Origin of the sequence: Lentzea sp. HUAS12, from assembly GCF_024125735.1 — a bacterium.
Classification (GTDB): Bacteria; Actinomycetota; Actinomycetes; order Mycobacteriales; family Pseudonocardiaceae; genus Lentzea; species Lentzea albida.
This window is the reverse complement of sequence record NZ_CP099738.1, coordinates 3,714,754-3,769,940: the sequence shown is the minus strand read 5'-3', so window position 1 is coordinate 3,769,940 and position 55,187 is coordinate 3,714,754. Positions and strand designations below refer to the sequence as shown.

The 55,187-nt window shown below is 68.2% G+C and carries 60 protein-coding genes (2 of these 60 only partly in view); 27 read left to right on the top strand and 33 right to left on the bottom strand.

Annotated elements, in window-relative coordinates; genetic code table 11:
* Positions 1–4,202, bottom strand: partial view of a dsDNA nuclease domain-containing protein gene (locus ND450_RS16465; RefSeq protein ID WP_253326997.1) — the 5' portion only. The gene continues 40 nt to the left of window position 1, outside the view; only the first 4,202 of its 4,242 coding nucleotides appear in the window; it begins with the start codon at positions 4,200–4,202; its stop codon lies off the left edge, out of view.
* 118 nt (positions 4,203–4,320) lie between these two features.
* Here ND450_RS16465 and ND450_RS16460 point away from each other — a divergent pair.
* A protein-coding gene (locus ND450_RS16460) for an IS3 family transposase (protein ID WP_253325604.1) occupies positions 4,321–5,486 on the top strand; the annotation gives its coding sequence in 2 pieces (ribosomal slippage) (positions 4,321–4,605 and positions 4,608–5,486; 1,164 coding nt in all).
* A 181-nt stretch (positions 5,487–5,667) separates the two neighbouring features.
* A complete protein-coding gene (locus tag ND450_RS16455) occupies positions 5,668–6,807 on the top strand; it encodes a hypothetical protein (RefSeq protein ID WP_253326996.1) in 1,140 nt (379 codons plus the stop codon).
* 30 nt (positions 6,808–6,837) lie between these two features.
* Here ND450_RS16455 and ND450_RS16450 read toward each other — a convergent pair whose 3' ends face one another.
* From ND450_RS16450 to ND450_RS16430, 5 genes are all read right to left on the bottom strand, one after another.
* Positions 6,838–7,632 (bottom strand): GNAT family N-acetyltransferase, encoded by a 795-nt coding sequence (locus ND450_RS16450; RefSeq protein ID WP_253326995.1) that lies wholly within the window; start codon positions 7,630–7,632, stop codon positions 6,838–6,840.
* 58 nt (positions 7,633–7,690) lie between these two features.
* Positions 7,691–8,602, bottom strand: a complete 912-nt coding sequence (locus tag ND450_RS16445; RefSeq protein ID WP_253326994.1) for an HNH endonuclease — start codon at positions 8,600–8,602, stop codon at positions 7,691–7,693.
* Positions 8,603–8,781: 179 nt separating this feature from the next.
* Positions 8,782–9,117 carry an ANTAR domain-containing protein gene (locus ND450_RS16440; RefSeq protein WP_253326993.1) on the bottom strand — a complete coding sequence of 112 codons (336 nt, stop codon included), beginning with the start codon at positions 9,115–9,117 and terminating at the stop codon, positions 8,782–8,784.
* Between the two features lie 106 nt (positions 9,118–9,223).
* Positions 9,224–9,481 carry a hypothetical protein gene (locus tag ND450_RS16435; protein ID WP_253326992.1) on the bottom strand — a complete coding sequence of 86 codons (258 nt, stop codon included), beginning with the start codon at positions 9,479–9,481 and terminating at the stop codon, positions 9,224–9,226.
* Between the two features lie 35 nt (positions 9,482–9,516).
* Complete coding sequence (locus ND450_RS16430) at positions 9,517–9,801, bottom strand: hypothetical protein (RefSeq protein ID WP_253326991.1); 285 nt, start codon at positions 9,799–9,801, stop codon at positions 9,517–9,519.
* A gap of 179 nt (positions 9,802–9,980) precedes the next feature.
* Here ND450_RS16430 and ND450_RS16425 point away from each other — a divergent pair, with 179 nt between their 5' ends.
* Both ND450_RS16425 and ND450_RS16420 read left to right on the top strand, forming a co-directional pair.
* Positions 9,981–10,472: an SRPBCC family protein gene (locus ND450_RS16425; RefSeq protein ID WP_371927717.1), complete on the top strand. Its 492-nt coding sequence runs from the start codon at positions 9,981–9,983 to the stop codon at positions 10,470–10,472.
* A 112-nt stretch (positions 10,473–10,584) separates the two neighbouring features.
* Entirely contained in the window at positions 10,585–10,977 is a 393-nt protein-coding gene (locus tag ND450_RS16420; RefSeq protein WP_253326990.1) for an STAS domain-containing protein, read from the top strand.
* Positions 10,978–11,190: 213 nt separating this feature from the next.
* Here the strand turns inward: ND450_RS16420 and ND450_RS16415 are convergent, their stop codons facing one another.
* Positions 11,191–11,352 carry a hypothetical protein gene (locus ND450_RS16415; protein WP_253326989.1) on the bottom strand — a complete coding sequence of 54 codons (162 nt, stop codon included), beginning with the start codon at positions 11,350–11,352 and terminating at the stop codon, positions 11,191–11,193.
* Positions 11,353–11,500: 148 nt separating this feature from the next.
* Between ND450_RS16415 and ND450_RS16410 the strand changes: the two genes are divergently transcribed.
* A complete protein-coding gene (locus tag ND450_RS16410) occupies positions 11,501–11,731 on the top strand; it encodes a hypothetical protein (protein ID WP_371927716.1) in 231 nt (76 codons plus the stop codon).
* Between the two features lie 14 nt (positions 11,732–11,745).
* Here ND450_RS16410 and ND450_RS16405 read toward each other — a convergent pair whose 3' ends face one another.
* The gene (locus tag ND450_RS16405) at positions 11,746–11,973 is read right to left on the bottom strand and encodes a hypothetical protein (protein WP_253326988.1); all 228 of its coding nucleotides are present in this window, start codon (positions 11,971–11,973) and stop codon (positions 11,746–11,748) included.
* A gap of 465 nt (positions 11,974–12,438) precedes the next feature.
* Positions 12,439–13,503 (bottom strand): LysR family transcriptional regulator, encoded by a 1,065-nt coding sequence (locus ND450_RS16400; protein WP_371927715.1) that lies wholly within the window; start codon positions 13,501–13,503, stop codon positions 12,439–12,441.
* A gap of 221 nt (positions 13,504–13,724) precedes the next feature.
* Here ND450_RS16400 and ND450_RS16395 point away from each other — a divergent pair, with 221 nt between their 5' ends.
* From ND450_RS16395 to ND450_RS16380, 4 genes are all read left to right on the top strand, one after another.
* On the top strand, positions 13,725–14,849 hold the full coding sequence (locus ND450_RS16395) for a radical SAM/SPASM domain-containing protein (RefSeq protein ID WP_253326986.1): 1,125 nt from the start codon (positions 13,725–13,727) through the stop codon (positions 14,847–14,849).
* A complete protein-coding gene (tmk, locus tag ND450_RS16390; RefSeq protein WP_253326985.1) occupies positions 14,846–15,499 on the top strand; it encodes a dTMP kinase in 654 nt (217 codons plus the stop codon). Before ND450_RS16395 ends, tmk begins: the two co-directional genes overlap by 4 nt.
* Positions 15,490–16,332, top strand: coding sequence for an endonuclease/exonuclease/phosphatase family protein (locus ND450_RS16385; protein WP_253326984.1), 843 nt, complete (start codon positions 15,490–15,492; stop codon positions 16,330–16,332). Before tmk ends, ND450_RS16385 begins: the two co-directional genes overlap by 10 nt.
* Before the next feature lie 61 nt (positions 16,333–16,393).
* The gene (locus ND450_RS16380; RefSeq protein ID WP_256557518.1) at positions 16,394–16,885 is read left to right on the top strand and encodes an NUDIX hydrolase; all 492 of its coding nucleotides are present in this window, start codon (positions 16,394–16,396) and stop codon (positions 16,883–16,885) included.
* 28 nt (positions 16,886–16,913) lie between these two features.
* Here the strand turns inward: ND450_RS16380 and ND450_RS16375 are convergent, their stop codons facing one another.
* Together ND450_RS16375 and ND450_RS16370 are read right to left on the bottom strand one after the other, a co-directional pair.
* Positions 16,914–17,414, bottom strand: a complete 501-nt coding sequence (locus tag ND450_RS16375) for an NUDIX hydrolase (protein WP_253326982.1) — start codon at positions 17,412–17,414, stop codon at positions 16,914–16,916.
* On the bottom strand, positions 17,402–18,550 hold the full coding sequence (locus ND450_RS16370) for a helix-turn-helix domain-containing protein (RefSeq protein WP_253326981.1): 1,149 nt from the start codon (positions 18,548–18,550) through the stop codon (positions 17,402–17,404). The genes ND450_RS16375 and ND450_RS16370 overlap by 13 nt, the downstream gene beginning before the upstream one ends.
* 283 nt (positions 18,551–18,833) lie before the next feature.
* On the opposite strand from ND450_RS16370, the gene ND450_RS46055 reads away from it, so the two are divergent.
* From ND450_RS46055 to ND450_RS16340, 7 genes are all read left to right on the top strand, one after another.
* Positions 18,834–19,145: a zinc finger protein gene (locus ND450_RS46055; protein WP_371927714.1), complete on the top strand. Its 312-nt coding sequence runs from the start codon at positions 18,834–18,836 to the stop codon at positions 19,143–19,145.
* Complete coding sequence (locus tag ND450_RS16365) at positions 19,142–19,417, top strand: hypothetical protein (RefSeq protein ID WP_253326980.1); 276 nt, start codon at positions 19,142–19,144, stop codon at positions 19,415–19,417. The genes ND450_RS46055 and ND450_RS16365 overlap by 4 nt, the downstream gene beginning before the upstream one ends.
* A gap of 3 nt (positions 19,418–19,420) precedes the next feature.
* Positions 19,421–20,137: a helix-turn-helix domain-containing protein gene (locus ND450_RS16360; protein WP_253326979.1), complete on the top strand. Its 717-nt coding sequence runs from the start codon at positions 19,421–19,423 to the stop codon at positions 20,135–20,137.
* Between the two features lie 32 nt (positions 20,138–20,169).
* Entirely contained in the window at positions 20,170–21,057 is an 888-nt protein-coding gene (locus tag ND450_RS16355; RefSeq protein ID WP_253326978.1) for a helix-turn-helix transcriptional regulator, read from the top strand.
* A gap of 331 nt (positions 21,058–21,388) precedes the next feature.
* Positions 21,389–21,775 (top strand): hypothetical protein, encoded by a 387-nt coding sequence (locus ND450_RS16350; RefSeq protein WP_253326977.1) that lies wholly within the window; start codon positions 21,389–21,391, stop codon positions 21,773–21,775.
* Between the two features lie 140 nt (positions 21,776–21,915).
* Entirely contained in the window at positions 21,916–22,419 is a 504-nt protein-coding gene (locus ND450_RS16345; RefSeq protein ID WP_253326976.1) for a hypothetical protein, read from the top strand.
* On the top strand, positions 22,416–23,177 hold the full coding sequence (locus ND450_RS16340) for an aspartate/glutamate racemase family protein (protein ID WP_253326975.1): 762 nt from the start codon (positions 22,416–22,418) through the stop codon (positions 23,175–23,177). Before ND450_RS16345 ends, ND450_RS16340 begins: the two co-directional genes overlap by 4 nt.
* Here ND450_RS16340 and ND450_RS16335 read toward each other — a convergent pair.
* The 8 genes from ND450_RS16335 to ND450_RS16300 all read right to left on the bottom strand — a co-directional run bounded on the left by ND450_RS16335 (position 23,174) and on the right by ND450_RS16300 (position 29,710).
* Entirely contained in the window at positions 23,174–23,620 is a 447-nt protein-coding gene (locus tag ND450_RS16335; protein ID WP_253326974.1) for a hypothetical protein, read from the bottom strand. The two genes, ND450_RS16340 and ND450_RS16335, sit on opposite strands and share 4 nt — an antisense overlap.
* A complete protein-coding gene (locus ND450_RS16330) occupies positions 23,617–24,117 on the bottom strand; it encodes a hypothetical protein (RefSeq protein ID WP_089911729.1) in 501 nt (166 codons plus the stop codon). Before ND450_RS16330 ends, ND450_RS16335 begins: the two co-directional genes overlap by 4 nt.
* A complete protein-coding gene (locus ND450_RS16325) occupies positions 24,110–24,610 on the bottom strand; it encodes a hypothetical protein (protein ID WP_253326973.1) in 501 nt (166 codons plus the stop codon). Before ND450_RS16325 ends, ND450_RS16330 begins: the two co-directional genes overlap by 8 nt.
* Positions 24,607–24,930 carry a hypothetical protein gene (locus tag ND450_RS16320; RefSeq protein WP_143091478.1) on the bottom strand — a complete coding sequence of 108 codons (324 nt, stop codon included), beginning with the start codon at positions 24,928–24,930 and terminating at the stop codon, positions 24,607–24,609. The genes ND450_RS16325 and ND450_RS16320 overlap by 4 nt, the downstream gene beginning before the upstream one ends.
* A gap of 12 nt (positions 24,931–24,942) precedes the next feature.
* Complete coding sequence (locus ND450_RS16315) at positions 24,943–25,770, bottom strand: hypothetical protein (RefSeq protein WP_253326972.1); 828 nt, start codon at positions 25,768–25,770, stop codon at positions 24,943–24,945.
* A 147-nt stretch (positions 25,771–25,917) separates the two neighbouring features.
* Positions 25,918–26,811, bottom strand: coding sequence for an NmrA/HSCARG family protein (locus ND450_RS16310; protein WP_253326971.1), 894 nt, complete (start codon positions 26,809–26,811; stop codon positions 25,918–25,920).
* A gap of 100 nt (positions 26,812–26,911) precedes the next feature.
* Entirely contained in the window at positions 26,912–27,325 is a 414-nt protein-coding gene (locus ND450_RS16305) for a MarR family winged helix-turn-helix transcriptional regulator (protein WP_253326970.1), read from the bottom strand.
* A gap of 111 nt (positions 27,326–27,436) precedes the next feature.
* Positions 27,437–29,710, bottom strand: coding sequence for a M4 family metallopeptidase (locus ND450_RS16300; RefSeq protein ID WP_253326969.1), 2,274 nt, complete (start codon positions 29,708–29,710; stop codon positions 27,437–27,439).
* Positions 29,711–30,044: 334 nt separating this feature from the next.
* Between ND450_RS16300 and ND450_RS16295 the strand changes: the two genes are divergently transcribed.
* Positions 30,045–32,441: a glycoside hydrolase family 32 protein gene (locus tag ND450_RS16295; RefSeq protein ID WP_253326968.1), complete on the top strand. Its 2,397-nt coding sequence runs from the start codon at positions 30,045–30,047 to the stop codon at positions 32,439–32,441.
* Here ND450_RS16295 and ND450_RS16290 read toward each other — a convergent pair.
* From ND450_RS16290 to ND450_RS16280, 3 genes are read right to left on the bottom strand one after another with little or no spacing between them, the layout of a single operon-like run.
* Positions 32,434–34,758: a tetratricopeptide repeat protein gene (locus ND450_RS16290; protein WP_253326967.1), complete on the bottom strand. Its 2,325-nt coding sequence runs from the start codon at positions 34,756–34,758 to the stop codon at positions 32,434–32,436. The genes ND450_RS16295 and ND450_RS16290 overlap by 8 nt on opposite strands.
* A gap of 60 nt (positions 34,759–34,818) precedes the next feature.
* On the bottom strand, positions 34,819–35,343 hold the full coding sequence (locus ND450_RS16285; RefSeq protein ID WP_253326966.1) for a DUF4232 domain-containing protein: 525 nt from the start codon (positions 35,341–35,343) through the stop codon (positions 34,819–34,821).
* 21 nt (positions 35,344–35,364) lie between these two features.
* Positions 35,365–36,252 (bottom strand): serine protease, encoded by an 888-nt coding sequence (locus ND450_RS16280; protein WP_253326965.1) that lies wholly within the window; start codon positions 36,250–36,252, stop codon positions 35,365–35,367.
* Between the two features lie 92 nt (positions 36,253–36,344).
* Between ND450_RS16280 and ND450_RS16275 the strand changes: the two genes are divergently transcribed.
* Entirely contained in the window at positions 36,345–37,556 is a 1,212-nt protein-coding gene (locus ND450_RS16275) for a mannosyltransferase (RefSeq protein WP_253326964.1), read from the top strand.
* On the opposite strand, the gene ND450_RS16270 is transcribed toward ND450_RS16275, so the two are convergent.
* Positions 37,442–38,575, bottom strand: a complete 1,134-nt coding sequence (locus ND450_RS16270) for a GTP-binding protein (protein ID WP_253326963.1) — start codon at positions 38,573–38,575, stop codon at positions 37,442–37,444. The genes ND450_RS16275 and ND450_RS16270 overlap by 115 nt on opposite strands.
* Positions 38,575–39,588, bottom strand: a complete 1,014-nt coding sequence (locus tag ND450_RS16265) for a GTP-binding protein (RefSeq protein WP_253326962.1) — start codon at positions 39,586–39,588, stop codon at positions 38,575–38,577. Before ND450_RS16265 ends, ND450_RS16270 begins: the two co-directional genes overlap by 1 nt.
* Positions 39,589–39,661: 73 nt before the next feature.
* Between ND450_RS16265 and ND450_RS16260 the strand changes: the two genes are divergently transcribed.
* The 3 genes from ND450_RS16260 to ND450_RS16250 all read left to right on the top strand — a co-directional run bounded on the left by ND450_RS16260 (position 39,662) and on the right by ND450_RS16250 (position 41,370).
* A complete protein-coding gene (locus ND450_RS16260; protein WP_253326961.1) occupies positions 39,662–40,279 on the top strand; it encodes a DsbA family oxidoreductase in 618 nt (205 codons plus the stop codon).
* 82 nt (positions 40,280–40,361) lie between these two features.
* On the top strand, positions 40,362–40,712 hold the full coding sequence (locus ND450_RS16255) for an STAS domain-containing protein (protein WP_177229619.1): 351 nt from the start codon (positions 40,362–40,364) through the stop codon (positions 40,710–40,712).
* Positions 40,705–41,370, top strand: a complete 666-nt coding sequence (locus ND450_RS16250; protein WP_253326960.1) for a DUF1345 domain-containing protein — start codon at positions 40,705–40,707, stop codon at positions 41,368–41,370. Before ND450_RS16255 ends, ND450_RS16250 begins: the two co-directional genes overlap by 8 nt.
* On the opposite strand, the gene ND450_RS16245 is transcribed toward ND450_RS16250, so the two are convergent.
* Entirely contained in the window at positions 41,364–41,804 is a 441-nt protein-coding gene (locus tag ND450_RS16245; protein WP_253326959.1) for a helix-turn-helix domain-containing protein, read from the bottom strand. The two genes, ND450_RS16250 and ND450_RS16245, sit on opposite strands and share 7 nt — an antisense overlap.
* Positions 41,805–41,877: 73 nt before the next feature.
* Here ND450_RS16245 and ND450_RS16240 point away from each other — a divergent pair, with 73 nt between their 5' ends.
* Complete coding sequence (locus tag ND450_RS16240) at positions 41,878–43,071, top strand: MFS transporter (protein WP_253326958.1); 1,194 nt, start codon at positions 41,878–41,880, stop codon at positions 43,069–43,071.
* Positions 43,056–43,310: a Smr/MutS family protein gene (locus ND450_RS16235; RefSeq protein WP_253326957.1), complete on the top strand. Its 255-nt coding sequence runs from the start codon at positions 43,056–43,058 to the stop codon at positions 43,308–43,310. Before ND450_RS16240 ends, ND450_RS16235 begins: the two co-directional genes overlap by 16 nt.
* 3 nt (positions 43,311–43,313) lie before the next feature.
* Here the strand turns inward: ND450_RS16235 and ND450_RS16230 are convergent, their stop codons facing one another.
* From ND450_RS16230 to ND450_RS16215, 4 genes are all read right to left on the bottom strand, one after another.
* On the bottom strand, positions 43,314–44,084 hold the full coding sequence (locus ND450_RS16230; protein WP_253326956.1) for an MHYT domain-containing protein: 771 nt from the start codon (positions 44,082–44,084) through the stop codon (positions 43,314–43,316).
* Positions 44,085–44,379: 295 nt separating this feature from the next.
* On the bottom strand, positions 44,380–45,411 hold the full coding sequence (locus tag ND450_RS16225) for a B12-binding domain-containing protein (RefSeq protein ID WP_253326955.1): 1,032 nt from the start codon (positions 45,409–45,411) through the stop codon (positions 44,380–44,382).
* Positions 45,408–46,868, bottom strand: coding sequence for a PP2C family protein-serine/threonine phosphatase (locus tag ND450_RS16220; protein WP_253326954.1), 1,461 nt, complete (start codon positions 46,866–46,868; stop codon positions 45,408–45,410). The genes ND450_RS16225 and ND450_RS16220 overlap by 4 nt, the downstream gene beginning before the upstream one ends.
* Positions 46,869–46,949: 81 nt before the next feature.
* Positions 46,950–47,783: a PhzF family phenazine biosynthesis protein gene (locus ND450_RS16215; protein ID WP_253326953.1), complete on the bottom strand. Its 834-nt coding sequence runs from the start codon at positions 47,781–47,783 to the stop codon at positions 46,950–46,952.
* A 124-nt stretch (positions 47,784–47,907) separates the two neighbouring features.
* Here ND450_RS16215 and ND450_RS16210 point away from each other — a divergent pair, with 124 nt between their 5' ends.
* Positions 47,908–49,137 (top strand): PHB depolymerase family esterase, encoded by a 1,230-nt coding sequence (locus ND450_RS16210; RefSeq protein ID WP_253326952.1) that lies wholly within the window; start codon positions 47,908–47,910, stop codon positions 49,135–49,137.
* A 151-nt stretch (positions 49,138–49,288) separates the two neighbouring features.
* Positions 49,289–50,290, top strand: a complete 1,002-nt coding sequence (locus ND450_RS16205) for an RNA polymerase sigma factor (protein ID WP_253326951.1) — start codon at positions 49,289–49,291, stop codon at positions 50,288–50,290.
* A gap of 33 nt (positions 50,291–50,323) precedes the next feature.
* Here ND450_RS16205 and ND450_RS16200 read toward each other — a convergent pair whose 3' ends face one another.
* Complete coding sequence (locus ND450_RS16200) at positions 50,324–51,163, bottom strand: helix-turn-helix transcriptional regulator (protein ID WP_253326950.1); 840 nt, start codon at positions 51,161–51,163, stop codon at positions 50,324–50,326.
* 85 nt (positions 51,164–51,248) lie between these two features.
* On the opposite strand from ND450_RS16200, the gene ND450_RS16195 reads away from it, so the two are divergent.
* Both ND450_RS16195 and ND450_RS16190 read left to right on the top strand, forming a co-directional pair.
* Positions 51,249–52,019, top strand: coding sequence for an SDR family NAD(P)-dependent oxidoreductase (locus ND450_RS16195; RefSeq protein ID WP_253326949.1), 771 nt, complete (start codon positions 51,249–51,251; stop codon positions 52,017–52,019).
* Between the two features lie 76 nt (positions 52,020–52,095).
* On the top strand, positions 52,096–53,085 hold the full coding sequence (locus ND450_RS16190) for a hypothetical protein (RefSeq protein WP_253326948.1): 990 nt from the start codon (positions 52,096–52,098) through the stop codon (positions 53,083–53,085).
* A 4-nt stretch (positions 53,086–53,089) separates the two neighbouring features.
* Here ND450_RS16190 and ND450_RS16185 read toward each other — a convergent pair whose 3' ends face one another.
* The 3 genes from ND450_RS16185 to ND450_RS16175 form a co-directional block, all read right to left on the bottom strand.
* Complete coding sequence (locus ND450_RS16185; protein ID WP_253326947.1) at positions 53,090–53,686, bottom strand: TetR/AcrR family transcriptional regulator; 597 nt, start codon at positions 53,684–53,686, stop codon at positions 53,090–53,092.
* Between the two features lie 21 nt (positions 53,687–53,707).
* A complete protein-coding gene (locus ND450_RS16180; RefSeq protein ID WP_253326946.1) occupies positions 53,708–54,130 on the bottom strand; it encodes a nuclear transport factor 2 family protein in 423 nt (140 codons plus the stop codon).
* Positions 54,131–54,199: 69 nt separating this feature from the next.
* Positions 54,200–55,187, bottom strand: partial view of a protein kinase gene (locus ND450_RS16175; protein ID WP_253326945.1) — the 3' end only. It continues 2,021 nt past the right edge of the window; the window shows 988 of its 3,009 coding nt (coding positions 2,022–3,009); its start codon lies off the right edge, out of view; it ends in the stop codon at positions 54,200–54,202.

Sequence of the window (55,187 nt, the reverse complement as noted above, 5' to 3'; positions counted from 1 at the left end):
CCACTGGCCTGCAAGAGTCGCGAGTCTGAGGACCATTCGCAGCTGTACAAGGCGCCGTCCACCCGCATCTCCGCGAGCGCCATGCCGGCCGATAGGTCGAAGACCCGCAAGGTGCCACTGCCGACACTTCCTTCGCAGACCGCCAGGTAGCGGCCATCCGGCGACTGTTGAATATCGACGGTGTCCGCACTTCCTGGGAGGCTACGAAGCGGCTTGCCGGTCGGCATTTCCCAGATTCGCACCTCGCCCACGTCGTCTCCAGTCGCGACCCAGTTGCCGCTGCGGTCGATGCAGATGGATCGGACTCGGCCTTCATGTCCAGGCAGCACAGCGACCACTTCACCGGTTTCCGGGCACCAGATCTGTGCTCGACACGGGGCAGGGTCGATCGGTGCTTCTCCGACGACTAAGAAGGAACCATCGGGGCTCACAGCGACCGCACCGATACCTTCACCTTCCAGCCAATTGCGAAGCGTTCCGGTTTCGGATTCCCAGATCCTTGTGACGGACGCCTGGTCGCGGCTGCTGCCGCCATCAGTTGTGGCGAACCAGGTCTCGTCCGGACTGACTACGACATGACGAATGCCGAGATGACCTGCCGGTATACTGAACCGCGCTTCCCCTGTCTGCACGTCGACCGCATGCAGAGGGTGCCGGTCCAGAAGACGTTCGAAGTTCACCACCGGTGTGGCCAATAGAACTGTGTCCTGCAGCAGCGACCCGCGTACCTCCCAAGGCTGGGGAGTGCGAGTCACCAAACGGCCAGAGTTAGTCTCATCGTCCCACAATTCGATCTTGTCCAGATCGAAGATAAAGCGACTACCATGTGCAGAGACGAAATTTGACATGGTGCTTTGTTGCTCCGGAAGGGCCAAATCCTGCGAAGCGGCCGGAATCGACCAAACTCTGACGAGCTTGTCTCCTTCAGGCCTCCATGGGCCTGACAGACCTTCGCCGCTGGCCAACCAGCTGCCATCAGCCGCGAACACGAGCGCCCCTACGCGCTCGATGTGGCCGTGGAATATCCGATGCAAGCATCCTGTGCTCGCATCTATAATCGTTACTCTAGGCAGTTCGGGACGCATTTCGTCGAGACCATCACCAAAGGCGAGCCACCTGCTGTCGGGGGAAACCGCCATAGGTTTCTGGCCACGGGGACCCACCCACTCGGTTCTCTGCTGGCCGTTGGCGAGGTCCCAGATCCGCACCACTCCAGCTTCATCGCTTGTCGCGAGCCACGACTCGTCCGGTGCCATGAGGCTGGACACCCAACGGTGCTGACATGGCAACTGATGAAGTAGGTCGCCTTGGGCAGACCACACCCAGACATCTCCACAAGCGTCGGCTGCGTAGACTCGAGCTCCACTTGGTGAGAAGGCGACTGCGGTGATGCCACCGACCGGACCGTGAAATTCCCGCTCCATCTCTCCAGAGTCACAGTCCACCAGGAGCACAGAATTCCCTTCGCTCCGTGCTTCCGGCTCACCGCCGATGAGGAGCTGACGACCGTCAGGTGACAGTGCGAGATGCCGAACCTGGCCGCACTCGTTGAAGGTCGACACGAGCTCGCCAGTCGTCGCGTCGAACACATCCACTACTAGATAGTCCTCGTCGTCGACAGCGACGACTGCGAGTCGGGAACCGTCGCTGGAGACAGCCGCAGAAAGTCTTCCCACCGGTTTCAACGCAGCGATGCCCGTGAACTCGTGACGCAATCCGCCGGTCTTCACGTCCCAAGTACGGACACGCCCGACGGATCCGTACGGCGATTCCACCGTGGCGACCCAAGAACCATCAGCAGGCGCTAGGAGTTCCATGATGTGCATCTGCTGCTTTTCGTCCTTTTCCGTGGTGCGCAGCAGTGTTCCGGTCTGCACGTCCCAGACGATGAGGTGACTGCCGCCTTCAAGTGAGATCAGCAGGCGTCCACCGTCCGCAGATGTCAACCCGCCGACGCCCTCGACATGGCCGAAGAGCGTGCGTTGCAGATGTGGGTCTGGCACGTCCGGCAACGGCTCGTGGTTCGACAGGTATGGTGCGGAAAGCGTCGACTCGAACGAAACGGCCAGTGGCTTCAGCTCGGGATCGGTCTGCAACCTGCTCGCCATGATGGCGCCGAGAGCTCCAGGAGGATTCGTCGGATGCAGCAGGTGTGCGCTCTGCCGCAGAAGCCGGCCGAGGCGTTCCAGCAGCGGGTCGTCGGCGTGCGTAAGGTCCGCCTCTGCTGCCGCCACGCCGTCTTTCTCGATGCGAGAGAGAAGCCATCTCGGCTCGCAGAGCAGGGCGTGCAGCTCATCGGTTCGCCCCGCGGACCTCAGGTGCGTCGCGAGGTTCCTGCGTATGTAGTCGCTGGCGATTGACCACCAAGGTCCAGTCATCGAGTCCAGCAAGACGCCGTGTAGCGCCGTCATCCGCTCTGGTCCGTTCTCTTGGATGAGGAACGACCGAAGCACATCGTGTAGGCGCAGCGAGCCTGGGATCGGCTGGTAGTCGGTGACCAGAGAAAGGTCGGACAGTCTGGCGCAGAGTCGCTCGGTGGCGCGGCGGTCCAGACCAGCGGTTCGTTGCCAGAGCAGGGCCACGGTGTCCATGGGGATGTATTCGTCCTCACCGAACAGCGCCAGTTCGGCGTAGCGATCCGGTCCGCCGTCCGGGAGCAGGTTCAGACCGGCTCGCGCGGTGGCACGTACCGCGTCGGCGCGGTCAGCCTGGTTGTCGAGGTCGAGAGCGGCCGGTCCGTCTTCTTCCAACTGATCGATCAGGCGGCGTGCGGCGTCCCTGAGCGGCGCGCCATATCGAGCCATGTGGTGCAGGGAGCGGCCAGCGATGCCGAGAAGAACTGGCCAGCGACCGGTGAGCTCCAGCAACCTGGACATCTCCTCTTCAGGAACGCCCTGTACTGCTTGGGAGATCACCGCCTGTGCGTCCTGTGGCCGCATCCGGTCGACCACGAGTGCGCGCGACGCTTGCGGGACCACGAAAGGATTTCGCGTCGTGACGAGCCTCTTGCAGTTGGCTCCGCCGGTGAGGAACGGAGCTAGCTGGCGCCGGTGCCAGACGTCGTCCAGCACGAGCAGGACTCGGCCGCCGTGCTCTTCCAATGCCCTTCCGAGGCTGAACCCGGCCTGCTGTGGATCCGAGAAGTCGGGGCGCGTACCGCTGAGTTGCTCAACGAGATCGTTGAGTTGCGCTGCCAGCGCCGCTCCGGATGCCTCTTCGCCGACCGTCTTCCACAGCAGCGTGTCGTAATGGGCGGAAACCTCGGGGCGGTTGCACGCCTGGTGAGCCAGCACCGTTTTGCCGAACCCGCCTGCGCCGTGCAGACCGCTGACGACCGCCAGCGGATTGGCGCTGTCCAGCAGCAACTCGATGAGATCGGGCAACAGGTCGGCGCGGTCAACTGTGGGAGCGTGGAACGGCAACTGCCAGATGCGGGGACGCCGGGAACGAGGGTGGATCTCGTCGAGCACCCGCGACAGCCGCGCTTTGGTGATCTTCCGCCGTGCAAGGGAGGCCTTGCGCAGCGCATCATCGTCCAACGCCCCCGCAGCGGACAGCAGCCAGCCGTTGTCGCGCGGGTCCGCGATGTCTCGTGCCGCCTCAAACACCTCCGCGAACACCGCGCCGTATGCGGCCTGAGGCGAAAGGTCGGTGCGCCCGAGCGCGTCCAGCGCAGGCATCATGTAGCGCTCGATGTTCGACGCCTGGATGTACCGCCGGTCTGGCAGGTCGTCCTCAATCCGTAGCACCCGCAGGAAGTCCGTCCACCTGCTCAGCTCAGTCGCGGTCAGACCGCTGATCGTGCTCGCCAACTCGCGAATCGCCGCCTCGTCCTGCCTGCGGCAAGCGAGTTTCAGTTTCTTTGCACCGTCGTCCAGCCCGGCATTCGTCACCAGCCGACATTCCGCAGGTCTGTCGCAGTCCTCCCAGCGCTGCCGCAACGTTAAGAGCGCATCACTATCGAACAGGCGAGCGAGGGTCCACCGCCAGCCGGCATCGTCGCGATGTTTCACGCTGACCAGCACCGAGCGACCGTCGTGCCTGATGACGTAGTCGGTGTGCCACTCGCACAGCACCCATTCGGGACCGTTGACCCGCAACAGCTCACAGCAATGGCGAGCTGCCACGTGGTACTGGAACGCGTAGCGGTCCGCGGTCGGACTGCCGGCGTCCTCCTCGGGCCAGTCCTCGATCCGCCCCATGCAGTCAAACCTCCGCCGGTGGGGAAAGTGTGCTCCGGAAACAGGTTATTGGGTCTGCTGCACCGATAGGTGACATCTGAGTTGGCTTGCCGTGATGGCGAGCTGGGAGGATGTCGCTGTGCCCAAGCCCTATCCCCAGGAGTTCCGCGACGATGTCGTGCGGGTCGCCCGTGACCGCGAGCCCGGCGTGACCGTCGAGCAGATCGCCAAGGACTTCGGGGTCCACCCAATGACGTTGTTCAAGTGGCTGCGCCAGGCCGAGATCGAGGACGGCGCCAAGCCCGGTGCGAGCCGGGCCGAGTCGGCCGAGCTGCGCGAGGCGCGTAAGCGGATCAAGCTGCTGGAGCAGGAGAACGAGGTCCTGCGCCGGGCGACCGCGTACTTGTCGCAGGCGAACCTGCCGGGAAAAGGCTCTACCCGCTCGTGAACGAGCTGGCCGCGGACGGGATTCCCGTCGCGGTGACGTGCCGGGTGTTGAACATCGCTCGACAGCCGTACTACCGGTGGCGTGCCCGCCCGGTCGCCGTCACTGAACTCGAGCGGGCGCGGCGGGCGAACGCGTTGTTCGACGCGCACCGCGATGATCCGGAGTTCGGCTACCGGTTCCTGGCCGACGAGGCGCGCGACGCCGGCCTGTCGATGTCGGATCGGACCGCGTGGCGGATCTGCTCGTCGATGGGCTGGTGGAGCGCGTTCGGCAAGAAACGCGGCCGCAACGGCAAGAAGGCCGGCCCGCCGGTCCATGACGATCTGGTCCGGCGTGACTTCACCGCGACCGCGCCGAACCTGTTGTGGCTGGCCGACATCACCGAACACCGCACCACAGAAGGAAAGTTGTATCTGTGCGCGGTCAAGGACGTCTGCTCCAACCGGATCGTCGGCTACTCGATCGATTCCCGGATGAAGTCCCGCCTCGCCGTCACCGCGCTCACCAACGCCCTCGCCCGCCGCGGTGACGTCGCCGGCTGCGTGGTGCACACCGACCGCGGATCGCAATTCCGATCAAGGAAGTTCGTCCGTGCACTTGCTCGCCACGGCCTGTCCGGGTCGATGGGCAGGGTGGGCGCGGCGGGTGACAACGCGGCGATGGAAAGCTTCTTCGCGTTGCTGCAGAACAATGTTCTCGACCGGCGCTCCTGGTCCACCCGTGACGAGCTGCGGATCGCGATCGTCACCTGGATCGAACGCACCTACCACCGCCGCCGACGCCAAGCCGCCCTCGGCAGGTTGACCCCCATCGAATACGAAGTAATCATGTCCACGCCAGCCAGTCAGGCTGCGTGACTACAACTGTCACCTATCGGTGCAGCAGACCCGACTGGTCGACTCACTCTTGCGCCAAGCCACGAGCCACACGTGTGCGGGGCATCCGAACTACTTGCATCGACTTTCATCAATACAGTCGGCTTCATCGGCGCCTTGTGTGGGTCGCAAACCGCTTGGAGTGATGCGGGACAATCGGATGGTGAACACCCGCTTCGCCGACCCCGACTATCAGCTCCTCTGGCCTCGTGACTTGTTCGCGCGTGCGGCCACGTCCTTGATCAATCGCCGCGAGCTCGAGGATTGGGACGAGCGCTGTGAACTGCTTCTGGAGGACGCGTTCGTAGGCGGGTTCGGCGGTCCGGTGACTGAGTTTCGTGAGATCTCGGCGGGCATCGACAAGTGGGGTAACCGGCCTGCTGGAACAGCGCCGCACCTCACGTTGCGGCAGAACTTCCTTCTGGGGCTGGTGCGTAGTGCTGACCAGCTCAGGGAGGACAACTCGCAACGCAGGCAGTACTGGTCGCGCCGGAAAACCGGGGTGAAGGTCGAGTCGGCGAACCTGTCCGCGACGGCGTACGCCTTCGTGGAGCTTGTTGGTGAGCTGGACGACAAGGGGTACTTCGACCGGCGTTTCGGGAAGGACTGCGTTGATGATCCGCGCGGGGGCGGTCCGTCCAGCATGATCGAGCGTGCGATCGGGGTGTCCGGCGCGTGGCCGCTCAAGCCGATGGCGCTCGCGATCGATCTCGACCTCTTCTGCGACATCGTCGAGGTTCTGCACGACCTTGTGGCGCGACCGACCAGTCGAACGCGCCACGGTTTCAGCGATTGCGGTTGGCACCACGGAGACTTCGCGATCGAGTTCGGCCGTGCCATCTACCGATGGCGGGTCAACCAGCTGTTGAAGCGAAGCGACCTTGGTCTGCGGCTCGCCGACGGTGGCGAGGACATCGGGTACATGGTCGTCGTGACGGAGGACTCGCGGGACGAGTTGGTCAAGGCGGTCCTCGCTGAGCCGGGCGATACCGGCGACCAGGTCGGCCACGCCGTTGCGTTGTTCCGGAAGCGTGGTGCTGACCGGAACGACAAGAGGTCGGCGGTTACGTCGCTCGCGCGCATCCTGGAGAGCAAGCGGAAGCTGCTCAAGGCTGAGCTGCTCAGCAAGGACGAGGACGCGCTGTTCATGATCGCCAACAAGTTCGACATCCGGCACCAGAACGAGGCGCAGCAGCCGGACTACGACGAGATCTTCCTCGACTGGGTGTTCTGGTGGTACCTGGCGACGATCGAGTTGGCTGCCAAGGTCGCCGCACGGGACCAGGTCGCCGCGGGCGCCTAGTGGCTGCCTGATCGAGGTGCTGCGAGTAGGTCAGTCGGTGGCGCGGCGACGTTCCAGCATCACGGTGTCTCGCCACACGCCGTGGTGCTGGGCGACGCGTTCGCGGACGCCGAGCGTGCGGAAGCCGGCGGAGTGGTGGAGCGCGAGGCTCGCGCGGTTCTCCGGGAAGATCGAGGTCTGCAAGGTCCACAGGCTGCCTTCGTCGGCGGCGGTGACCTGCTTGTAGAGCAGGGACTTGCCGACGCCTCGGCCGCGGTAGTCCGCGCCCACGTAGACCGAGGTCTCCGCGACGCCGGAGAAGCAGTCGCGGGTCGAGACGCGGGTAGCGGCCGCCCAGCCGGCGACCTCGCCGTCGATCTCGGCTACCCACCGGTGCTCGGGTAGCCACTTCGCTTCCAGCGCCTTGCGGGACGGGGTCTCGGTCTCGAAGGTGGCGTCGTTGGTCTCGATGCCCTCCTGGTAGATCCGGCGCACAGCGGTCCAGTCGCCTGGCTCGAGGGCGCGGATCGCCACGTCGGCCGGGAGTTTCTCGGGGCAGCAAGGTTGAGGTGCGAGGACGCCCATGACGGCGTCGGCGGCTTGCGGCAGGCCCGTGAGCTTGCGCAAGTGGTGCGAGCAGGTGGACTGGGTGATGCCCAGCAGTTCCGCCATCTCGCCGACGGAGACGGGGCGGCCGGCGGTCGCGATGGCGTGCAATAGGCGGACACGAGTCGGTTCGGCGAGGCAGGCGAACCAGTTGGCGTAGGTGGTCGCGTCCTCTGTCTGGAGCGGGCCTTTCTGGTGACACCGCGCGGAACGGGGCCGGACCGAGCGGGAGCTGATCATCGGTTCGAAGGCGGCGGTGAGTGCTATCGCACCGCGTGTTCGCGCATAGTCCTGGTAGTCAAGATGAAGAGGTTCGCGGTTCCAGCAGGTTTCCCAAAAGAACATGAGATGCCGTCATGGCGTGGACGGCTTCATGGACCTCGGGATACAGGTCGAGCAGCTGGGTGATCCGGCCTTCGTCCCACAACTCGACAGCCTTGAGGTCGTACTTCCTCGCGTAGTGGTCGAGCAGGGATGCGACCGATCGTCCACGGTCGCGGGTGACCGCGAGCGAGTTGTTCGTGGCGAAAACGACGTAGTCAGGTCGCTTGTGCCTGGCGTCCGCGTCGAACCAGAATTCGAACCTTCGGGTGATCCGATGCGTCAGATCAGCGGTCCTTCCGGCTCCGTTCAGCGAGTCGTACCTGAAGAACGCTTCCACGATGATGAACCCGTCCCACGGTGCCTCCACCGACGGGTACTCCGCGGCTCTGCCGTCGAACGCGGCGTCGTAAGGGCGTGACCGAGGCCGCCTTCGCTTGGGATCTTCATCCGGACCGAACATGCGCGCGGCGAGCGCCTGGCACACCTTCTCGAACCCCTCGTGACCGAGCTGGTTCAGCTCGTAGTGCTTGACGATGCGCAGCACGTCCTGCTCCGATACGTCACGCCGAATGCCGTCCTCGACCTGACGAGCCTTCCAGCTGAGCAGCTCGTCCACTGGGTATGCAGACGCGTGATCGTCAACGGGCTTGTGGTGGGGCCCGCAGAGCAACAGCAGGTTCTCCGGCGAATTGATCAACTTGCTCGGGTAGGTCGAGTCGTACCGCGGTCCTCTGGCCTTCTCGGACCGAATGTGCGCGATTTCCGCAACCACCGTCAGCAGACCTCGGTCCTCGAACACCAGCGCCACGTCGCAACCTGGAAACGCACACCGTCGCGCTGCGCCGAACAACAGTTTGATCGTCTTCTCCGCGTACGTGCGCGCCATGACGCAGACCTTAGATCGCCGACTGTTACAGCGGACAAGTCAGACGCTCAGCTCAGCGACCACGGCTCGCATGCCACCAGCTGACCATTGACCAGGCCGCGGGCCGCTCCGGCCTGGCCGGGGTCGACTGGAGCCGCTACGCAGGTGGCGACCACCGCCAGCTGTGAAGGACGGTCCGGTCAGGTGGCGGACTCCGCGGTCGTCAGGGTGCGGTCGAACGCGTGCCCCGGGGCGATCCGGCGAACCTCCGCCAGCACAGCGTCGACGACCTCAGCGCCGGGCAGCATCGGCTGTTCGCGACTGGCGGACGCGACGAGGATCGTCGCGACGACGTGGAGCTTGGTGTTCGTGCACTGGGAGAGTCCCACCAGCGCCTCGAACGCCTCGTCCGCGGACCAGTTCTGCAGCACCATCAGCACGCCTTTGGCCTGCTCGATGACGGGTTGCCGATCGAGCGCTTCCCGCAGTTGTTCGACATCGCGGCCTGGCTCGATCGAGGGGTCTTTCGTGGGCATGACGTTGATTTCATCGGATCGAAGACACCGGCGCCAGCCACGAACGGCTGGCCTAACAGGCACGGGCGCTCGCAACCACGCTCAGTGAGGACAGCGGATCGGGTGGTCAGCGACTCTGCACGTCGGAAGATTCGGACAGGTACGCGCCCGGCAGCGTCGGAGAACACCGTTTGCACCGAGGGTCCCGGGCGTTGGGGTTGCGGCGTTCGAGCCGCGTCGCGATGTCGGCCGCGGTCATCCGGCGGGTTGTCTTCCAGCTCTCCCAGCGATGTTCCAGGATGCTGTCGATGCTGCCCCGGCCGTCGAGCTCGACGGCGTAGTGGTGCAGCTCGGTGAAGTGATTGATCGGGTTCGCCATGCTCACGGCCGAGCAGTCCCACGCGTGGATCAAACTCCTGTTCAGCACGTAGGGTGCGACTGCCGGGTGACGGCGTCCAGTTCGCGGTGCCACTGGGCGATCAGCTCGTCCATGCGCTGCACGGCCTCGGCGTGGCTCGCCGCGGCCGAATCGCAGTACGCGCAGCAGCCCGACTCCCAGCTGGTGACCGACCGCACCCAGTCTTGGGCTTGGGCGATGTCGATCTCGCCGGCGGCGACCCGCTCGAGCAACCACTGCACGACCTCGGCGTCGAGTAGCCACCGCACATCGTCGCCGCTGCGCGGCCACTGGACTTGGATCTCCACCTCATCGGGAAGCGATGTGAGCCGATGTGCAACTCGGCATGGCGGAACGTTCCGAGGGACATGACCGGAGATCATCCCGCCGGTGAGGCCGGCCACTGGGGGTCGCCGTAGTAGCGGAGGCGTACCCACTCCTTCGGATGATCATCTGCCGTTGCAGCTCCGATCTTAGCGATCGTGAAGTGGTCACGACCGCATCAAGCCAGGAGCCTGACATGCCGGCACATACCAACAACTCGGTCCTCATCAACGCTCCCGTCGACCTGGTCTGGAGCATCACCAACGATCTGGAGAACTGGCCGCGACTGTTCAGTGACTACGCCTCGGTCGAGGTGCTGGACCGGCAGGATCACCTGGTTCGTTTCCGCCTGACCATGCATCCCGACGAGAACGGTCAGGTGTGGAGCTGGGTGGCCGAGCGCGAGACCGACCCCGACGCACGCATCGTCCGGCAGCGTCGTGTCGAGCCTGGACCGTTCGAGTTCATGGAGACGCGGTGGGAGTACGAGCAGCGGCCCGAGGGCACCAGTGTGCGCTGGATCCAGGACTTCGCGATGACGCCCACCGCCCCCGCCGACGACCAGGCAATGGCCGACAGGATCAACCAGAACGACAAGGTCCAGCTGGAACTGATCCGGGCCAAGATCGAGCATCAGGCAGCCGCGGTCCGGTAAAGGAGGGACGCAAGGTCGCGACGGAGTGCTGAGACGGCGTCGCGGGGGCGCGCAGATTTGCGGCCGAGCCTGATCCCACTTCTCGCTGATCGTGCTGTGACGTCCTACGCTCGTGATCGCACTGCTGCCGCGAGAAGGGTTGGTGATGACGCCGGAGGTTCCGGTCTCGCCCACCGCCGCCGCAGCGCCGTCCTGCGACGTTGCGGCGGCCGGTCTGGTGACCGTGAGCACGGAGGCACGCGATGGTGTGGCAGTGGTGCACATCCGCGGCGAGATCGACGTGGCTTCGGCAGAGCTGCTGAACGAGACGGTCAACGCGCGCCTGGACGCCGGGGATGACCTCGTCTTGGACTGCACCGAGGTCACGTTCATGGACTCCACCGGCATCACCTGCTTCATCACGGCGCAGGACAACGCCAGAGCCGTGGTGTGCGGCTGGTCGTGGCAAGCGACCAGCGCGCCGTGCTGCGGCCGTTGCGGATCAGCCAGCTCGACTCCGTGCTGACCATCGTCGGGACCGTCACCGACGCGCTCGCCCGGCTCGACCGGCACCACGACCTCGCGTAGCTGCTCGTCAGGCCCGTGGTCGAGAGCTGACGCCGCACGGCACGCGAGGTCACCACGAACACACCGGCTCGGTGTCGCAGCACTGCGCGTGCCCCCACCGCTCCAGCAGCATCGACAGGTCTACCGAGGCCAGAAAACTCACCGGTTGGTGTCAGCACGGAGATCGTGGCGTGGTCGACGACTGTCCGTTCCCGGTCAGGCAGATCACGGTCACGAGCAACACGCACACGTCGGCGCGGGTGAGGTAGAGCTGGGCGTTGAGCGCGCGGCCACTGCCGAGGCGTTTGCCGATCAGCTGCCGCAGGAACTCCATGGTCAGCGGCCTGTGCCGGTCGATGTGCCACAACGCGTTCTCAGGCCGGCCCCAGCCGCCGACCGCCGGGTCCTGCCCGGTCGCGGCCTAGGCCTCGCCTGCCTGGATACGGCGCTGGATCTCCCGCACGTCGGCCAGAGCGGCGTTCTTGATCGCCTCGAACACCAGGCAGTTGGAGAAGTTAGGACGGCCCACCAGCCCGTTCGATCTTGAGGTACCGCGTGAGCACGCGCGTGATGCTCGTTGGGTCGAATCGAGGCTGGTGGGCGAGATGGAGTTCCGTCAGTGGACGTCGGACGGACGGTTGCGGCACCCGGCTTGGCGAGGGATGCGTCCTGACCGAGACCCGCTCAGCGTGGTGCTTCCCGCTGCTCAGTAGGCGCCGTTACATCTCTAACCGCATTTGCGTAGAACGTGGAACGGGACGAACTGGTCAACGAGGTACAGCTTGTCGCGGCGGCCGTCGGCATAGCCGATCTCGTAGTTGACCACCCCGAGCCAGTCGCCCTCGACGCTGGGAAAGCGTCCGTGCAACCGGCCTCGCACCTCGCCGGTCAGGTCGAGTCCGGTCGCGATGACGTGTCTTGAGGCGCCTGGTGGGCGGGCGAACCGCCTTTCCAAGCTGACGCCGACGCCCGTGAGTACGGGTCGCCGACCGTGGACGTCGTCACCCTCCCAGGTGGTGAAAGGACTGTTAAGCCCCATGGAGTCCTGCCGGGGACAACGCCATCTGCGCACGGCGGAGGGCGAGTTCGTAGTAGCGCTCGTCGGAGAGTTCCGCACTGGCCGGGGCGGGTGATGAGGAGGTCAAGCGCCAGACATGATCGGCACCGTCGGTGGCGCAGGCCAGGCAGCTGATGTGAGCCTCACCGTCGTGCACGACCGCTCGGAACTGGGAGTGGCCGAGCGTGTGGCGACCGAGCTTGCAGCGTGCGGGCAAGAGGGCCACCGAGCGCCCAGCCGAGTCGAACCTATAGGTGAGATGGCCGTCCATTTGGGACGGTTCGAGAAGCTGCCGATCCATGAGGCGGAAACCTATCACTGTCGTCGCACATATGTTCGATTGGATGCGTGCGGCGCTTGAACTCAACCCGGAAGGGTTGCCGGAACCGACCTTGTCGGGCTTGCTGTCGCGAACGCCGTCCACAACAGGTTGAGCGGATGGTCTGCGGCGTAGCGGACCCGCTCGCCCTTGCGGGCGAAGATGCCGGTGACGATCTCGAGCGCGGGGGCGTAGTCGTTGGCGAGGTCGATCTTGCGCAGGCCGCGGCCTGGCAATCGTCCTTCGAGGACCGCGTCGGCGACGCGCTCCGTGGTGAGCATGCAGCCGTGGGTCAGTTCGGCGTCGAGCAGGTTGAGTCCGTAGTTGAGTGAGTCGATGTCGGCGATGATGTTCAGCTTGCCGCGGTAGTCGGGTCCGTACCAGCGGCCGAGGAACTGGGCGAGCAGGCCGGCGGTCGGCGCGAGGAGCGGAAGCGCTGGCAGCTTCGCGGCGGTCACCGGTGTGTCGGGTAGCTCGCGGGTCGTGAGGTTGGTGAGCAGCGCGACACGTTCGCGATGCCATTCCAGGAAGTCGTAGTCGAGTTCGGGCGGACCGCCGACTTGCGCGGCGAAGCTGCCGCAGACCATGTCGACCTTCTTGGCGTCGAGCTTGCGCCACAGGTCGCGAGTGCGGACGTGCTCGATGTTGAGGCGGATGTCGCGGCGCTCGAAGTCCGCGCGCAACGTCGGCCACACGGCGCCGAGGAACTCGACGGTGAACTCGGTGGTGCCGAAGGTGACGGTGGAGCCGAGTCGCCTGCGGCTGCGGTGCAGGCTGTCGGTCCACGACGCCAAGGTCTGGATCGCCAGCTCGACCACCTCCTCGCCGGACGGGGTGAAGAGGAAGTCCTTGCCGCGACCTTGTTTCAGGACCAGTGCTTCGCCGACGAGGCGGGTCGCGGTGCGGTTGAGGTTGTCGAGCTGCTTTTGCACGCTGGACTGCTCGCGGCCCAGAGCGCGAGCCGCGCGTTGCGCCGTGCCGGTGGTGTGGACGACGGCGAGTGTGCGCAGCTGGTCCAGGCTGACGTCGAGCATTTCCGGCGGGCAACCCAACAGGGTCGCAAGCAGCTCCTCCGCGTCGACCTCGTCCGCGATGTCGGGCACCGTCATCTCCTGGTTTCTGTTGGCTGCTGGACCGCGTCTCAAGTGCTTGTTGTCCGTGCAGACAATCGAGTTGTCGCTGATCGCAGTTGTACTCGTAATGTCCTAAAGATGTCCACTTGGACATCTAAAGCCGCGCTATTGTTCGTCCGAACATCTATCCGGAGGCCTGATCTGGCACTCGATCACCGACGGCAACGGGGACCCGCGGCCGTAGATGGGGGAGGTTGATGATGACTGGTGCTCGGAGCATTGCCGGAGAGGCGTTCGCCACGACCTGCTATTTCCGGACCACAGTGGACAGTCCGTATCGCAAGGCTCTTGTCCAGATCAACGAGGACTGCAACCTGCGCTGCGCGCACTGCTTCGTGTCGGCGACCCGTGTCGGCAAGCAGATGTGTCTGGTCGACATCGTCGACAGGGTGATCCCGCAACTGAGTGAGGCGCGGGTCAGGCGGGTCACGATGACCGGCGGAGAGCCCACGATCCATCCCGATTTCATGGCGATTGTGCGGGAGTTTCGCGCGGCAGGCATGGACGTCGGAGTGTGCACGAACGCGACCGTCCTGAGCGACGAGCAGATCGCCGAGCTTGCGCGTCTCGGAGTGCACTGCAACGTCTCGCTCGACGGCTTCGCCGCAGACTCCCACGGCAAGTTCCGCGGGGACCGTGCCAGCTTCGACGTCACCGTGCAGACGGTGAAGAAGCTCGGTGCCGCTGGAATTCTGCAGGGGTTGCTGTGCACACCCAACTCGTTGGCGCAGAACGAGGAATACGTCGAGCTGTGCGAGTTCGCACGCACTCACGGAGCGCGTTACGTGCTGCTTAACCCGTTGGGCAGCATGGGGCGTGGCGTCAAGTCGCAGGGCAGGCTCGCGAAGACCACCCTGCACATGCAGGAGATCCAAGCCTTGACCGAACCTTTCGACGGTCCGGAACTCGACATCGCACACATCCGCTTCCCGAACACCGATGGGAAGCCGCTGTCGGGCTGTGAAGCAGGAACGATCATCTACGTGTTCACGCCTGGTGAGGTCACCGTGTGCCCGTACCTGGTGTTCGCCGCGAGAACTCCAGCCTCTCAGCACGCCGACACGGAGTTCATCGTCGGGAACATCCTCACCGACGATGACATCGCACAACGCCTGGACGACTACCGGTTCCACGACCGCCATCAAGTCGGCACCAACAACACCTGCGCGTCGTGCGCGATGAGCTCCGAATGCGGCAAGGGTTGCCCGGCAGCCGTGGTCGCCTCCGGTGGCCGGATCGGCGACGTGGACGCCGAGCAGTGCCCGATCACCTCCGACCACACCGCAGGGGAGCGCCGGCTGCTGCCGTTGATGCCGGTATGACCACCGTCTTCGACGAGCCGCGACGTCTCCCGGGAACGTTGATCACCTTGGACGGTCCCGGTGGTGTCGGGAAGTCCACCGCCGCGAAGCTGGTGGCCGGCCTGTTGATCGAGGCCGGGATACCGGTGCACGTGACAGCGCAGCCATCTCGCGCGCCACTGGGGGAGCTGGCTCGGCACGGCACCGACACCTACCGGGGAATGGCCTTGGCGTGCTTGTGCGCAGCCGACCGGCACCACCAGCTCGACGCCGAGATCAAACCCGCGCTCCGCGAAGGTCACGTGGTCGTCTGCGACCGCTATGTCGCGTCGTCGCTCGTGCTTCAGGGACTTGACGGCTTGTCCGCCGAGACGGTGTGGCAGCTCAACCACGGCGTCTACCGCCCGGACCTCTCGATCATCCTCAACGGCGACCTGGCTGTGATCGACCACCGGCTGCGCACGCGCGGCGGACACAGCCGCTTCGAGCGGGCCGAGGACAACAGCGACATGGAGTCCGGGCTCTACGTCCACGCCGTCGTAGACCTGCAGAGCAAGGGCTGGTTGGTCGAGACGCTGGACTGCACCACCGACGACGCGACCACGATCGCTGCAAGGATCGTGTCGCTGATCCACCGAGTGATCGAGGAGAAGATCGCGGTATGCCGCTGAGTCTGCTGACCGTCAACGTCGGAGCGCCGTCCGTGGACCGTGCACAACGCCAGCTCCGGTGGCTTGCTGCTCGACCCGAGGAAGTCCTGGTCCTGACCGAGACCAAAGCCACGGCCGGCAGCGAGCTCCTGGCCAAGGCGTTCTCGTCGGCCGGGTACTTGGTCACGTTCCCGGAACACTCGAAAGGTGAGCTCGGCGTGATGATCGTCAGCAAGCTCGCCGCGGAGGTGGACCCAGTCGGGGCTGCTCTGGACTACCTGCCTGCGCGGGCCGCCGGGATTGTCGTCGACACCGAAGACGGCCCACTGCGTGTCGTCGGCGCTTACGTGCCGTCTCGAGATGCCACCTTGGAGAAGACCGAACGCAAGAAGACGTGGATCGACCGGTTTCATGCCGCGTTGGATACGACGTCATCCGACACGCCGGTCTTGTTGCTGGGCGATCTGAACGTGCTCGAGCCAGGTCATCAACCAGCCCACCGCGGCCAGTTCGCACAGTTCGAGTACGCCTTCTACGAGGCGCTGACAGAACGGCATCGCCTGACGGACTTGTTCAGGAACCTGCACCCCGATCGGGTCGAACACAGCTGGGCACGTCGTCCAGAGCTGGGCTACCGCTATGACCACGCCCACGCGTCGTCAGCGGTCGTCGAACGGCTCTTGAGCTGCGAATACGTGCATGAGACCAGGGAGGCTGCCGCGGATGGCTCGCGTCTGACCGATCACTCGGGACTCGCCGTCCGGGTGTCGCTTTGCGCAAAGCGGACGCTGCTAACGTCTGACCCCGCAATGGCGGTCGACGCGCTCAACGAGCCGGAGCCAACTCTGTTCTGAACTCCGGCACCACCCGCGCCGGCTGCTGCCCAGTCAGCCGACCGCGAGGAACGCCCGCCGGATGTCCACCACTGCCACCACCCCACGCATCGGCGCTCGGGTGCTGCTGCTCGACGCTCACGACCGCGTGCTGCTCATCCACGCCTGCGATCCGCACGACCGCGGCCACCACTGGTGGGAGCTGCCCGGCGGCGGCCTCGACGAGGGCGAGAAGCCGGAAGACGCCGCTCTGCGCGAGGTGGCGGAGGAGACGGGAATCGTCATCCCATCGCTGGGACACAAGCTGTGGATCCGCGAATCCCGCTTCCACTACAAGGGACGCGACCACCACCGCGAAGACCACGTGTTCCTCGGCCGCATCACCGACACCGCGCCCAAGGTGGCACTCAAACCCACCGAGAACGAGAAGGCCGGGCTGATTGAACGACGGTGGTGGTCAGCAGCCGAACTGCACCGGTGCGCGGACAAACTGCTTCCTGCTCAGCTCCCCGGTCTCCTCGACGAACTCCTCGAAGACAAGCTCGGCACCACCCCGCTGAACCTGGTCGATTGACCGCGATCCGGCAGCTAGGACTGGCGCTTCAACGAGGGCTTTCTGCATAGTCGGTCGAGCTGTGTTCGAGCGCCTGGAGCGCACGTTCCAGGCGAAGCGCCATGTCGGCACGGAGCAACTGCTGGGCCTGACCAGGCGACACCACAGTGACCTCGCTGATCTCTGGGTCGTGCGGTGCGAGCTGCTGGAGCTCCTCGTCCGACAGGACGCCACCGTCGAAGATGAAGAGCAGCTGGTCGTCCCACGGACCGTGCGGTCCGATCCAGTCGACCACGAGTACACGCCCTGGTTCGATGGAAAGGCCCAGCTCCTCGCCGACCTCACGAACTGCAGCGGCGCGTGGAGCCTCGTTGTTCTCGACCATGCCGCCGGGCAGGTCCCAGTCCTCCTTGTAGGTCGGGTTCACCAGCACGACGTGCCCGCGCTGGTCCCGGAGGAGCACGTCGGCGGCGACGCGCTTGCGAGCTTGCTTTGCGTTGCCTTCGGCGAGATAGGCGAACCGGGCGTCGTCGTCCGTCAGACCGGCCACGTCGCAGTTTGACCTTCCTGGGCGTCGGATACGTGGCTCAGCGCGCCCAGGGTGGCGAGGAAGTGCGCCACCTCGGGAACGCTGCGTGCCGACGCCAAGGTACGCCCCAGGTCGTTCAGCTGATCAAGGACTCGGGTCGAGCTGAGCGAGGCTGTCACCTTGCAGACCTCGCTGCCGAACGTGGCGGCTTCATCCGGGCGGCCCGCACCGACCAGGATGTTGGCCATCGTGAGCTGGCCGAACGCCCGGCTGCGGACGCGGTCACCTGAACGCAGCTGGATCGCGGTGGTGGCGCGCTGTTCCGCTGCCGAGTACTCGGCGAGGTCGAGGAAACACTGGGCCGCCTCACTGGCGAGAGACGCCTCGTCGAAGTTGGCGATCCAGTCAGCCGGCTTCTCACCGGCTGCGTGGTCGAGCAGCGACTCCGCTGTGTCGAGCGCCTGCGCGCACGCCAGGTTCTCACCGCTGAGTGCCAGCGCCCTGGCCCGCATCGTGTGCAGGCGAGCGGTGAGCCGGATCGTGCCATCGGCCTGGTCCGACTTCGTGATTCCAGTAGTGGCGATCCTCAGCGCGTCGGTGTGTTGTCCCAACTCGATCGCGAGATGCGACATCGACGCACACGCGTTTCCGGCCAACGCGTTGTTCTCGGCGGCTACGGCCAAGCGGAATGCTCGCTCGAAATACGCGCGAGCGCGGGAGTTCTGACCGCTGTCGTGCGTCATCCAGCCCGCGATCTCCGTCATGGATGCTGCGGCGGAGAAGATCTCCGCCGCCGTACCACCGCATGCGTCCAGCAGGAGCGGCGCGATCTCCTGGCTGAGGAACAGCTCGACCGACGGAAGCAGCACGCCACCTCCGAGACGCCGGTCTGTCTCCTGGAACGCCAACGAGGCGCTCTGGATCCGGCCTACGGCCTCATGTCCGGGCCGCCTGGTTTTCTGAGGAGTCGCAATCGGTGCGGGATGTTTCTGGGCCGGATCGAGAAGCTCGACCAGCTCGGCAGGAGTGATCTCCAGGGCTGCGGCCAGCCGAGGCTGGATGAACGGGTCGGGCGAGTTCTCGAGCCGATCCCAGCGACCGACTGAGACGCGGTCGACTTTCAGGTGGTTCGCCAGGCTTTCCTGGGTGAAGCCCATGGCTTCGCGGCGCCGTGCGAAAGCACTTCGCCACCTGGCCATTGGAGCCCCCGAAAGTGTCGGCTGATGCTGGTCAGCGTATCGCGCGAGTTTCGCCGGCTGGCGATTGTCGATAGGGAAGTTCTGCTTTCACCCGATCGGGTCAGCTTGTTTTTTTGCACGTCAACGGCCTGCGTGTGGCACATGTGTGGCATTCGCGTTGCGTCTGCGACGTGGTGACGGGTCTTGGTGTCGTCGTTTAGTCGATCTCGCCCACCGGTTCGCAGCCGGAGAGGAGGGGATCATGACCGTGACAACGCAGTCCGTCGTGGACGCGCCGATGAATCTGAGCGGTCTTACGCCGCCGGAGCCATTCCGTTGGTTCCCATGTCTCGGAGCGCGTCACGCAGTGCCTCGAGGTTCTGCGCTGCCGGGTGACCGCATCGAGTCGCTGTGCGGCGAAAGCTTGACCGTCCCGGACGTCGAGCCGCCGAAGTACCCGGACTGGCTCTGGCCGGAGTGTGTGGAGTGCGACAGCGAATGGCGTGAGAGGACGGGACGACCTCAACGACCTCGGTTGCCCGCACCTGCGAGGGCATCTGGAGCGCGGTCATGACCAACGGCGTTCTCGAAGCAGCGTTGCGCAACGAACTCGTCCGCGAGCTGGAACTGCTCAACAAGATCGCGGACGAAGGTGACGAAGACTCGGTCATCTTGATGGGCCGGCACGACGTTCCTCGTATGGCCGCGTCGTTGCTGGCTCTCGTGGACCTGCACAAGCCGAACTCCGACGGCCGCTGCTCGCAGTGCCACCGGTTCCGATGGTTTCCCTGGCCGAGAACCTGCCAGATGCTCCTGACCGTCCGTCTCGCCTGGACATCGAGGTGAATCGTGAAGTTGATCGACAAGGTCTCGGCCGATGACCGCCTCACCTTCGATCGGAAAGCAGGCCTCGTACTGGTGGCGATGCTCGAACGGGCCGGCGCCGAGTTCGGGTTGAGCCGCCTCACCGAGCTGGTGCTGCTAACCGAGCAAGACGTGATCAACCAGCTGCGGCGCTTCACCAAGGAAGGCCTGCTGGACCGCAGGACCGATCAGGACGTGTTTCCCGCCAAGGACTTCTTCCACCTCCCACCGGCGAACGCCGACCGCGCTCGTCTGAAGGTTCAACTCGCAGACGAAAGCGTTCTGAGAGAGCTGGCTGCGGAGCGTGGTCTGGATGTCGATCGTGCTCTGGGTCTTTTCCCGGAGGGGCAACGGTACGAGATGGCGCTCGGCAAGGCGCTTCGCGACGCCCGCAACGAGATGGGCTGGAGCCTTGAAGATGCTGCCATCAAGGTCAGGTCGATCACGGCGGAAGCCTTGTGCAGGTACGAGCACGGAGACGGTGTGCCCTCCCTGATCGTCCTCGCCGAACTGGCCCAGGCGTACGAGGTCGACCCGAGCGATCTCGTCGTACACGCGGCATGTCACTCCAGAGTGGATCAAAGAGTCCACTCGCTGAGGATTGCCAATCCGGTTCTCAGGGCCGTTCTGGCTCACTCCTTCGCGATCAGGGCGAAACAGGAGCTGCAACGGACGAAGTCTCGAAGGACTCAGATCGCGTGATCAGCCGATCGACCAGCACAAGGGATATGGGTATGCCGAAGAGGGACTCCACCGTGCGCGGCCGTGAGTTCGGTGACGGGTTGCGGGCGGTTGTCGAAGCGACTGGACTGCCTGCTCGTGAGGTCGCGGACAAGGTCGGTTGGCACGAGTCCAAGCTGTCGAACGTGATCAACGGTCGAGGTGGGGCCACTCTTCTTGAAGTGGCTCTGCTGCTTGGCATGTGCCAAGCAAGCCCTGCAGAGCAGACGCACCTCTTGTCGCTGTACCCAGTTGCTGACGAGAAGGGTTGGTGGCAGCAGCACGGCAAGTTCTCGCCGGTCCTGTCTCGCACGGTCACCGAGAACCTCAGGGCCGCGGAGGCGTTGGTGGGCTGGCAGACGCACATGGTCCCGGTGCTCCTGCAGACTGTGGACTACATGTCCGCGGTGCTCAGTGCATCCCGGACTATCCCTGCGGACGAACTGCAGCAGAGAGTGCAGGCACAACTAGCCATGCAGGAAGCGGTTCGTCAGAACCAGGTGAAGTGCACCTTCTACATCCACGAATCCGCGTTGCACCTGGAAGTCGGTGGCGCCGAGGTGCACGGCGGACAAGTGTTCCATCTCTTCCTCATGTCAGCGTGGTCGAACATCGATGTTCGGATCGTTCCCTCCTCAGCCGGAGCGCATGCGGGGCTGGCAGGCCCCTTTACATCCCTGGCCTTCGAGAAGTACGTGCCGCTGGTGTGGGTGGAGACCGACAACTCCAGCCTCTTCGTCGAGAACAAGGACGCGATCGCCGGGTACGAGAGCATTGTCAGCGCGCTCGACGAGGTCAGCTTGAACGCAACTGAGACCCGCGCGTTGCTCGCGCGCCTACATGAGGAAGTGGAGGCTGCAAGCACGGCGCAACCGAACGATTCACTCGACCGCGTGAATTGAGTGCCGTTTACGTAGGGCCTTGGAGAAGATCCAAGCGCACGGCCCACGTCGGAGATAGCCAGCCTGAGCAGGCCAATCTTCGACCAGGGGACGGCGATGGCGGCTGACTGGCTGTTGGTCGAGACATTCGGCGGTCATCTGAGGAACATGGTGCTCTGCACTGCAGGTCGAAGTCTCGGCCGTCGATGACTTCACTTAGGATCGTCTTGTAGTGTGCGTGGTACGTGTACAGGTCTGATTCAGCGACGTAACCGTGTCGGCGATATTGGTGCGTCTTCGCTCGAAACTTTGCCCGAGCGCCGGCATGGCCAGAGGTCCTAGTCTCCGCAGCATGACTGGTAACGAGCTGACACCGAGGCGTAAATTCATCGTTTCTGCCGAGATCGAGTTGGAGGTAGCTGACGTGGCCGCGTTGGAGCGTGCTGCGTTGGAGTACATCGATGGGATGGTGTTCGTGTTGGATGACTCGTTCGGGCAGGAGGAAGACGACCTGCGTGCGGCCGAACGTGATGACGTCGCCGACAACCCAGCTGCAGCGCTGTCCCTTCTCCTCGATCTGGATCCCGTGATCGATGTCCGCGGCGTTGAGTCTCACGGCTCACGTATGTCGATCAGTGAGATCGGTGAACCTGGCCAAGAAGCGAGGTGGACGAATTCTGCTGATCTCCTCGTATGTGCGCGATCCTGCCTTAAAGAATTCGCTGGACCACCACGTTGACCTCGCGGTCGTGAGATGGCCTGGTGGGGAGGGAGGTCTCGCCACCAGGAATGGGAACGCTCTCACCCGGAGAGCGGTTGTCGGCTGTGCGCGAGCTGCACGAGGGTGGCGGCTGACAACGTTGTCCGGGAGGTCGCGCCATGCGTCGAGTCCGTGCCTTGGTGGTCGTGCTGGTGTCGGCAGTGGCCCTGTTGGTGCCCGCTGGGCCTGCTGTCGCTGGGGACGCGCCGAGTTATCCGGAGTTCCCGTATCCGGCGACGACCTACCAGGAGCCGTTCCGCGGGCAGTTCCACTTCAGTTCACAGGCCGGGTGGATGAACGACCCCAACGGGCTGGTGTTCGCCAACGGGCTCTACCACTTCTTCTACCAGCACAACCCGCACGGGCTCGAGTGGGACACGATGCACTGGGGCCACGCCACGAGTCCGGACCTGGTGCACTGGACGCAGAAGCCCGTCGCGCTGGAACCGGGTGTGCACCCCGGCACGCTGTTCTCCGGCGGTGGTGTCGTCGACAAGGCCAACACCTCAGGCCTCAGGACCGGTGCGCTGGACCCGATCGTCGTCTTCTCGAACACCAACGGCGTGAGCGTCTTCTACAGCAACTTCGCGTTCTTCGCCCTGCTGTCCAGGGGAGACCGGTGAGGATCCACGTCGTCAACCCCAACACCAGCGCGGCCATGACCGAGACGATCGGCCGCGCGGCCGCAGCGATTGCGGGACCGGGCGTGGAGGTGCGGACGACGTGCCCGTCGATGGGACCCGTGTCGATCGAGAGCCACTACGACGAGGCGCTCAGCGTGCCGGGCCTGCTGTCCGAGATCGCGTCATCTCCAGCGGACGGGCACGTGATCGCCTGCTTCGGTGATCCGGGCCTGGACGCCGCCCGCGAACTCGCCGAAGGCCCCGTGATCGGCATCGCGGAGGCGGCGATGCGCACCGCGACCTGCCTGGGCAGGGGGTTCAGCGTCGTCACGACGCTGGACCGCACCCGAGGCCGGGCCTGGGACCTCGCCCACCGCTACGGCATGGCGGGGTTCTGCCGGGGCGTGTCGGCCTGCGACGTGCCGGTGCTGGAGGTGGAGGCCGCGGTGGACGCCGTGGTCGCCGCGTGCCGGGCAGCGGTGGCGGCGGACGGGTCGGACGTGGTCGTGCTCGGGTGCGCCGGCATGACGTCGCAGCGCGCGGAGATCGAGCGACGGGTCGGCGTGCCCGTCGTGGACGGTGTGCAGGCGGCGGTGCTGCAGGTGGAGTCGTTGGTGCGCATGGGTTTGCGGACGAGCGCGGCGGGGGAGTTCGCCGCACCACCGCCCAAGCCCTACTCGGGGCTGCTGGAGTCGTTCGCGGTACCCGCGCTTCGGAACGGGTCCGCCACCGGTGTGGTGGCGGACCCGTGTGCCTAGACCGGTTCGAGCAGCGCGGAGATCCGGGCGACCCGCCCGTCCGCACCGAACTCGAAGTGCAGGTAGCGGCCGTTGACCTGGTACCGGTCGAAGCTCGGGCCGGTGCGTTCCGGGGTGCCCAGGAACGCCCTGACCTCGTCACGGGTGGCGGTGGCGGAGAGCCCCTGCACCAGTTCGCCGGGACGCGGGTACACGCCGTAGGTCTCGTCCTCGGGATCCGGCTGGGTCCTCACCATCGCCGAGGCCAGGACGTCGTCTTCGAAGAGCAGCTCGGTGCCGGCGTCCTTGAAGACGAAGTACGTGGACTTCTCGCCGTCGAAGTCGTACTCGCTGACCTCCATCTGGGGGCCGACCAGGACGACCGCTTCGAGGATGCGGCTGTCGCCCTGGCGGTGGCCCAGCACGTCCAGCAGCACGGTGATCTCACCGGAAACCGTCGTCATATGCCCTTCTTTCGGTTCGCAGCGCGCAACTCGTCCAAAGCCGCGTCGACGTCCTTGGCCGAGTAACCGTGAGCGAGGAGGTTCTTGCGGGTCGTAGCGTAGTCCCTGTTCGCGGCCTTGCTGAGGTCCGCCGCGTCGTCCTCGATCTGCTTCTTCGTGTTCTTGCCCCGGTACGTGTCGCTCTTCGCGTGGACGTCCTTCGGGACCTCGATGGCGTTCGCCTTGTTGTGCAGGGCGTCGGCCTCCTGCCTCGTCAGCTTGCGGCCGAGCCGCTTCTCCTCGGCCTTCTTGAGCGCGGCCGACGACGGGATGTGGTCGTGCTCGAGGTTGTCGCCGACCTTCTCCCGCTTCTTGAGGTTCGCGTAGGAGTCGACGTCGAGCGGCTGGACGTTGCCGCCCGCGGGGCGCTTCGCCGTCCGCAGCTTCGTGCCGATGGGGTTGAAGACCCCGGCGTTGGTGATGGTCCTGTTCTTCTTGGGCTTCTTGACCTTAGGCATTGAGCACCTGGCTGATGGCGAGGTCGATCGCCTGGTCGAGCAGGATCGAGGTGATCTCCTTGAAGATGGGGATCTCCAGCAGCGAGGCGCCGAACGTCGGCACCGCGGTGGCGATGGCCTGGGCGATCTGGACGGCGAGCATGGCCAGCTGCACGACCACGGCGATCTTGAGCGCGACCACGACACCCGCGCAGACGTAGAGGCCCGCACCTACCAGCGACGAGGCGGTGGCGCCGTCCTCGAGGTTCTTCTTCGGTGACTCGTCGTCGGCCCAGAACGCCTTGAAGCCGTCGATGGCCGCGCCGCTGTTCGCGCTCAGCACCTGCTGCGCGTGGCCGTCGGCGGTGGCCGCGGCGGGACCGAGGCGGTCGGCGAAGTCCGACCAGAGACCGCCGAGGTCGAACAGCTTCCCCTCGTCGCTCTCGGGCCAGTTGAAGCCCAGGGTGTTGAGCAGGCCGGACAGCTCCGGCGGCAGCATCATGCCGGTGGTCATGCCAGCTCTCCCATCACCTGCTGGAGCGACTGCTGGTTGGCGGCCTCGACGGCCGTGTACTCGTCGGCCATGCCCTGCAGGGTGGTGCCGATCTCCGCGAGACCGTCGGCGTTGTCCTCGAACGACTCGAACGCGGCCTCGGAGACGATCTGGTAGATCGTGCCCAGCGCCGAGCCGAGCTCGTCGGCTCCGAACGCGCCGGTCAGCGCTTCGACCTGGCTGCGGAACGCGGCGATCTCCCCGGTCAGGGAGTCGCCGGTCCCCAGGATCTCCTTCGCGGATCCGCCGATCGCCTCGGCGGACACTTGCATCCCGGACATCGTTGTCACTCCCTAGTCGACGGTGCGCATGATCGAGGTGAGGTTCGTGGTGTAGGCGCGCAGGTGCTGCATGCTCTGCTCGCGGACCTTCTCGGCCTGTTCGCTGACCGCCTGCAACGCGGCGACGTCCAGCGCCGGCCTGTCCACGGCGGCGGCCTGGCGTTCCCAGTCGTCCATCGCGGTGTTGACCGCCTGGATCACCGCCTGCGTCAACTGCGCGGGCGGGTACTGCACCGCGACGACGGTCAGCGACAGGGTGTGGACCTGGCCGCTGGTGACGGTGGCGTTGACCTCGTTGGCCTCGTCGCCGCCCTCACCGACGACCACCGGCGCCGGATCCGCCGACAGCGCCGCCTGCGTGGAGGCCACCACCCCCAGCGCGTCCTGGAACAGGTGGTCGACGTACTGGGGCGTGCTGTCGCCGCGGATGCCGGTCTTCGCCATCGACGCCTCGAGCAGGCCCTGGATCCGGCGCAACGCCTCGCCGCCCTGGCGGGTGAAGTCCGCGAGCTGCTGCCCCAGCGCGGCCAGGTCGGGTCCCGGATCACCGGCACCGGGCGTGTCGATCAACGACTGCTCCAGCGCGGCGTTGACGGCGTCCCTCATCGCCTTCGACACGGCACCCGGCGGTTGCGCGAGCAGGTCCGGGTGGACGTCGAGCCAGATGATCCGGCGGTCCCGCACCACGACGCTCACACCCGGCGCCGTGGCGACCGAGTCCTCGAGCTCGTACGGCTCCGGTGCCGGCGGCGCGTACCCCGCTCTCGCCAGCGCCAGCCTGTGGTGCTGCTCTGCGAGCCGGGCCTCGTGGTCCTCGTCCTGCCTGTCACCCTCTGCCATGAAATACCTCCCTGCTGCGGAGAGTAGCAACAGGAACACGAAGAGGTGACTCGAATGGCGGAATCGAATTATCGAACGGACCATTTGATACGCAGAGTAAATAGATCAGTAGTCGATTTGAATTGAGGCGGATCGAACCCGCCATCCTCAGAGGCGCACGACGTCCGCCGGCAACGCCCACCCGGTGGAGCGGATCCACTCGGTCAGGTTCCAGACGGCCGGCTCGATCGCCTTCACCGCGTCGAGGTCCGACCGGTAGGCGGCGCCCGCCCCGGCGAAGTAGCGGAACATCGACTCGTCCTCGGCGTCACCACCGAGGACGCTCAGGGGCAGGGGCTCGTAGCGCGCCGGGAACCCGGCCCGCGCCCCGAAGGCCTCGGCGATCTGGCTGCCCGTCAGCTCGTCGCCCACGACCTCGACGGCTCCGCCGGGCACGTCCGCGGTGCCGAGCAGGATGGCCGCGGCGATCCCGCCGATGTCCCTGACCGCCACCAGTTTGAGGGGAACGCCGTCCGGCAGCGGCATCCTCAGCACGAGTTCGCCGTTCTCGACGCGGGGCGCCAGCGTCGCGAAGTTCTCCATGAACGCGACCGGGCGGATGATCGCGGCCCGCAGTCCGGACCGCCGAAGGTGCTCCTCGACGCGGCGCTTCGACTCGAAGTGCGCCACGCCCGAGTCGCGTTCCGCTCCGCTGACCGAGTTGAACACGACCTGCGGCACCTGTGCCGCGACCGCCGCGTCGACAAGGGCGGTGCCGAGCCGGATCTCGGCCTCGATCGCCTCGGGGCCGTGGCTGTCGGGGGTCATGAAGTAGAACGCGTCGGCCCCCTGCAGAGCGGCGACCAGTGAATCCGCCTCGCCGGTCTGGACGGGTGACAGCTCGACGCCCCGGGCCGCCAGTGCTCGCGCCCGCTCGGACTCGGGGCTGCGCACGAGTGCCCGCACCTCCGCTCCTCGTGCCAGGAGCGCGTCGGCGACCGCACCGCCCTGCAGTCCGGTCGCGCCGAAGACCGCGATGGTGCGGGTTGCTCGCGTGTTCATCTTGCCCACCCTTCATTGGTTTATGACGTGAACCAAAGTAGTTCACGTCATGAACCATCGCAAGGGCGTGCGGATTTCAGGAGGGAACGGTGGAGGTGGGTCAGGGCGAGAGGTCCGCGGTGTCCACGAGGGTGGTGGCGATGCGTTCGAAGTCGCGCTGGTCGTCCGGGCCGAGGTTGCCCGCGATGTCGGGGAGGCGCTTGGTGATCTCGGCGTACACGGCCTCGGCGAGCACCTTCCCCGCCGGCGTCACGCCGAGCATGGTGACCCGCCGGTCCTGTTCCGAACCCGCCCGGCTGACCAGGCCGCGCCGCTCGGTGCGGTCGACGAGCTGGCTCAGCGCGTTCTTGGACATGCCGAGCGAGGTGGCGAGGTACGCCATCCGCTTGGACTCGTCCTTCACCGCGCACAGCAGGGTGGCCTGCGACGAGGTCAGGTCGTGCTCGGCGCAGATCTGCGCGTACCTGCGCTGGATCAGCACGGAGATCCAGAAGAGCTTGTCGCCGTAGTCCACGCGTGCCTCCCCTCGTCCGGTGCGCACGCCGAGTCTACTGCCGCAGGGTGTTCTTCCTGGTGCGGCGCGGTTGCCGCGGTCGAGTTCACGACCGCGGCAACCGCACCGGCGTCAGCTCAGCGTCACCGCCGTGTCATCGACCACGAAGGACGTCTGCAGCGAGGCGTCCTCCACGCCGGTGAACTTGACGGTCACCGTCTGGCCCGCGAACGCGGACACGTCGAACGTCTTGAGGACGTAGCCGGACGCCGCGTTCACGTTCGAGAGCGTCGTGAGGGTGGTGCTGCCCGCGGTGACGGTCAGCTTGTCGTAGACGGTGCTACCGGTCTCCTTGGTGTCGATGTGGACGTAGAACGTCAGCGACGCCTTGCAGCCGGCGGGGATCGTCACCGACTGGGACAGCGAGTCGGTGTGCGAGGAGCCGTAGCCGTTCAGCCACGAGGACCACGTGCCGGTGCGGGCCGGTTCTCCGTCGGCGCTGTGCTGGCCGATGACGCCCGAGGTGGCGGTCCACGAGGTGGCGCCGGACTCGAAGCCCGGGTTGGCGAGCTTCTGGCCCGAGCAGTTCCCGCCGCTCGTGCCGACGGTCCAGCTGAACGACGCGGTGCCGCTCTTGTTCGCGCTGTCGGTGGCGGTCACCGTCACGTTCGACGTGGCGGCGGTGGTCGGGGTGCCGGAGATGGTGCCGTTGCCGGAGTTGATGGACAGGCCTGCGGGCAGGCCGGTGGCGGACCAGGTGTACGGCGCGGTGCCGCCGCTCGCGGACAGCGGCAGCGACACGGCGGTGCCGATCGTGCTGGACTGGTTGCCGGGGTTGCTGATCGTCACGGTGCCGGTGGCGCTGCACGTCGGGTCGGCGGACTGGGCGGGCACGCTGATCGCGTCCCAGGCGGCCTTGACCGTGTTGAACTCCGCGCAGCTGCCGGGGTAGAGGTTCTTCGCCGCGGTCAGCGTCCAGGTGCGGTACTTCAGGTACGAGCTGCTGGAGGTCTTGAGCAGCATGGCGTTGTAGAAGATCTTGATGGCCTTCTCGACGCCGAGACCGGTGATCGTGGTGTTGTTGCACGTGGTGCTGGCCGGCTGGCCGTTGGACGGGTTCGTGCCCTGCGACAGCAGGTAGAACCAGTGGTTGCCGGGGCCGGCGGCCGCGTGGACCTCGGTGTTCGGGATGGAGCTCGAGTAGCAGTTCGCGTGGTTGAGCGCGGACGGGTTGTACATGTTGCGGATCGGGCCGCGGCCGACGAGGTTGATCGTCTCGCCGACGAGGAAGTCGGGGGTGTCGTAGGGCGACGGCTCGTTCGCGAACCACTCGGTGGTGGCGCCGAAGACGTCCGCGACGAACTCCTGGGTGCCCGCGCCGGAGATGCCGCCGGGCGTGTGGTCGTCGATGCCGTGGCCGAGCTCGTGCGCGACGACGTCGATCGAGCCGATCCACTGGCCGGCGGAGTTCTTGCCGATCTGGACCTGGCTGCCGTCGTAGTAGGCGTTCTGGTCGTTCAGGCCGACGCGCATCGGCCAGCCGCCGCCGTTGCCGTCGAAACCGTTGCGGCCGAGCCACTGCGTGAGCATCTTCGACTCGGTCTGCGCGGCGAAGAGCACGTCGACGCAGCCGGTCTCGCGGTTGGTCTGGGTGCCGTTGCCCCACGTGTCGGTGGACTTGGTGAACGTGGTGTTGTTCGCCGCGTCCTGGCAGCTGACGTTGGTGAGGTTCGGGTCCTTGAGCGAGAACGTCGAACCGGACTGCGTCGTGGCGATGGTGACGGGGTTCGGGCCGTTCCAGCCGCTGGTGCCGGTGCCGTGCATCACGCGTTCCTGCTTGCGCAGCACCTTGCCGGTGGCGGCGTCGACGACCACGTCGAGCTTGCTCGGGCCCTCGGCGTCGCGGCCGGTGACCGTGACCTTCCACGCGAGCGCGGGAGCGGAGTCGAGCGCGTACACGACCTGTTCCGCGGTACCGACGCCGTCCACAGTGGACAGCGTGGTCCGCGCGGTCGCCTCGGCCTGCGCCTTGGTGACGGAAGGCGTGGTGCTCGCCAGGTCGATCGTCCTGTCCTGGCTGACGGACGTCTGCAGGACCTGGCCGGTCGAGTTCGTGACGACGACGAAGTCGCCGCCCACGACCGGGATCCCCTTGTAGGTGCGGTCGTACGGGACGTACTTCAGGCCGTTCGTCGACGAGATGACGGAGTGCCGGACGAACGCGTCGTTCGAGCCCGCGTGCAACTGGGCCGGACGGCTCGCGACGAGGCTCGCGGCCGCGTCCACGGCCAGTGCCTCGGCGGTCGGTCCTGGTTGGGCGGCGGCGGTCTGCGCGCCGGTCTGGGTGAGGACGGCCGCGGCGAGTGAACCTGCCACGGCCAGCACGAATGTGCGTCTCGCTTGCATTTTTCTCCTCGTTGCAGGGCGAACCGACCGACCCTCGGTTGCAGGGGGAGCCGGGCGTTCGTCGAGGTGAATGTGGTGGCGGAGCAGGGAAAGAATGAGTTCCCGGACGGTCGTTAACAAGTACTAACTTATTCACACCAACAATTCGTGCGCATTTGTAGGACTTGCTGCCGGGTATTCCTTTGTCGCGCCCGATGGTCGATTTGCGTCGAGAAGTCTGGGGTGGAACGAGGGGCTCGCCGGCATGGGAACGCTCTCACCCGGAGGGCGGTTGTGAGCCGCCCGTGCGCTGCGCCAGGGTGGCGGCTGACAACGTTGTCCGGGAGGTCGCGCCATGCGTGGAGTCCGTGCGTTGCTGGTCCTGCTGACGATCGCCGCGGCCGTGCTCGTGCCGTCCACACCGGCCGTCGCCGGGGACGCGCCGAGTTATCCGGAGTTCCCGTACCCGCCGACGACCTACCAGGAGCCGTTCCGCGGGCAGTTCCACTTCAGTTCGCAGGCCGGGTGGATGAACGACCCCAACGGGCTGGTGTTCGCCAACGGGCTCTACCACTTCTTCTACCAGCACAACCCGCACGGGCTCGAGTGGGACACGATGCACTGGGGCCACGCCACGAGTCCGGACCTGGTGCACTGGACGCAGAAGCCCGTCGCGCTGGAACCGGGTGTGCACCCCGGCACGCTGTTCTCCGGCGGTGGTGTCGTCGACAAGGCCAACACCTCAGGCCTCAGGACCGGCGCGCTGGACCCGATCGTCGTCTTCTCCAACACCAACGGCGTCAGCATCTTCTACAGCAACGACAACGGGCGCAGCTTCCAGGCGTACGACGGCGGGCGCAAGCAGATCGAGATCGACGGGGAGAGCCGTGATCCCAACGTGGTGTGGGACGCCGACCGGCGGCAGTGGGTCATGGTCCTCTGGTCGAACAGGGGCGGCAACGGTGCCGACATCTACACGTCGCCCGACCTGCTGCGGTGGACGTTCGCGAGCCGGTACGCCGCCGACTGGCTGTTCGAGTGCCCCGACCTGTTCGTGCTGCCTCTGGACGGCAGGCCGCAGTGGGTGCTGACGTCGGCGACGAGCGAGTACGTGGTCGGCACGTTCGACGGCAGGACGTTCCGCACCGACCGGCCGCAGCCGAAGAAGATGAACCTCGGCACCACCTACGCCGGCGGGTCCTTCTACGCCGCCGAGACGTTCGACAACACACCGGACGGCCGTGTGGTGCAGATGGCGTGGCAGGGCGGCAACCGCGGGAACTCCTGGACCGGCAACGCCACGTTCCCCGTGGCGCTGGGCCTGACCGGGTCGCCGGACGGGCCGAAGATCACCAGGACGCCGGTGCCGGGGCTGGACTCGCTGAGGGCGGACAGCCGCACGTGGCGCAACGCCGCGGTCACCGGCACGAACAACCTCTTCGCCGGAATCCTCGCGGACACCTACGAGATCACCGCGCGGTTCGACCTGCGCGGCGCGACGGCCCGCGAGTTCGGGTTCGCGTTGCACAGCCGATCGGACGGCACCGCGGATCGCACGGTCACCTACGACCGTGCGGCGGGCACGGTGTACGGCAAGCCGTTCCAGGTCGGCGGGGACGAGGTCAGCGTCCGGATCCTGGTCGACCGCGGCCAGCTGGAGATCTTCAGCGGGGACGGCCTCTTCTCCGTGGCGGACAACGTGAACTTCGACTCCGCGGCGGTCAGCCAGGGCATCAGGCTGTTCGCGAACGGTGGCCAGGTGCGGCTGAAGGACGCGAAGTTCACGCGGCTCAGCACGAGCTGGGGCACCGCGCAGTCCACACTGGACAGCACGCTCGCCGGTCCCTGGCACGCCACGGCGGGCTCGTGGACCGATGTGGCCGGTGGCAAGCAGGGACAGGCGAGCGGCGACTCGTTCTACCTGAGCGCGAGCACCGCCGGTGACGCGATCTACCAGGGTGATCTGCGGCTGGACTCGGCTCAGGCGGCGGGGCTGACGTTCCGGGCGGGGGCAGACGGCGCGGGCTACACCGCGAACATCGACGCTGGCGGGGTGGTGAAGCTGTGGCGTCCCGGCCGTGACATCGCCTCGTACGCCACGCCGATCGCCAAGGGGCAGACCTACCACCTGAAGGTGCAGACGGCCGGGTCGCGGATTCAGGTCTGGCTCAACCACGGCACGACCCCGATCATCGATGCGACCGACACCGCCTACTCGTCCGGGCGGTTCGGCGCCAACGTCTACCGCGGCGCGGCCACCGTGCAGAACCTGAACACCGGTCCCGGTGGGTTCCCCGGCTTCCCCTCCGGGCCGTGGACGGCCACCGGCGGCACCTGGACCACGACGCCGGACTCGTTGCGGGCCAACGCTTCCGGAGACGCCTTCTACCTCAGCGACCGCACCGCCTCCGACCTCGTCTACGAAGGAGACCTGACGGTCGTCAACGGGGTGGCGGCGGGGCTGACCTTCCGGGCCGGGGCGGACGGTGCGGGGTACACCGCGAACATCGATGCCGGTGGGATGGTCAAGTTGTGGCGTCCGGGCCGGGACATCGCCGTGCACGCGACACCGATCGTGCAGGGGCGTTCGTACCACCTGAAGGTGCAGGCGAGTGGGTCGCGCATCCAGGTGTGGCTCGACGGCGGCACGGCGCCGGTCATCGACGCGGTCGACACGACCTACGGCGAGGGCAGGATCGGGCTCAACGTCTACGGCGGCACCGCGGCGGTGCGAGGTCTCAGCCTCAGCTGAGGGCGGCCACCAGTTTCGCCGCCGTGGCGCGCACCGCCGGGGTGTCGTAGCGGTCGCACTCGGCCAGCGCCCGCACCCGCAGTGCGCGGGCCTGTGCCGGGTCGTCGGCGATGTCCGCCAGCCGGGCCAGGATCTCGACGCGGTGGTCGGACAGCCGTGCCTCGTCGAGTGCTGCCTGAAGTTGTCCGCGGGCCTCGGGGAAGCGGCCCGCGTCCATCAGGACCAGGCCGCGGTTGTGCTGCACGCGGGCGGTGCCGGCGGTGTTGGAGTGCTTGCGGAACAACGTCTCCGCCTCGTCGAGGAGGTCCAGCGCGGCGGGCACCTGGTCCGCGGCGGCGAGGGTGGTGGCCAGGCGGATCAGGAGCATGGAGAGGAGTTCGTCGTCGCCGCCTGCCTTGCGGTGCTGGTCCACGCTGCGCTGTTGCACCTCGACTGCTTCGGTGAGGTGGCCGGCGTTGTGGAGCATGAGGCCCAGCAGGGAGAGCGCCAGGTTCTCGCCGATCCCGTAGCCCGCCTGCTCGAAGAGGGCGACGGAGCGGCGGCCGAGCGCCACGGCCTTCTCCGGTTCGCCGACGCGACGGCGGATCGCCGAGCCGTAGTAGTGGGTCCAGGCCTCGGTGAGGGTGTCGTCGATCGGCACCGCCGCGGCTTGTTCTTGCACGGCAAGGGCTTCGTGGGGGCGGCCGCACAACGCGTAGAGCGCCCAGGAGAGGTAGTTCAGCTGGGCGGCGGTGGCTTTCGCGTCGCCCGACCGGTGGGCGGCGTGGGCGCCGGCGGAGAACACCTCGCGCCACAGGTCGCCCACGCCGTGCATGTCCGAGTACCAGTGCATGGCCTGGGCCACCGCGAGGACGCGGTCGTGCTCGCCCGCCTCCAGGGCGTCCCGCAACGCCGCGCGCCAGTTCTCCAGCTCCCGCTCCAGCCAGCGGTCGGCCGACTCCTTGTCGTGCACCGGCCCCAGGCGTTCGGCGGGCACGTCGTGGTCGAAGAACAGGGCCGCCCTGGTGGCGACGTCGAGGAGCCAGTGGCGCAAACGTGTGCGTGCTTCGTCGACCGCGGCGGGATCCTCGTCCAGTCCCAGGCGCTCGGTGGCGAACACGTGCAGCAGGTCGTGGCGCGTGTAGCGGCCGGGGACGTCGCTGATGCCCAGCAACGAGGCGTCGGCCAGTTCGTCCAGGGCCTCGGGGGCGCCGGGGGTGAGGACGGCGGCCAGGGAGGCGCTCACGTCCGGGCCCGGCACCAGGGCGAGCCTGCGGAACAGGGTGGCGGCGGCCGGGCCGAGCTGGTGGTAGGAGATCTCGAACGCCGCCCGGACTTCGAGATCACCCGCGCGCAGCACGGACAACCGGCGACCCTCGTCCTCCAGTTGCCCGGCGAAGTGGCCGACCGTCCACTGCGGCCTGCTCGTCAGGCGGGTGCCCGCGATGAGCAACGCGAGCGGCATGCCCCCGCACAGCTCCGCGACCCGCAGGGCCGCCTCCGGTTCGGCGTCGAGTCGCCCGGAGCCTGTCACCGTGCGGAGCAGGTCCACGGAACGCTTGAGCGGCAACAACTCCAGCGCGAGGCGGTGCCGGACTTCCAGGCCTGCCAGCGTCCTGCGGCTGGTCAGCAGCACGAGGGTGCCGGGGCTCGAGGAGAGCAGCGGGCGGACCTGGGCCTCGTTCGCCGCGTTGTCCAGCACCAGCAGGACCGTGCGGTCGCGCAGTTGTGAGCGGTAGAGCGCCAGCCTGTCGTCCGGGTCGGACGGGATCTGGCGCTCGTCCACGCCGAACGAGCGCAGCAGCCGGTGCGCGGCCCTGTCCGGGGTCAGCGGTTCGGGGTCGGTGCCGCGCAGGTCGAGGAACACGCAGCCGTCGGTGAACCGCGGGCCCAGCCGGTGGCCCGCGTCGACGGCGAGCGCGGTCTTGCCCGAGCCGGGCGCGCCGTGGACCACCGCGATCTGCGGCCGGGACGACGAGGCGGCGTCCGCGGTGAACCCGTCCAGCATCTGCTTCTCGTCGTCGCGGCCGGTGAGCTCGGTCAGCACCGGCGGCAGTGAGCAGGACGCCACGACGAACGGCGTCTCCGGTCGTTCCCGGACGGCGACGACGCGGCTGGCGCGGGCGAGCGCGGTGAACTCCGCCGCCTCCTCGCCGTGCAGGCCGAGGCCGGTGAGGAGGAGTTGCACGGTGCGGAACTGGGGACTGAGCGTGCGGCCGCGTTCCATGTCGCTGAGCGCCCGCGTGCTCAGGCCTGTGCGTTCGGCGAGTTCTTCCTGCGTCAACGGGATCCGCGACCGGTAGAAGCGCAGGAAGTCCCCGAAAGCGGTCGTGCTCATCGCGCCCCCTCGTCGTTCCGACTGCATTATGCGGCTGGAACGACGAGGGGGCCGCGGCGATCAGGCGGGCGACACGTCCGTCACCTCGACCTGCGAGCCCCGCAGCGACTGCCCGTCCGGCCAGCCGACCGTGGTCGTGTGGCCGCCCTCGACCGGCAGGTTCAGGTTGACGACGTCCGGCAGGAACGACTCCGGCTCCTGCGAGGACATCAGGATCCGCGACTCGGCGGCCTTGCCGGGCCGGACGTTCACCGGCGCGGGGTCGCTGCCGGGGTTGTCCGGCACCACGGTGATGCCGCTGCCGTCGCCCTCGCCGTGACCGCTGCCCTTGGTGAACGTGACGCCGGTCGGCACGCCCTGCAGCTTGCAGTTCGTGGTGGGGCCGGCCGCCTCGTAGTGCAGGACGAACGCCTCCTGGCCCGCGGACGAGTACGGGTCCTTCGTCACCGAGACGACGAGGTCCGCGACGTCGCACGGCTGGTCGGACGGGTTGGCCGACGCGGTGCCGGCGGCGAGGGGCAGAACGGCCGCCGCGAGCAACGCGGTGACGCCGAGCCCCGCGGCCGACCTGTGCTTGATGTTCATCGTCAATCCTTCCCTTTGTCGTCAGAGGTCGTTCGCGCTGGTGTACAACGCTTCGACGGCCTCGGAGAACGCGGCTCCGCTGAGGTCGGTCGTGACCAGGTCACCGTTCACCGTGCCGCGACTGGTGACCGAGAAGATCGTTCCCCTGCCCGTGGCCGGGTCGAAGCCGCGCAACCACGGCCCACCGCTGGAACCACCGGCGAGATCGCAGTCCGTCTCCCACGTGGACAGGACCGAGTTGACCTTCAGCGTCGCCGGGCGCTCGCACGACAGCAATTCCTCGCCCCGTGCGAACTCCGACACCGGATACCCCAGCGTGATCGTGTCAACCGGTGATCCAACGGTGTCGAACGACACGTCCTGGGACCCGGCCACGTCCTGGACGTGCTTGCCGTCCACCGGGTCCAGCGCGATCACCGCGTCGTCGTCCAGGCCGCTGGACGGCCCGGTGTAGGTGTCGGACCAGGCGAAGGCGCGTGCCGCGAACACGCCGTGCGGCGTGGATCCGCGGTCGTAGCCGGGCACGAACACCACGTTGAGGACCTTGATCGGGTTGTCCCACCGGTCGAGGCCGCCGTTGACGCAGTGCCCGGCCGTCAGCACGACGTCCTTGGTCCCGCTCGGCACCACCGTCGCGGTGCAGGAGTGGTCCTCGCCGAGGGAGTTCGACAGGAACAACCTGCCGACGCCCGGCGCCGTGCCCTCGTAGGGCTTCGAGATCTGCTCGGCGGGCGGGAGATCGCCGTCCCCGACCGCTTTCATCCGTTCCGGTGTCCAGTGGGCCACAGCAGCGGCTCGGTCCGATTCGGACACCTTCGTCACCACCTGGCCGGTTTCCGCCTGCGCCGGGACCGCCACCAGGGCCGCGGCGAGGACCAGACCGGTCGTGCTCAGTGCTTTCCAGGTCATGACCGGGTGACGTTCCACAGAGGACCGGAGTTGCACGCGAGAGCGCCGCCGCGGTCCAAACCAGCCTTTGGGATGATGTTCGAGCTGCGGGGATGCGACTTCAGGTGGAGGAACCGGTGTTCGAACAGCGCGTTCTGCGGTTCGCGCCGCTGCTGCTGTGCCTGTCGCTGGCCGTCTACGCGGCGACGGCGAACTGGGGCATGATCGACCTGAAGGTGTACTGGACCCTCGCGCCCAACGTGCTGCGCGACCAGCTCTACTCGATCGACATGCCGTTCACGGCCGACTTCCCGCTGCCGTTCACCTACCCGCCGTTCGCGGCCGCGCTGTTCCTGCCGCTGTCGGCGCTGCCGTGGGTCGCCGCGCGGGTGGTCTGGCAGGTGGTCTCGCTGGTCTGCCTGTGGTGGATCGTGCGCACGGCGCTGAAGGCGCTGGCCGGTGCCGAACGGTACGACGGCCGTCGTGCGCTGCTGTGGACGGCGATCGCGCTGTGGTTCGAGCCCGTCCGCAAGACCCTCGACTTCGGGCAGATCAACCTCGTGCTGGTGGCCGGCGTGTTCGCGGCGATGCTGGCGGTGCGCCAGGTCGTCGCGGGCCTCGGCGTCGGTGTCGCGGCCGGGATCAAGCTGACGCCGGCCGTCTCCGGGCTGTACTTCCTCGTCACCCGCAGGTGGAAGGCCGCGCTGTGGTCGATCGCGGGCTTCGCGGTCACGGTGGCGCTGGGCTTCCTCGTGTCGGCGGGCGACTCGTGGCGCTACTGGTTCGAGCTGCTCGGCGCGGCTGATCGGGTCGGTCCGGTCGGGTCGGTGATCAACCAGTCGGTGCGCGGCGCGTTGTCGCGGTCCCTCGGCCACGACGTCGAGACGTCCTGGCCGTGGCTGCTCGCGGTGGCCGTGTCGGCCGCACTGACGTGGTGCGCGCTGCGGGCGGCGGTGAGGGCGGGGGACGGGCTCGCCGCCGTGGTCGTCGTGCAGCTGTTCGGGCTGCTGGTCTCGCCGATCTCGTGGAGCCACCACTGGTTGTGGGTGATCCCGCTGGTGTTGTGGCTGGTCTACGGGCGGCGGAACCTCGTGCTCGCGGGGGTGTGGGTGGTCGCGGTGTGCTCGGACGTCATCACGGTTCTGATCGACCTGCAGCCGTCGATCTGGGAGATCCCGCGGCCGTGGCCGCTCGCGGCGCTGGGCTGGGTCTACCCGGCGCTGGCGCTGGTCACGCTCGCGTGGTCGTGCAGGTCGTCGCGGTCCCACTCGGGCAACGGGTCGGAGAACGTCCCCCACACCTCGGGTCCCGCCGCGAGCTCCTGATCGGTGAGCAGCGCGGGGTCCAGGCGTCGCGCGGGTTCCGCCACGTCGAGGTCCACGCCGATGAACACCAGCTCCTGGCGGGCCTGCGGCGAGTCGAGCAGCTCACCGGGCTCGATGACCAGGTTCGGGCCCGCCTGCGACCACACGGCCAGCACGTCCGGACGGGTCGCGATGTGGCAGAAACCCTTGCTGCGCAGCACGCCCTCCCAGTCGCTCAACGCCTCCGCGAGGCGGGCGGGGTGGAACGGGCGGGACGCGCGGTAGGTGACGGACCGGATGCCGTACTCCTCGGTCTCCGGGGTGTGCCCGCCGGCGAGCTCCTGCGCCCAGCCGGGTGCCTGCGCCGCCGTGATCGGGTCGTAGAGGCCGGTGCCGAGCACCTCGGCCAGCTCCACGACCCCCCGGCGCGTGTGCAGCAGGCGGGCGGACGGGTTCAGGCGCCGCAGCAGGGCGTCGAGCTTCGCGAGCTGGTCCGCGGTGACCAGGTCGGTCTTGTTGACCACCAGGACGTTCGCGAACTCGACCTGGTCGACGAGCAGGTCCGAGATCGAGCGCTCGTCGCCGTCGGCCGCCTCCAGGTCCCGCGCGTCCAGGCGGTCGCCCGCGGTCAGTTCGCGCAGGAAGCCCTGCGCGTCCACGAGCGTCACCATCGTGTCGAGCCGGGCGAGGTCGGACAGGCTCGTGCCGTCGGAGAACGTCCAGTCGAAGGTGGCGGCCACCGGCATCGGCTCGGAGATGCCCGTCGACTCGACCAGGATCGTGTCGAACCGGCCCGAGCGCGCCAGGTCGCCGACGCTGTCGAGCAGGTCTTCGCGCAGCGTGCAGCAGATGCAGCCGTTGGTGAGCTCGACGAGCCGTTCGGTGGTGCGGTCGATGAGCGCCGCGTCGATGTTGACCTCGCTCATGTCGTTCACGATCACCGCGACGCGGCGGCCGGAGCGGTTCGCGAGGACGTGGTTGAGCAGCGTCGTCTTGCCGGCGCCCAGGAAGCCGGACAGCACGGTCACGGGAGTGCGCATCAGAGTTCCATCTCCTCGTGCCAGTCGGCGAACGGGTCGGCGAAGTCGAGTTCCGCGATCAGGCCCAGCTCCTCGTCGGTGACCAGGGCCGACCGCAGTGCCGCGGTGATCTCGGAGGCGTCGGCGGAGGTCGTGATCACGACGACCTCCTGGTCGCGGTCGCCCTCCCAGGGGCCGAGGTTGCCCACGCGCAACCCGCCACCCGCGGACTCGAGCCACAGCGCCGCCTCGGGCTGGCTCGCCACCCACACCCGGCCGCGCACCCGCACGACGCCGTCGAGCAGCACGTCGATGCAGTCGTGCAGGCGCATCGGGTGGAACGGGCGCCGGTCGGTGAAGTGGACGACGGACACGCCGTGCGCCGGTTCCAGCGACGGCCGCCCGAACAGCAGCGACCCGAAGCCGTCGTCGATCTCGCCCCGCCGCGAGGCCCGGGGGATCTCCGCCAGCAACGAGACGACGTCCAGCGTCTCCAGGAGCTGCCGCGGGGCACCGGGGGAGAGGCGGTCGAGCACGGCGGTGAGCACCGGACCGGCCGGACCGGTCAGCACCAGCGCGTCCGCGAACTCCGCCTGGCCCACGACGACCTGCGCGACGGTCCGCTCGTCGCCCTCGGCCGCGCGCATGCCCCGGTCGGCGAGCGAGTCGGTGCCCGTGGCGTCGCCGAGCCAGGTGGCGCTGTCGACCACCGTCACGACGGCCTCGACCTCGACGGAGGTCTCGCTCAGCGCGAAGCAGACGGCCTCCGGTTCGAGCATCGGGTCGAGCTGCACGATCACCCGGCCGTCGAGGCTCTCCAGCAACGGGATCAGGTCCAGCCGCAACGTGCACGACACGCACCCGTGCGCGAGCTCCAGCACGGTGAGCCTGCCGTCCGCCCAGCGCCGCACCACCCCGTCGGCCAGGCCGCTGAGGTCGTGCCTGACCAGCGACGACTCCGGTGACGCCCGCCAGAGCTCGTCGGCCACGTCGTGGTGGGTGAACCCGGCTACCAATACGACCCGTGCTGCCATGACCCGCACCCTACATGACAACGATTATCGTTTTGAACCGGCGTTGGCGGTGAGACGTGACATGATCGGAGGCATGCAGGTCGAGTTCTGGGCTGACGTCATCTGCCCGTGGTGCTACATCGGCAAGGCGCGCTTCGACAAGGCGCTCGCGGCGTTCGAGCACCGCGACGAGATCACCGTGGTCCACCGCGCGTTCGAGCTGGACCCCGGCAGGACCGGCGTCGAGTCCGTCCAGGACATGCTGGCCGCCAAGTTCGGCCCGCGCGCCGCCGAGATGGAAGCCTCCGTCGCCCAGCTCGCGCGCGACGAGGGGCTCGAGTACCGCCAGGACCGCGAGGTCGGCAACACGTTCGACGTGCACCGGCTGCTGCACCTGGCGGGGGAGAAGGGCGTCCAGCACCAGGTCCTCGACGCCGTGCTGCACGCCAACTTCGGGCAGGCGCGCTCGCTGTTCACGCCCGAGTCGCTGACCGAGGTCGTCACGGAGGCGGGCCTCGACGCGGCCGACGTGAAGGCCGTGCTCGAGGACCCGGCCGCCTACGCCGGCGAGGTGCGCGCCGACGAGCAGCGTGCGCGGGACATCGGCGTGTCCGGCGTCCCGTTCGTCGTGCTCGCGGAGCGGTTCGCCGTGTCCGGGGCCCAGCCCACCGAGCTGTTCGAACGCGCGCTGGCGCAGGCCCGGGAGAGCTGATCCCGGCCGCCTTCCGTCACGGACCCGGGAGCGCGGGATCGGTTAGCGTGGAGCCGACGATCAGATCGGGAGGCTGCACACCGTGAACGAGGGCAACGCTGCTCTGTTGAAGGTCGAGTCCGAGAAGCGTGACACCGCGGTCGTGCTGCGCGCCGAGGGCGAGGTCGACTCCTACACAGTGGAACTGCTGCGGGAGAAGCTGTCCGAGGCGTTCGGCGCGGGACTGCCCGTGGTGCTCGACCTCAGCGACGTCGAGTTCTTCGCGTCCGTCGGCCTGTCCGCGCTGGTGGAGTACCACCTGCGCGGCGAGGAGCGCGGCACGCCGTTCCGGCTCGTGTCCCCGCGCGGCAGCGTGCTGAGGGCGCTGAAGGCCACCACCCTGACCGAGACGCTGGAGCTGTACCTGGACGTCGACGCGGCGCTGCATGCCTGATCTGCCGTCCCGCCCGGCGCCGGACGGGTTCGTGCTGGACCGCACCAAGGTCGTCGTCGCGGTGGCGGCGGGCCTGGTCAGCGGCCTCGCGGTGACCCTGACCGGCCACGGCGAGTTCGGCCTGCTGATCGGCTGGGACGTCGCCACGCTCGTGTACCTGGTGCGGGCGTGGCTGGTGATCTGGCCGATGGACGCCGAGAAGACCGCGCAGCACGCCGTCCGCAACGACCCGACCCGCCGCGTCGCCGAGGTCGTGCTGATCGTGGCCGCCTTGGCGAGCCTGGTGTCCGTGGGTTTCGTACTGGCCCGTGCGGCACACACGACCGGAGGCTCCGAACTGCTGCGCGTGGGCCTCGGCGTGCTGTCCGTGGTGCTGTCGTGGACGGTCGTGCACACGATCTTCACCCTGCGCTATGCCCGCCTCTACTACTACGGCGCGGACGGCGGCATCGACTTCAACCAGCCCGAGCCGCCCGACTACGGCGACTTCGCTTACGTGGCGTTCAGCATCGGCATGACGTTCCAGGTGTCTGACACGAGCCTGTCCGGGCGCGAGATGCGGCGCACGGCGCTGAAGCACTCGCTGCTGTCGTACCTGTTCGGCACCGGGGTGCTGGCCACGACGATCAACCTGGTCGCGAGCATCAGCAGTCAGTGAGCCGGGTGCTCGGCCATCAGCGTCAGCGCGTCGAGCAGCCGCCACCAGTCGTGCTCGCTCGCCTCGCGTCCAAGCGCCTCCGTCAGCAGGACGCACGCGCTGATCAGCCGCGCGGCCACCTCCTGGCGGTCCTCGCCGGGCCCGGCCAGCACCGCCACGACGTCGTGGAAGCGCTGGCTGCGGCTCAGCTTCACGATGCTCTGCGGGACCGGTCCGGTGGCCACGGGGCCTGGTGATCCGAACTCGATCGAGAGCTCGGTGCCGAGCGCGGCCGCGAGCCTGCTCAATGCGTTCGTCGTCGGGTTCCCCCTGCCGTTCTCCAGGTTCGCGATGTAGGGCACGGACAGCCCGGCGTCGGCGGCGACCGAGGCGACGGTGCGGCCCGAGGCCTGCCGCAGGGCGCGCAGTCTCGGCCCGATGGGCTCGTTCGGCACATCCGCTCCTATCTTGACAGAACACTCCAAGTGGCGCTCTTATTCTGACAAGAATACTACCTGGGGGTGGTCGGTGCTCGAAGCGCTGAAGATCCGTGATTTCCGGCTGTGGTGGACCGGGCGGACGGTGAGCCTGCTGGGCTCCTGGCTGCTGGTGATCGCCATCCCCGCCCACGTCTACGCGCTCACCGGCTCGGTGCTGGCGACCGGTCTCACGCTCGTCGCCGAGCACCTCCCCCCGTTGCTGCTCGGCCCGGTGGCGGGGGTGCTGACGGACCGGTGGGACCGGCGGCGCGTGATGATCGTCGCGGACCTGTTCCGCGCGGCCGCGGTCGGGCTGATGGTGTTCGCGACGGCCGAGCACTCGCTCTGGCTCGTCTACGCCGCGCTCGTCGCGGAGAGCACGGGTGCTGTGCTGTTCCGGCCCGCCGCGCAGGCGCACCTGCCGGTCGTCGTCGGCAAGGGGAGCGGGTTGAGCAGTGCGAACTCGCTCAACGCGTTCGTCGACGGCACGGTCCGGCTCGTCGCGCCGCCGCTCGGGGCCGCGATCCTGACGATCGCGGGGTTCTCCGCGCTCATCTGGATCGACGTCGCGAGCTATCTCGTCTCGGCCGCGGCGATCGCGCTGATGACGCGCCGCGGTGGTCCGGTGGCGGGGGAGCGCGCCGGTCTCGCCGGCGGGTGGAGGGTGTTGCGGGGCTTACCGGTCGCCGTGGTGCTGCTGCCGCTGACGGCGGTGTTCCTGGCTGCCAACGCCTCGCTCAGCGCGTTGCTCGTGCCGTTCGGGATCGAGAGGCTCGGGGGCGGCGAGCAGATCGGGTTCGTGGTGTCCGCGCTCGGCGTCGGGTTCCTGCTGGGCGCGGTGCTGGTCCGCCGGCTGGTGGACCGGGTGTCGCCGCGCCTCCTGCTCGCGGCGACGCAGTCGGCGGTCGCCGTGGCGTTCTTCGCGCTCTTCAGTTCGACGTCGGTGGTCGTCGCGGTGCCCGCCGGTGTCGCGATCGGACTGTTCGGCTCGATGACCCTCGTGGTGCCGCAGACCGTGCTGCAGCGCGAGGTTCCGAACGAGGCGCTCGGCCGGATCAGCGCGGTGTTCCTGTCCGCGGAGGCGCTCGCGACGCTGGCCGGCGCGCTGGCGGGACCTCTGCTCGCGCAGGCGTTCTCACTCGACGCCGCCGTCGTGGTCGCCTGCGTCGTGACGGCGGGCGGAGCGGTGACGGGGCTCGTGGTGTGGGACCGGGGCAGAATGAGCGCGTGCCCGGCAAGCTGACCGTCGACCTGCATCCCGTCTTCCGCAGCGACCAGGACATCGCCCAGGCGATCCGCGGCGCGCTCTTCCGCGCGGCCGGGCAGCGGGTGCCGCTCGTCGAGATCATCACGGGCAAGGGTTCGGGCAAGTTGCGCAGCCGCGTGCTCGCGATGCTCAAGCAGCCGCACGTGAAGAAGCTTTACCAGCGCGTCGAAACGGCTCCCGGCAACGACGGGATGCTGCTGGTGCACCTGAAGTAGGGCTCAGCCCTGGCTGGTCCTGCGCATGACGCGGTCGAGCAGTTCGGTCTCCTCGCTCGTCTCCTCGTCGGACGAGGTGAGCGCGAGCAGGAAGATGATGATCACGCTGACGCCGGCGCCACCGATGATCAACGACGTGATCAGTTCCTGCGAGTTGCCCACGACGACCGACGCGGCGTGGTCGTGCGTCATGCTCATGGCGTACATGCCGGTGTAGTGCATGCCCGTGACGGCGACGCCCATCACCAGCGCCGCGCCCGCGACGGCGAGCGGGCCGGTCACCTTGCGCGTGAACCACAGCGCGACGGTCGAGGCCACCACGGCGATCACGACGGACAGCGCCACGATGCCGATGTTGTAGGACACGTCGGCGTTGACGATGATCGCGGACATGCCGGTGTAGTGCATCGCCGCGACACCGAGGCCGGTCACGAGACCGCCCGCGGCGAGGAGGACGAAGCGCGTGTCGCCGTCGACGCCGTAGCGCCGCACGATGAACAGTCCGATCGCGACGAACACGATGGCGACGACCATGCTGAGCAACGTGATCGGGATGTCGTAGGAGACGGTGGACCCCATCCACGTGCCGAGCATCGCGGTGAAGTGCATGCCCCAGATGCCCAGACCGCCGATCGACACGGCGGCCACGGCGATCCACCAGTTGCGCGTCGTCCTGTTCGCGTTGCGTGCGCGTTCCGCGGCCAGGAGTCCCAGAACAGAGCCGAGTACCGCGACGACGTAGGCAGCGATCGGTGTGGCCGTCCCCATCTCCATGGGCGAGATGAAAACATTTCGAATCTATGGGGCACAAGGCTGTTGGAAATAAAGGGATTCACGAATACGAACGGCGATCAGGCGTGCACACCGCGTGGGAAAAGACCCACTCTGCGTCCGTCCACTTGAGACCAGGGCCTGTGTCGAGGTCCGGTCCGCGACAGCCGGGCCCGAGGCGGCCCCTGGCGGCACGGCCGGAACGCCCACGTACAACACCGGTACGCGGCCGTTCCGGCCGCACCACCAGAAACCACCTCAAGCGCAGCTCTCATCGAACCGGACCTCGACACAGGCCCTAGTTCATCGTCTGGACACCTAGACGCGTCTGCGCGAGCATCCGCTGAGCGCGCGGGAAATCGCGCAACTGGTCCGACAACAGCTCCAGCGCCGGGTCCAGCACCTGCGCCGGCACGCCGCGCGCGTTGAGCACTGCACCGGTCCAGGAGAGGAAGTCCACGAACAGCGAGTCGTCGTCCACGTACAGAGCGGTGGCCAGGTGGTCGACGATGTGGGCCAGGTCCTCGGCCGTGTGGTGCCGTTGTTCGTCGGTGTAGGAGGCCATCGCGGGCACGCGGTCCTCGAGACCGCGGTACACCGACCGCACCAGATCACGCGCGGTCCGCGTCACGAGCGTGTACTCCTGGTCCGCGAGGTGCGGCAGGTCGTCGACCGGCTGGTGCGGGGGGCTCGGCGCGGGCAACGTCTTCGACAGCAGCATGTCCGCGGCCGACCGGGCGTCCGCGGCCCACGCGTTCGCGCCGAACCGCCGCGCGTACACGCCGTCCAGGCCGAACGCCGCCCCGCCGACCATCACCGGCACGCCTGTCGCCTGGCACGCCGTCATCGTCGAGTGCGCCACCGGCAGGCGGGTCGCGATCGAGCTCGACAGCGCCACCACGTCCGGGCCGGTGCGGTGCAGGTACGTGATGAGGTGCGGTGTGGGCACCTGCGCGCCCAGGTAGTCGACGGCGAACCCGCGCAACGCGAGCACCTCCGCCAGCAGCCGCGCGGGCAACGCGTGCCACTCGCCGTCCACGCACGCGACCGTCACGCGCCCGTGCTCGGGCTCGCGGCGCGGCCTGGTGATCGACAACGCGGTGACCGCCCTGTCGTTGATCGCGGTGATCGCGTGCTCCTGCGCCACGCTGATCCGGTTCGCGGCCCACTCCTGGCCGACCCGCCGCTGCACCGCGCCGACGACGTCGAGCAGCACGGTCTCGTGGCCGCGCTCGTCGGCGGCGTCGAGCACCACGTCGGTGGCCCGGTACTCGTCGCCGAGCAGCGCGGCCTCCCACAGGGCGTCCACCACGTCCGCGACGGGCTTCACGAAGGCCTCCTCCGCGGCGCCGTGATGGCAACGACCGCCATGTCGTCGTGCTCGCCACCGCCGACCCACTGCGAGGCGAGCATGTGCACGTGTTCGACGAGGGCCTCGGCCGGCATGCCGCCGCAGGCCGTCAGGGCGCGGCGCAGGCGGTCCTCGCCGAACTCCTCGTCGCCCAGCGGGCCGCCGTGGGCCTCGGTGATGCCGTCGGTGTAGAGCAGCAGCGAGTCGCCGGGCGCCAGCACGACCTCGTCGGTCTCGGTCAGGATCTTCGGCAGGATGCCGACGAGCGTGCCCTTGTTCCTGGCCGCCTCGACCTCGCCGTTCGTGCGCACGACCAGCGGAGGCAGGTGCCCGCCCGAGGTCAGCCGCACGCGCAGGCCGCCTGCCTCGGGGCTGATGGTGCCGACGACCGTGGTGATGAACCGCGACTCGTCCGTCGTGAGCAACGCCTGGTTGAGGGCGTGCAGCACCTGGTCGTGGTCGGTGACCACCTGCAGGAGCGCGTGCACCGCCGTGCGGACCCGGCCGGTCTGCACCGCCGCGTCGAGTCCCTTGCCGCACACGTCGCCGAACAGGACGAACAACTGGTCGTCCGGCAGTGCGTGCACGTCGTAGAAGTCGCCGCCGACGCGTTCGGTGTCGCCCGACGCCCGGTAACGCCCGGCCAGTTCGACGTGCTCGTAGCGGTGCAGCGCCGGGGGCAGGAGGCTGCGGGTCAGCCGTTCGGTGATCGAGGCCTGCTGGGTGAACAGGCTCGCGGCCGAGATGGCCACGCCCGCCCGCGACGCGAAGAGCCGCGCGAACGCCTCCTCGGCCTCGGTGAACTGCTTGTCCCGCCGGATGAGGATCAACGCCCCGGCCGGCACGCCGTGGCCGGGCAGCGGGGTGACGACGATCGAGACGACGTCCTGGGCGAGCCAGCCCGGCGCCGCGGCCGGGTCGATCCACCGCGACGGCACCGGCGGGAAGCCGCGCAACGCCTCGCTGAGCCCGACGACCTCCTCGACGTCGACGCGCTGCAGCTCGTACGTCGGCGTCCCGCCGCGCAGGCACCGCGTGATCGGGTGACCGTTGCCGGACGGCGGCGCGATCACCACCGCCTCGTCGGCGAGGTGCTCGGCGGCCAGTTCCGCCACGACGTTCATGCAGCGCTCGGGGTTGAGCGACGTCATCAGCTCGCTCGACATCCGCGCCAGCAGCGCGGCGCGGTCGCGTTCGAGCAGCAGGTCGGTCTCGTCGAGCAGCCACCAGGTGACCGAGCCGTCCTCGTTGTCGACCCGGTGGGCGGCGTAGCTGCGTTCCGCGACGTGCACGGACTCGCCGTGCCGCCAGTCGGGCGGCAAGACCTGGTCGGGGAAGAGCGTCCTGGCTGCGTCGTTCATGCCGTGCACGGCACCGACGGCGTCGACGACCAGCGCGGGGCACGGTGAACGCAACCAGCTGGAGACCGTGACCACGAACCGATTGTCTCACCCGAACCCGATCAAGAACAACGTTTGAACCCCCTGGCGAGTGGGTACGCGGTCCTCAGAGGACGATCACAGGGTCACCCGTCCGGTGATGCCCGCCACGGTGTTCCCGCCGACCCAGATCCGCCCATCCGCTTGCGCGAGATGGATTCGCCCGCGCCGGCCGAGCGCGGTGCCCTGGGCCGCGACGTACCGCTCCCGGGCGATTCCGGCCGGGATGAGCCACTGGGCGATCGCGGCGTTCAGACTGCCGGTCACGGGGTCCTCCTCGTACCTGCTGCCCTCGTGGATGAACGCCCGCACCTCGAACTCGGCGTCGTGGCCCTCGGGGTGCGGACCGACCACCCCGATGCCGGTGAACTCGCCGAACCGCCGGTAGTCGGGCCGCACGGCGAGCACGGCTTCGGCGGAGCGCAGCAGCACCGCGGCCCAACCGGGTCCGTTGTCGGCCCAGTGAGCGCCGACGACGTCGTCCGGTTCGATCGCCAGCGCCGCCGCCAGGGCCTCCGGGTTCTCGACGGGACCGCCGCGCAGGAGCGGAGGGGCGGCGAACGCCAGCCGCGCGCCGTCCCGGCGCACCTCCACCAGACCGGCGCCGCACTCCTGCACCAGCCGGTCGGGGTCGCGCGGGGTGCCGCCGGCGGCCAGCCACGCGTGCGCCGAGCCGAGCGTCGGGTGGCCCGCGAACGGCAGTTCGCGGCTCACCGTGAAGATGCGCACCCGGTAGTCGGCCGCGGCGGGATCGGTCGGGGGCAGGAGGAACGTGGTCTCCGCGAGGTTCGTCCAGTTCGCGAACGCCGCCATCTGCTCCGTGGTGAGGCCCTCCGCGTCGTGCACGACCGCGAGCGCGTTGCCCTTCGTGAACTCGTCGGTGAAAACGTCGACCTGGCTGAACGTCCGCATGGTGTCAATGGTGCCGTCCGACGTCCGGTCACCGCACGAGGTAGCTCCGTCACACGTGGTGCAGGCCATTTATCTGCTCTTAACCTCGATCGCACGTCCTGCCTGCAACGACGGAGGCGAACACATGCGATTGAGGAACGTGCTCGTGGCACTCGCGGCGGCGACCGGCCTGGCCGCGGCATCCCTGTCGATCTCGCTCGCGGCGGTCCCGCCGCCCCAGCAAGGCACGTTGACCAAGCTGAACATCACCGGCACGTACGTCAGCGGCATCTCGTCCGGCGGGTACATGGCGAACCAGCTGCACGTCGCGTACTCCGGGGTGTTCCAGGGCGCGGGCATCTTCTCGGCCGGTCCCTACGACTGCGCGCAGAACAACGTCAACACCGCCCTGCTCGCGTGCATGGACACCTTCCAGGCCCGCAAGACCCCGGCCCAGCTCGAACAGCTGACCCGCGACCGCGCGGCGGCGGGCGCGGTCGACACGCCGCAGAACCTGTCCGGTGACCCGGTGTGGCTCTTCCACGGCACCGCGGACGACACGGTCGACGCCGCGGTGAACAACGACCTCGCCACCTACTACCGCGACTTCGGCTCCCGCGTCGTCTACAACAGCACCACCGCGGCCGGTCACGCGTGGATCAGCCCGATCGGCCCGAACGCCTGCGGCTCCACGGCTTCGCCGTACATCAACAAGTGCTCGGCCGACGTCGTCGGGGAGATGCTGGGCCACCTGTTCGGTTCGGTGAACGCGGCCGCCTCGACGCTGACCGGCAAGCTCGTGCAGTTCGACCAGAACACCTACGCGCCCGGCGGCAGCGCGTCGGCGATCACCCTGGGCCGTGAGGGTTTCGCGTACGTGCCCAAGGCGTGCGAGACCGGTCCGTGCAAGCTGATGGTGGCGTTGCACGGCTGCCAGCAGACGTACGGGCAGATCGGCAACGCGTTGCTGGACAAGGCTTATCTCAACGAGTACGCCGACACCAACGGCATGGTCGTGCTCTACCCGCAGGCCACCACGTCGTCCGCGAACCCGCGCGGCTGCTGGGACTGGTGGGGGTACCAGTCGGCGCAGTACGCGCAGAAGAGCGGCCCGCAGATGACCGCCGTGGTGAACATGGTCAAGGCGCTCTCGAACGGCGGACCGGCGCCCACGACCACGACCACCACCACCACCACGGCTCCGCCTTCGGGATGCGTCACCGCCAGCAACTACGCCCACACGGTCGCCGGCCGCGCCTACGCGAACCTGGGCCAGACCTACGCGCTGGGGTCCAACCAGGCGCTCGGACTCTGGAACACCTACACCACCAGCACTCTGCGGCAGACCTCGGCGAACTACTGGGTGAGGTGCTGACCAGCGCACCGAGAGCACACGACCAGGACGGCCGCGCCTCGAAGGCGCGGCCGTTGTCGTGTGCCTGACCTGCGCCGCCGAGCAACCTGAACGGTTTCGGCGTGAGTTGACAACTACGGGGTGGAAAGGGAAGCAGAACCCGAGGAGCTCCATGTCGTCAGATGCTGAACTGATCGGCAGATCGCTGCACGGAGACACGGACGCCTTCGTCGAGGTGATCAGCCGTCACGAGAGCGCGATCGGCAGCTACCTCGCGCGCAGGGTGGGGCGGCAGATCGCCGAGGACGTGCTCGGCGACGTGTGGGTGGCGGCCTACGCCTCCCGTGCGAGCTACGACAGCTCGTACCCCGGGGCCCGGCCCTGGCTGTACGGCGTTGCGCTCAACAGGGTGCGCCAGCACTGGCGGTCCGAGCCGGAAGAGGACCCCGCGCCGGACGTGGCGCGGATGGCGAGCGGCTGGGACCCCTGGCCGGCGGTCGACACGCGCGTGGACGCCCAGGCGTCGCTGCGCGCGGCGCTGGCGCGGCTCAGACCGGAGGAGCGGGAGGTGCTGGGCCTCGTCGCCTGGGAGGACCTGGCCACGGACTACGACCGGAAGCTGATGGCGGCCGCCCGGCTCGCGGCGAAGGGTGACCTGGAGGCGGCCAGGAACGCGATGGTCAACGGCGCCGGGTGCTGCTGGGCACTCGGCGGGAGCCCCGCCGAGCAGGAGAAGGCGTGGGCGCGCGGCCAGGAGGAGAGGGCCGAGGTCTTCCGCAAGAAGGGCATGCCGGTGCCGCCCGCCAAGCCGCGCCCGACGGGCAAGGAGCAGGAGGACGGCATCAACAACACCCTGTGGAGCAACACGACCTACGCGTTGTTCATCGGCGCGGCCAACGCGGAGGTCCGCGCGGGGGTGCTGAAGCTGCTCGCGACCATCGAGGACGTCACCGTCGACAAGGCCGACGTCGGGGGCCAGACCGTGCTGAAGCTCACCGCGGCTCCTCCGGTGAGCTCCGGTGAGGGGGCGCACGTGGTGACCGTGGACGCCGGCAACGGCCTGCCGATCCGCTCCGAGGTCGTTCCCGCGCAAGGAGAGCAGGACCCGCACTCGGTGGCGGACTACAGGTCGTCCTGGGTGAACCTGGCCGACATCGCTGCGGGCAAGATCTGAGCGACGCTCCTAAGAGGACTGTTTGCGGTCCTCTCAGGAGTCCGCGAACTTCTGCGCTCCCAGCACGTTCAGCAACGCCAGCGCCTCGGCGTCACGAGAACCGGGCGGGGCGCTGTAGAGGACCAGGTGCTGGTCGCGGTCCGTCAGCGCCAGCGAGTCGCAGTCGACGGTGATCTCGCCGACGACCGGGTGCCGGAACGTCTTCGTCAGCGTCGGCGCGGCGTGCACGTCGTGCCGCTCCCAGAGCCGGGCGAAGTCGGCGCTGCCCTCGCGCAGCTCGTCGACCAGCCCGGACACCACCGGATCGGACGGGTAGCGCGCGAGAGCGGCCCGCAGGTGCATCACCACGTGGTGGCGGAACTCGGCGGCGTCCGACACGCCGTACAGCTCCGGGACGGGGTGCAGGAACGCCCGCCGCGCGAGGTTGCGCTCCTGCGGGCCGAGCTCGCGGAAGTCCTCCATCAACGCCGCCGCGAGGTCGTTGCACGCCAGCACCTCGAACGCCGCCGACGTCACGAAGCCCGCCGTCTGCGGCAGCCGGTCGAGCAGCGCGAGGATGCTCGGCCGGACGTCGCGCCGGTGCCGCCCGGTGCGGCTCGGCGCGGTGCCTGCGAGGACGTGCAGGTGGTCGGACTCCGCGTCGGTGAGCCGCAGGGCCTGGGCGATCCCCGCCAGCACCTCGGTCGACGGACGCGGCGCCCGCCCCTGTTCGAGGCGGATGTAGTACTCCGTCGAGATGTGCGCGAGGACGGCCACCTCCTCGCGGCGCAACCCGGACGTCCGGCGGCGCGGACCCGAGGGCAGACCGACGTCCGAGGGCAGGAGCCGCTCCCGCCTGGTGCGCAGGAACGTGCCGAGCTGCTGCTTGTCCACACCCCGAGTATGCGCGGTGGGCGGCCTCCCAGACTGGTACAGCCTGTGCCTGCCTCCGGTCCGCGCCCGGACCGACGCTGGTGCCATGACGAACAACAACACCGGCCTCCTCGCCGGCAAGGTCGTGCTCATCACCGGCGCCAGCCGCGGCATCGGAGAGGCGGCGGCGAGGCTCTTCGCCCACGAGGGAGCGTCCGTCGTGCTCGCCGCCCGCGGCGCCGACGCCCTGGACCGCCTCGTGACCGGCATCCGTGCCGAGGGCGGCACCGCCGACGCCGTCACGATCGACCTGGCCGACCGGGCGAGCGTCCGCGCCGCCGTCGACCGCGTGCAGGAGCTCCACGGACGACTGGACGGCGCTTTCAACAACGGAGCCGTCGTGCAGCAGCCGGGCCCGTTGCACGAGACCGGCGAGGACGAGATCGACGAGCAGTTCGCGGTGAACTTCCGCGGCCACTGGACCGCCATGAACGCCGAGGCCGCCCTCATGCGCCGCGGCGGTGGCGGCGCCATCGTGAACACGTCCAGCATCGGCAGCCGGCGCGCGAACCCGGTCCTGCCCGCCTACGGCGCCATGAAGCGCGCGCTCAACAGCCTCACCGAGAGCGCCGCCGTGACGTGGGGCCGGGAGGGGATCCGGGTCAACGGCATCACGCCCGGCGGCACCGCGACGGCCATGATCGAGCAGTGGGAGGCGGCGACCCCCGGCGTGACCGCGCAGATCACCGCGTCGACCCCGCTCGGGCGGATGGCCGAGCCGCGTGAGGTGGCCGAGGTCGCCGCGTGGTTGCTGAGCGACCGGGCGTCGATGGTGAACGGCGCGATCGTGCCGGTGGACGGGGGCGCCGGGGCCTGAGACGTGGGTGAGGAAGCGGTGTGCGGTTGTGCGAATCGGCGCGGAGCGGTGAAGATCGTGATTACGATCCCGTGCCATGGTCCGCACCACCCCGCCGCGTCCCGTCGACGTCGCCCAGCACCTCCCCGCCCTGGCGCCGCTGGCCCGCGCCTCCGTGCGGCTGCACCCCCGGCCGGGCGACCCCACGACGGCGGACAGCTCCGTCGGTGGTCCGCTGCTGTGGCCGGCGGGGGAACCGTGGCCCTCCTGCGCCGAGCACGGTGACTCCTTTCTGGACGGTGCGTCCGTGCCGGATGTGATGGTGCGCAGGCAGATCCTGACCGAGGCGTGGGCCCGCCCGCGGGAACGCGGGGTCAACCTCCTTACGGCGGAGGAGAAGGTCGTCGTCGACCGCGTCGACCAGGGCACGCCGATCAGGCAGGACGGTCCGCTGCCGATGGTGCCGGTGGCGCAGCTGTACGCGCGGGACGTTCCCGGCCTGCCCCGCCCGGACGGCGCGGACCTGGTGCAGGTGCTGTGGTGCCCCTTCGACCACGAGGACGAGGGCTACGCGCCCAGCACCGCGGTGCGCTGGCGGGTGGCGGCGGAGGTGACCGACCCGCTCGGAGCACCGCCGGTCCCGGCCGCGGTCGAGGAGCACTACCTGCTGCGGCCGTGCGTGCTGCACCCCGAGGAGGTCACGGAGTACCCCGCTCCGCACTGCCTGGAGGAGGACCTGGCCCGGCAGGTGCGCGAGTGGGAGGACCGGGAAGGGCAGAGGTACCATTACGACCTGTCCGTGGCCGACGGCTGGAAGGCCGGCGGCCACGGGCCGTGGAGCTTCTCCGACCCGTTCCCCATGGCGTGCCCGGACTGCGGCGCGGACGTCGAGCCGCTGCTGACCGTCGCCAGCGCCGAGTGGGACGGCGGGATGAGCTGGCAGCCGGTCGAGGACGCCGAGGCGGCGCACCCGCCGTACCCGGCCGCGCACGAGCCGACGATGGTCATGATCGGCCGCGGCTACAACCTGCAGCTCTACACGTGCGCCGCCGACCCCCGGCACCGGCACGTCACGAACATGCAGTAGCCCGTCAGGCCGTGATCGCGGCGAGGACGACCTCCTGCGCCGTGCGGACCGTGGCGGGCAACGATGCCGGCTCGCGGCCGATCCGGTCGACACCCGCCCGCATCGCGCCCGACAGCAGTTCCACGACGAGACCCACGTCGCCGACGTCGCGGAACTCGCCTCGGCTGATGCCGTCCCGCACGACGTTCTCCACCTCGGCCACGAGGACGGTGAACGGGTTCTCCGGCCCCTGCTGGAGTTCGGCGACCATCGGGCTCGCGTTCGGCAGGAACATGAACCGCAGGTCCGTGGAGGCCGCCAGGATCGTCTCGACGATCTGACGCATCCGGTCGGCGGCCGGGTCCGCAGAGCGTGCCGCGATCGCGTTCACCTGCTCGGCCAGCGGCCCGCTGGCGCGGCGGGCGAGTTCGAGGACCAGCGTCCGCTTGTCCTTGGCGTAGTTGTAGAGCGTGTTGCGCGCAAGGCCCGCCCGCGCCGCGATGTGGCCCAGGGTGATCGAGTCGTAGTCGCGTTCGAGCAGCAGGTGCCGCAACGCCTCGGCGAGGCCGGTCCACACCACCTCGTGGTGCTCCTCGATGGTGGCGGCGCGAATCCGCGGCATCCGGTCGTTCCTCCTCGGTCCTCACCGCACGGCGGCGGGCACGTTCTCCTGGTGTGTCGCCGTCAGCTTGACACGGCTGAGCCGCCAGCCGTCCGGGGTGCGGACCGCCTCGTTGTCGTAGAAGCCGACGACCAGCCACCGAGCGGCGTCCGGCAGCCAGTGCTCGGCGCGGACGTGTGCGTGGATCTTCGCGGTGTCGCCGTCGACGGTGACGACGTGGCCGGTGATCGCGTGGTGCGTCGCCTCGAACGGCGCGAAGGTCGAACGGAGGACCTCGACGTAGCCGTCCAGCGGGACCGTCATGGGCGGCATGCCCGTGACGGACTCGAAGTCGAGCGTCAGGTCCTCGGTGAAGACCTTGCGGGGCAACGCGTCGAACTCCTTCAGGTCCGCGATGTCGGCGTAGTGGCTGAGCAGTTCGACGAGCTCGGCGCGATCGTCCATGGGGCCCTCCCGGATCTTTTGCGACAACCTGTCGTGAACGTTACGACAGGTTGTCGCGAAAAACCAGGATCAGAAGTTCGACGTGATGGCCGCCACCAGGTCGTCGGTGATCGTGCTGGGATCGGCGGCCTCGTACGCGCCCGCCGCCGTGGCCTCGGCGATCTTCTTGAGCTCCTCGCGTCCCGTGGCGTCCTCGGGGCTGAAGCCGTAGGCGAGCGTGAACACCCTGACCGGCTCGGACCCCGCGGTGACCTTGATCCGCTCGACGAGCTGCGCGAGGTCGAGGCCCGTCTCCTTCTCGTTCTTGCCGTCGGAGAGCACCACGACGGCGTTGATGGCCTTCTGGTCGAACTGCTGCCGCATGGTGGTGACGGCCTGGTCGACGGTGTCGAACAGGCCCGTCCCGCCGTCCGCGGGCAGCTCCGCGATCTTGTTCGCGATCTCCCGGCGCTTCACCTCGTCCAGCGGGCCGATCGGGTGCTGCTCGCAGTGGTCGTCGCGGCAGGACGGGCCCTTGCCGGCGTAGCCCGCGCTGGAGAAGTTCCACAGGCCCAGCCGGTCGGAGTTGGTGAACCCGGTGACGATCTCGGTGCGGTACTTCTTCACCAGCTCGATCTTGGACGGGCAGTGCCTGGTGACCGGGTCCCGCTCGAGCCACTTCGGGTCGCAGGTCTGCTTGTCGACCTTCTCCGCGGTCACCCCGGACCTCATCGAACCGGACGTGTCGACGACGAGCAGGACGTTCGCCGGCTTGCGCACGGTGCTCCACGCGGTCAGCACCTTGTTCAGCGTGCGCGCCGACGGCGCCTGCACCTCCTTCACGGCGAAGTCGGGGGAGACCCCGTTCTGTTCGGAGACCTCGTTCGACTTCCGCGAGGGGTCGCGGAAACCCAACTCCCCGAAGCGCTTCTGCGCCCCGCCGGATCTCAGGTGGGTGAAGAAGTCCTCGGACACCTCCCGTTTCGCCGTCGAGGTGTCCGGCCACGCCAGCGGGACGTACGGGTGGTCGTGGAAGATCGTCCCCTCCTTGGGGTACATCGCGACGAGCTTCGTGGTG

Bases quoted from the DNA above. Each gene is read 5' to 3' on its own strand.
- ND450_RS16450 (WP_253326995.1), bottom strand. From the start codon at position 7,632: ATGATCAGCTCCCGCTCGGTCCGGCCCCGTTCCGCGCGGTGTCACCAG.
- ND450_RS16445 (WP_253326994.1), bottom strand. From the start codon at position 8,602: ATGGCGCGCACGTACGCGGAGAAGACGATCAAACTGTTGTTCGGCGCA.
- ND450_RS16440 (WP_253326993.1), bottom strand. From the start codon at position 9,117: ATGCCCACGAAAGACCCCTCGATCGAGCCAGGCCGCGATGTCGAACAA.
- ND450_RS16415 (WP_253326989.1), bottom strand. From the start codon at position 11,352: ATGGAGTTCCTGCGGCAGCTGATCGGCAAACGCCTCGGCAGTGGCCGC.
- ND450_RS16400 (WP_371927715.1), bottom strand. From the start codon at position 13,503: ATGACGGTGCCCGACATCGCGGACGAGGTCGACGCGGAGGAGCTGCTT.
- ND450_RS16395 (WP_253326986.1), top strand. From the start codon at position 13,725: ATGATGACTGGTGCTCGGAGCATTGCCGGAGAGGCGTTCGCCACGACC.
- tmk (WP_253326985.1), top strand. From the start codon at position 14,846: ATGACCACCGTCTTCGACGAGCCGCGACGTCTCCCGGGAACGTTGATC.
- ND450_RS16385 (WP_253326984.1), top strand. From the start codon at position 15,490: ATGCCGCTGAGTCTGCTGACCGTCAACGTCGGAGCGCCGTCCGTGGAC.
- ND450_RS16380 (WP_256557518.1), top strand. From the start codon at position 16,394: ATGTCCACCACTGCCACCACCCCACGCATCGGCGCTCGGGTGCTGCTG.
- ND450_RS16370 (WP_253326981.1), bottom strand. From the start codon at position 18,550: ATGGGCTTCACCCAGGAAAGCCTGGCGAACCACCTGAAAGTCGACCGC.
- ND450_RS46055 (WP_371927714.1), top strand. From the start codon at position 18,834: ATGACCGTGACAACGCAGTCCGTCGTGGACGCGCCGATGAATCTGAGC.
- ND450_RS16365 (WP_253326980.1), top strand. From the start codon at position 19,142: ATGACCAACGGCGTTCTCGAAGCAGCGTTGCGCAACGAACTCGTCCGC.
- ND450_RS16355 (WP_253326978.1), top strand. From the start codon at position 20,170: ATGCCGAAGAGGGACTCCACCGTGCGCGGCCGTGAGTTCGGTGACGGG.
- ND450_RS16350 (WP_253326977.1), top strand. From the start codon at position 21,389: ATGACTGGTAACGAGCTGACACCGAGGCGTAAATTCATCGTTTCTGCC.
- ND450_RS16345 (WP_253326976.1), top strand. From the start codon at position 21,916: ATGCGTCGAGTCCGTGCCTTGGTGGTCGTGCTGGTGTCGGCAGTGGCC.
- ND450_RS16335 (WP_253326974.1), bottom strand. From the start codon at position 23,620: ATGACGACGGTTTCCGGTGAGATCACCGTGCTGCTGGACGTGCTGGGC.
- ND450_RS16330 (WP_089911729.1), bottom strand. From the start codon at position 24,117: ATGCCTAAGGTCAAGAAGCCCAAGAAGAACAGGACCATCACCAACGCC.
- ND450_RS16325 (WP_253326973.1), bottom strand. From the start codon at position 24,610: ATGACCACCGGCATGATGCTGCCGCCGGAGCTGTCCGGCCTGCTCAAC.
- ND450_RS16320 (WP_143091478.1), bottom strand. From the start codon at position 24,930: ATGTCCGGGATGCAAGTGTCCGCCGAGGCGATCGGCGGATCCGCGAAG.
- ND450_RS16315 (WP_253326972.1), bottom strand. From the start codon at position 25,770: ATGGCAGAGGGTGACAGGCAGGACGAGGACCACGAGGCCCGGCTCGCA.
- ND450_RS16310 (WP_253326971.1), bottom strand. From the start codon at position 26,811: ATGAACACGCGAGCAACCCGCACCATCGCGGTCTTCGGCGCGACCGGA.
- ND450_RS16300 (WP_253326969.1), bottom strand. From the start codon at position 29,710: ATGCAAGCGAGACGCACATTCGTGCTGGCCGTGGCAGGTTCACTCGCC.
- ND450_RS16295 (WP_253326968.1), top strand. From the start codon at position 30,045: ATGCGTGGAGTCCGTGCGTTGCTGGTCCTGCTGACGATCGCCGCGGCC.
- ND450_RS16290 (WP_253326967.1), bottom strand. From the start codon at position 34,758: ATGAGCACGACCGCTTTCGGGGACTTCCTGCGCTTCTACCGGTCGCGG.
- ND450_RS16285 (WP_253326966.1), bottom strand. From the start codon at position 35,343: ATGAACATCAAGCACAGGTCGGCCGCGGGGCTCGGCGTCACCGCGTTG.
- ND450_RS16280 (WP_253326965.1), bottom strand. From the start codon at position 36,252: ATGACCTGGAAAGCACTGAGCACGACCGGTCTGGTCCTCGCCGCGGCC.
- ND450_RS16275 (WP_253326964.1), top strand. From the start codon at position 36,345: ATGCGACTTCAGGTGGAGGAACCGGTGTTCGAACAGCGCGTTCTGCGG.
- ND450_RS16270 (WP_253326963.1), bottom strand. From the start codon at position 38,575: ATGCGCACTCCCGTGACCGTGCTGTCCGGCTTCCTGGGCGCCGGCAAG.
- ND450_RS16265 (WP_253326962.1), bottom strand. From the start codon at position 39,588: ATGGCAGCACGGGTCGTATTGGTAGCCGGGTTCACCCACCACGACGTG.
- ND450_RS16260 (WP_253326961.1), top strand. From the start codon at position 39,662: ATGCAGGTCGAGTTCTGGGCTGACGTCATCTGCCCGTGGTGCTACATC.
- ND450_RS16250 (WP_253326960.1), top strand. From the start codon at position 40,705: ATGCCTGATCTGCCGTCCCGCCCGGCGCCGGACGGGTTCGTGCTGGAC.
- ND450_RS16230 (WP_253326956.1), bottom strand. From the start codon at position 44,084: ATGGAGATGGGGACGGCCACACCGATCGCTGCCTACGTCGTCGCGGTA.
- ND450_RS16215 (WP_253326953.1), bottom strand. From the start codon at position 47,783: ATGCGGACGTTCAGCCAGGTCGACGTTTTCACCGACGAGTTCACGAAG.
- ND450_RS16210 (WP_253326952.1), top strand. From the start codon at position 47,908: ATGCGATTGAGGAACGTGCTCGTGGCACTCGCGGCGGCGACCGGCCTG.
- ND450_RS16205 (WP_253326951.1), top strand. From the start codon at position 49,289: ATGTCGTCAGATGCTGAACTGATCGGCAGATCGCTGCACGGAGACACG.
- ND450_RS16195 (WP_253326949.1), top strand. From the start codon at position 51,249: ATGACGAACAACAACACCGGCCTCCTCGCCGGCAAGGTCGTGCTCATC.
- ND450_RS16190 (WP_253326948.1), top strand. From the start codon at position 52,096: ATGGTCCGCACCACCCCGCCGCGTCCCGTCGACGTCGCCCAGCACCTC.
- ND450_RS16185 (WP_253326947.1), bottom strand. From the start codon at position 53,686: ATGCCGCGGATTCGCGCCGCCACCATCGAGGAGCACCACGAGGTGGTG.
- ND450_RS16180 (WP_253326946.1), bottom strand. From the start codon at position 54,130: ATGGACGATCGCGCCGAGCTCGTCGAACTGCTCAGCCACTACGCCGAC.